This window comes from Idiomarina zobellii (assembly GCF_900100855.1).
In the GTDB taxonomy this organism is placed as follows: domain Bacteria; phylum Pseudomonadota; class Gammaproteobacteria; order Enterobacterales; family Alteromonadaceae; genus Idiomarina; species Idiomarina zobellii.
In genome coordinates this window covers 379208-424342 of the sequence record NZ_FNCB01000001.1, presented here as the reverse complement: position 1 = coordinate 424342, position 45135 = coordinate 379208, and the positions used below count along the sequence as shown (strand labels likewise).

The following is a 45135-nucleotide window of genomic DNA, read 5'->3' as shown; positions in this document are numbered from 1 at the left end:
GTGTGGCACCACCTGAATCCATCCCGAACTCAGCAGTGAAACACACCAGCGCCGATGGTAGTGTGGGGTCTCCCCATGTGAGAGTAGGTCACCGCCAGACTTCAAATAAAAGAGCCCCAGCCGATTTTGGCTGGGGCTTTTTATTTTGTGTGTTGTGCTACTCGAGCATGGGCATGTGACAAAATCGCCGGGAGCGATTTTGAACGCACGTTAGTGCGGCCCGAAGGGCGGAGGGCAGGAAGCCCGGAGTAAAGTAGGACACCGCCAGACTTCCAATTTAAGAAGCCCTCAGCTGATGCTGGGGGCTTTTTTTATGCCCGTCCTCCCGGAACTGCCATCACACCTGATGCAATAGCATTAGGCGACTCGCAGGATGTTCGTTATTAATTCTCTATCGTGTAGATAAGATCGCCACCTTGTCCCTCTGACGTAGAAATTGATTCAAAAATCAATTGGTCGGAAAGGCTGTACCTGAGAATGAATGTAGAGGTGGGCTCAATTAAGCCTATTCCATACTTAATATAGAGATCTGGAGATAAGTGTTTACCTATATATAAAGACGTATCGTTTACATCGCTTGTTTGTGAGTCGATAGAAACTTCGTCTAAGTCGAATGTTTCCTTTAGTCCTTCAGTTAAAAATTTTGTACTACGTCCGCCAACTAATAAAGCGGCTTGGAGTTCAAGGTTATCTACATCACCTTGGCTGCCAGGCGGCTTTCCGAAAAGCAAGTAGGAAAGAATAGTGCTATCCGGTAAAGGTGGGGTCGAAAATAAGCCTAATTCGGGTTGCTCTATACTTCCTGTGATACGTGCTCCAATTTCATCAGGAGGTCGTTGCTCGCCAGCGGTTGACGAGATATCCCTTGTAACACGCAGGTTTAATGATGGGTTGCTTAGTGGTACGTCATTAAAGAGCAAGTCGCCTCTTTCGACTGTTAATTTTTGTCCATAAATCTCATATTGTCCGGTTGTAACTCCAATTGTTCCGTCCCCTTTGGCTGGGGAGTTCGGTTGTTGAGTGATTCGAAGACCACCTTCTAACTGGCCAGAAAAACCGAGAGCTTTAACACGAACATCTTCCCCTAATGAAACTCTTAAATCCGTTTGTGTTTTGAATGTCGATGCCTTCTTTTCTTCATTTTTTAGCCTAACATCGGCTGACTCTGTTTCCGCTTGGTTTAGCTCTACCGGTGTTATGCGTGCCTTCGGGATGTTTAAGTTCCCGCTAAGACTGACAAGGTTCTTATCGATACTGATTTGTATTTCAGGAGAGGCTTCTATGAGAATATCTGAGGTATCGACAATAAGCAGCTCGTCACCATTAATTTCTAATTCTCCACGGCGTTTGAATAGATTTAGCTTGCCATCAATATTAAAGTTGCCGTCTCCGATGAGTCCTGCGGCATTTACTTCAAATTCACCGGAGTTAGCATTTGCGTTTAAAGCTGCGGTCAGGTCACTGATCATTGTTCCGGACTTAAGTACAACTACTTGGTTGGCATTTAGTTGAATGTCTCCCGATGCAAGGGGAGACGGAATGGTTCCGCTAATACGCAGGTTTGCAGACGCTTGACCATCGCCAATATCTAATTGGGGAGTTAATAAATTGGCAAGCTCCAGAGTTTCAGACCGAAGAACAGCGGTGCCGGACAAACTGCTGTTTAATGACAAATTATCAGTTCTTAAAGTACCGTCAAGATTAAGTCCTTGTTGTTTAGCGGCAGCCTTTAAGTAAACGGCTAATCTCTGCTCTTTAGTTTCAGCGTTTAAACTTAACGTATCCAGAGTTACTGTTTCTTCAGCGACTTCGACTGTACTGTTGTCTGCGTTTATAGATGCATTTAATTGGCTTAGTTCGGCCGTATTGGTATCCACTTTACCGTCGACATTAAGCGTTAGTTTCCCTGCTAAATTATAAGGCGCGGAAGGAGCTATAAGTGCCTGTATGACATTTAATGGGACTGACTGCGCATTAGCGTCGAAAGACAACAGGTTTTCTGTCTTTTCCAGTTCAACACATAATGGGGATTTTAACCCTTTATACCGGAGACATGTGGGCATTAGACTAAAACTCATGTTCTCGTAATTTAATGAAACCTGAGTCGGTTCGGTTAAAAACACCTTGCTATAGTCAGGATGATTTAGCTCGAATGTATCGAGGTGCATTGTAAAGTTTGGTTGATTCAACTGGCCTTCAATAGTGCCTGAAGCCAAAGCAGCACCTCTTAGTGTCGATATATCATCTAATCGATTTGACCGGACCTCCCAGTATAGTGCCTGACCTGGGCTTAGGGCCCCGTTAACGGTAAATGACTGTTCACCCCAACGACCTTCCAGTTTGTTAATAAACAAGTAAGGATCAACGTAACGCATAGAAATATCGCTGGTGACTTCATCGCCTTTATAGAGGCCTGAGATGTTGGCAGCTAAAGAAATATCATCCGCCCAATCAACGGTCGTTTCAGCAAGAATGGTATTACGGTCCTGACTGACCTCTAGTTCTGTGACATGTAGCCGACTTGGAGTCAGTGTTGCTTTGGCGTTTAAGTTCAGTGGTGTTGGCAACACCCCAGACAGATGACTCGATAAACGAATGGATAAGTTGTTTAGTGATCCTTTTATTTCTACCTCACCATTTTTTGCAAGAAGGTTGTTCGGCTTATAGAAGAGCTCGCTCCATTGGGTGGTGAGTTGAAAACTTGGCTCTGAAGTAAGCTGTGAGATGTCACCGTTAACGAATAAATCACCATTAATATCACTATCTGAGCTGACTTTAAGTGCATGAAGCTTTATAGCGTCCGCTTGATAAGATACTTCGCCAGCTATCTTTACTGGTTGTTGGTTCACGACAATGGATAGATCAGGCGAGACTAAGGCTCGCTTCACATCACCCTCTCCTGCGATAGCTCCATTGAAGGCAAGGCTTATATTTCCTGCGCCAAGAGCGTTTAACCACGGGGTTAAGTCATTGTCACTCCATTGGCTGCTAAAAGACCATGTTAGATCTTCTAAAGGCTCGAGAACCGTTGCCTCTACTGAGCCACTGATACTCTCAGTAAAGTGATTGTTAGCGACAATTTTTTCTATATTTCCTTTAAACTTACTGTCTACTGTCAGTTTCGGGTAGTCCGGTGAATGCAACCGAATCTGGCTTGTAAGCGAGCTTTTAAATGGATAGGACAACGAAGATTGACCACTTATGGAGGCCGTCATGTATTGGTGAGTGGCGCTTAGATTTCTTAACGAAACGACTCCATTAGTATGGGCTTTTACCGAAAGAGTCATATCAAGCGTTTGCGCGGGAGCGTCAAACAGAAAGAATAAACTGTCAGACAGTGTTAGCTTTTTAATATCAATGGCGAGTGGTAACTCTATTTGTATATCTTCAACAGAGACAGGGCGCACATCATCGCTTGAACTAGCGTCAGAGGGACGAAGTCGGATCTCACTGTGCTGGCTGGCAATGTTCTTTACAGTAACACTGCCTGACAGTAGAGCTAAGGGTTGCCAGTGAATCTTTAACTCTTTTGTTTTATAAGCAAATGACTCTGATTCGACATTTAGCCTCTTAAAACTAAAATTACTGAGCAGCTTGCCTTGAAACTGTTCATAACTGATATCGACGGGAACGTAATGAATAGATTTTTCTATAACCCAACGGCTGCCGACTTCCGTGCCCAAAAGCGCCAGGACTATTGTGGGCAGTATAATAAATACACCTAGTATTATGCTTGCCAACCAACGGTAAATACTCATAGGTCAGGCCCTAAAGTTAAGTGTAAGCGCCAGGGTTTATCAGGTTCATCAATGGCTTGAGCGAGGTCGAGCCGAATAGAGCCGATGGGAGATATCCAGCGAATACCAAAGCCAACACTCTGCTTTAACTTTTCGTTGGGCTCAATCATAGCATTGCCGATGTCGGTAAAAAGCGCGATTCTCCAGTTCTCTTTGAACCGGTAGTCGACTTCAGCACTGGCAGTGGCCAAATAACGTCCACCGATGACGGTACCGGTATCATCTTCAGGGCCAAGTTGTTCATAAGCATAACCGCGGACACTGTGGTCACCACCGGCAAAAAATCGTAGCGATGGAGGGAGCGCATTAAAGTCCTCGATATAGGTCGCCCCCAGATTCGCTCGTGTCAGCACTCTGAAACGCTCTGTCAAAGGCAGAACAGCTTTGAATCCTAACTCTAAGCTTGCCATGTTCGCATCAGATAAAACAGCGTCATTTGCCGCTTTTAGAGTTGCATCAAAACGAAACCCTTTATCGATATTAAGACGGCCATCTGCGGACATATAATTCCAGCTTGAGTGAGGAATTAGGAACTGACTGGTGCCTATGGTTTCACCAATTTCAAAGTCGTCGCGCTGCCAGCTTAAACCGAACTCATGGCGCCATTTACTCATAGTCACCACACTGGATGCACCCAGTCTATATAAACGGCTCTCCTGACCTTCGTTATCTTTGTCTGAGACCTCGGCGTTAAAACGGTAATAATCCGATTGTGGATTTTGCCCCGGGATAATGTAATTTGCACCAATGCGGCTTTCAATTTGAGAGACTTGAGTCATGCCACGCAGTTGATGCCCCTCTGAATTTACCCAACGCCGATTCAGACTGGCACTAACTCGCGCACCAGTATCTGTGCCATAGCCAATCCCATATTGATATTGGTTTCTATAGTTTGCCGTCGATTTAACATCAATAGGCACATGGTGCTTTTTAGAGTCATTCCATCGAGGGGTAACCTGAACTTGCGAAAAATAGCCACTGTCGAGCAGTGCGACTTGTAAATTGCTCAGCTCCTGGCTCGTATAGCCATCGCTCTGCTCGAAAGGCACAAATCGCTGCAGTAGATCATCATTTAGGATGTCTTGCTCAAAGGTTACCGAGCCAAACCTGTAGCGTTGACCTGACTCGAAAATAACATCGATATTAGCGGTGTTTTTATCAACATCAATTTCTACATCGTGTTTATTGAAATGCGCATCGTGGTAGCCGCGACGGCTTGCTAAGGATAAAAAACGAGACTTTAGTGCTTCATACTGGCTGTGAATAAAACGCTGATTTTCTTTCAGGTCACTGTTTTTTAACAAGGCGAGGAAGACATCATCATCTGAGGCATCACCATTTATAATCCAACTGTTTTTCGTTATGCGTGCGGGCTCATTCAATACCACCTCATACGAGGCAACCCAACCGCTCTCAACACTTTCTAGTTGAGCATTCACTTCAACCTGATAATATCCATAAGGACGCAATGCTTTTTGAATATCGTCAGGGGCTTGTCGGTGTAGATACCGAACTCGATAGTCTGCGTAACTCTCGCTATCATTGAGTCGGGCAATTTGTAGTAGCGTCATGACATTGTCATAGGCTTTACCGTCGACACCCGAAACTCTTACTTCTACGGAAGCAAAAGTCAGACAGCTAACGAATAAGCTACAAGCAATAAGAATACAGCGAATGTAAAGCATTGATGTGTTTTACCATAAAAAAGGTGGCAACATAATCTCATTGTTTGAGACTCTGTGTCACTCATTGGGTTCAACTTGGAGACATTATGGCGATAGAAATTACAACAGCAGAGAAACGGTTATTACAAAAAGTGAGTATACCGCCACGACCGCAAACTCTGTTAACTGTTAGTAGTGAAGCCAAAAAAGAAGAGCCCGATGTGTCCGTTATTGCTGAGGCCATTGCTTCGGATATGGGGATTGCCGCTGCGGTTTTGCAAGTGGTGAATTCTGCAGCTTATCGGCGGGCAAAAGAAATAGACTCTATCCAGCAGGCGGTTATGACGCTGGGTTTTCGACGAGTTTTCCCTATTGTAAAAGCGGTAGCGTTAAAGTCCGCGCTTAAGTCGGACTATGATCTTAATGAGTTTTGGCGTTATAACGAGTGGGTGGCAAGTGCTTGTGTGATGGTTTCAGAAGCCGTCGGTAAACCTGAATTGAGAGACCATGCATACATGCTCGGTTTATTTCAAAGCTCTGGTATTCCTGTCATGCTGTCAGAATTTGATGAAGAGTACTCTGAGCTAGTGAACGCCTCAAGCAGCCAACCATGGCCTGAAATTATTGAACAAGAGCAGCGTAAGTTTAATACGACTCACACAACTATGGGTGCGTTGCTTGCTCAGCAATGGAAGCTCCCAAAAATTGTCGTCGAAGTTATCTATTACTTGTTTGATGACAGTTCTATTTTTTCAACATCGAGTGAGTTATCCAACATAGCCTTAGACTTGCTGGGTATTTTGAAAATATCGCGCTATGCCATTGACCTGCGCACCCGAAGCCTGGCCGGTCAGGACGAGTGGCAATCGGTACAGGACGGTGTTTTAGAGCACTTTCAAATCGATGAATTTAAGGTGGAAGAGATTGTTGAATTGGTTCATGAAGAGCTGTTCGACGTAGAGCATTAGTCTCGCTGGTTAAATTATCTGCAAACAACAGGCTAAGAGCCAATAAGTACTTGTACCACGGCTTGTTGTCGGTATAATCCTTCCCTCGAGAGTTAGGGGCGTAGTTCCAACTGGCAGAACAGCGGTCTCCAAAACCGACGGTTGGGGGTTCGAATCCCTCCGCCCCTGCCAACTCTTTACTAGTCTTATTTATCCTGCTCAATTACACTACATTCATCTCTATTCGGTAACTTAGTCAAACGGTAACTCCTATGGATGCTCAGTGGACTTCTCAACAGCTGCAAGCACTGGCTGCTATGAACATTCCTGTTTGGGAAAAAACACCTAAAGAAAACCAATATTACTGTTACAAAATGGGGGCTTACTATCTGGTGGGAGAGTCGCAGTTACCTGTTGAGCTACCTCAGTGGTTTAAGGACTTTTGCTTGTGTGTTGGTGAACGGCCAGTCGCTGTAAAAGCAGCAGAGAATTCTGACAAATGTTTTAATTACGACAACTGGTTTGATGAAACACCGACAGCCACATTTAAAAAAGAGCTGTGGCGCAGTTTAAGCCATGCCTGAAATAACCCTTCGAAACTTTACGCCCGATAAGGCGTGCTATGAGGTTGAACGGCGAGCTCATGAACACCCCTGGAGCTTTTCAGTTTTCAGCCAAAGTCAGGGGCCGGCTTATTACAATCGGCGGCTCACAATTGATGGAGAAACGATAGGCTATATTATCTGTCAGCAGGTACTGGACGAGTTGACGATTTTTAATGTAGCGGTTGATCCAAAGCATCAAGGGCATGGGTTTTCGCATTACTTGATGAAAGATGCCTTAAACTATGCGCACCAGAACAAAATGTCAGTATTTCTTGAAGTACGCGCGTCCAATACAACGGCAATTAATTTATATCGAACGTATGGGTTCAGCGAGCTGGCTAAGCGCTCCGACTATTACAAAACCCATAATGGCTACGAAGATGCTTTAGTCATGAAGTGGCAAAGCGAACAGAATTAGGAGAAGTTTATGCCATCTGAAAATCAAGCTCAGGCTTTGCAGGTACTGTCCTATGTTGATTTAACGTCACTGAACAATGACGATGATAAAGCCACTATTGAATCACTCTGCGCGAAGGTGACTATTGGTAGCCAATCAGTTGCGGCTATTTGCGTTTTTCCTGAGTGGGTGGCAACAGCACAAGCCTATTTCGAAAAGCATGATCTGAGTATCCCCATAGCAACGGTCACTAACTTCCCGGACGGCAGTACAAATATTGAAAGAGCTGCGGCTGAAACCGAACGAGCTATTGCGGCGGGGGCACACGAAATTGATGTTGTCTTGCCATATCGAGCGCTGTTAAATGGGGACGAGAGTACGCCTGCTGAGTTAGTTCGTGAATGCAAAGATATATGCGGTGACGAAGTGACGTTAAAAGTCATTATTGAATCGGGTGAGCTTAAAACACAGGATGCTATTGTTGCGGCCAGTGAAATTGCTATTGCTAATGGGGCAGACTTCATTAAAACATCGACTGGCAAAGTTGAAACGAACGCAACGTTATCAGCTGCTCAAACAATGCTGGGTGTCATAAAAGCGAGTGGCAGCGACTGCGGGTTTAAGGCGGCTGGCGGTATTCGCACGGTAGAAGAAGCTATGCAATATATTAACCTGGCCGAGGAAATTCTTGGTAAGGACTGGGTGACTCCTGAGCACTTCCGAATTGGCGCAAGCAGTTTGTTGAAAGACGTACAGAGCATTTTGGATAACCGCTGATTATGTTTTTGGCGCAAGATAGTATTCGCAAAAAGCGTGATGCTCTTCCGTTAACTCAGGAAGAGATTCACCATTTCGTCAATGGTATTTGTGATGAGAGTGTGAGCGAGGGACAAATCGCCGCCCTCGCAATGGCTATTTATTTTAATGGTATGACTGCCAATGAAACACTTAACCTGACTAAAGCCATGCGCGACTCGGGAGATGTCCTAAGCTGGCCTAAGTCAGAGTTTGATGGCCCCATTTTGGATAAGCATTCCACGGGTGGTGTTGGCGATGTCGTAAGTTTGATGCTTGGACCTATTATTGCAGCGTGTGGTGGTTATGTGCCGATGATCTCAGGGCGAGGCTTGGGGCATACCGGCGGGACTCTGGATAAGCTTGATTCTATTCCGGGTTATTGTTCGACACCCGACAATGCAACCTTTAAGAAAGTCGTAAAGCAAGCCGGTGTGGCTATTATAGGCCAAACCAGCAACCTGGCACCGGCCGACAGGCGGTTTTATGCAACGCGGGATATCACGGCAACTGTTGAATCCATTCCGTTAATTACAGCGTCGATTTTATCGAAGAAACTTGCCGAAGGGCTGGATGGCCTGGTTATGGATGTTAAGTCCGGTAATGGCGCCTTTATGCCCTCTCATGAAAAGTCACTAGAGCTGGCCCGGAAAATTGTCGAGGTAGGTGGGCAACTCGGAGTGTCTACATCCGCTTTGGTGACTGACATGAATGAGCCGTTAGCGTCGGCGGCCGGTAATGCGCTGGAAGTGACATTGGCGGTTGACTACTTAACCGGCAAGCATCGTGATACGCGTCTTCATGAGGTAACTGAGTCACTGGCTGTTGAATCATTATTGTCCGGAGGCCTGGCGAAAGAGCGAGAAGAAGCCAGGCTGCGGGTAAGTAAAGCATTAGACAGTGGCAGCGCTGCCGAGCGGTTTGGCGAAATGGTTCGTCTGCTGAATGGGCCGGCTGACTTCATTGAAAGACCAGCGCATTATTTATCCGCAGCTACCATTAACGAGCCTATCTATCCGGCTGACGAGCAATTAGGAATGTATCTTAGTGAATACAATACTCAGTCAATAGGTATGGCGGTTGTGCAGTTGGGCGGTGGTCGCCGTAAAGCCGACGATAATCTGGACTTAAGTGTTGGCTTTAAACATATAATCCCACTTGGAACTCAGCTGAATAAGCAGCAGCCGGTTGCGTGGGTCTGTGGTAATGACAGAGATAAAGTGGATACGGCACGAGAGATGTTTTTGTCGGCAATAACCTGTGCTGAAGCGGCGCCTATCCTTAATCCTGTGATATACGAACGGTTAGCAAGGTAACGTTATGGCGCGAGCAATTGTTATTGTCTTAGACTCTTTAGGTATTGGTGCTGCTCCTGACGCTGATAAATTTGATGACTCAGGAGCCGACACCTTCGGGCATATCGCTGCGGAGCGCAACAAGTCCGGTAATGCGATTAACATACCTAATCTTCTCAAGCTGGGGCTGGGCGAAGCTCATAGAGGCGCTGTTGGACATTATGCTGATGGTATAACAGAGTGTCAGACCGATGGAGCCTATGCCTGGGCTGCGGAGGTATCATCTGGTAAAGATACACCGTCGGGTCATTGGGAACTGATGGGTGTGCCGGTGCACTTCGACTGGGGCTATTTCACCAATAAACAGGACAGCTTTCCGCAGGAGTTACTGGAAAAAATTCAAAAACAGGCGGGTACTCCACCTAGTTTAGGTAACTGTCATGCGTCCGGTACCGAAATTATTCAGCGACTGGGACAAAAGCACATTGAAACCGGGGCGCCAATATTTTACACCTCTGCAGATTCGGTTTTTCAAATAGCGGCTCATGAACAGCATTTTGGGCTTGAGCGGCTCTATAAGCTCTGCGAGCAAGTAAGAGAGCTGCTGGACGAATACAACATTGGCCGTGTTATTGCGCGGCCCTTTGTCGGCGAAACACCTGAAGATTTTGTCAGAACAGCCAACCGCAAAGACTATTCGGTGCTGCCACCAAAGCCGACCGTATTGAACAAATTAGAAAATGCCGGTGGTCAGGTGATTGGTATTGGCAAAATTTCCGATATCTTTGCGCACAGTGGTATTAGTCAGTCGTTTAAAGGTAAAGTTCTTGCTGAGCTAATGGACGAAACTTTAAAGGCAATGAACAGCGCCGCAGATAACAGTCTTATTTTTACGAACTTGGTCGACTTTGACACGCTATATGGGCATCGACGCAACGCAAAGGGCTACGCCGAAGAGCTGGAACGTTTTGACCTTTGGTTGCCAAAAGTCATCAGTGCCATGAAAGAAGATGATTTGCTTGTGCTAACGGCTGATCATGGCTGTGACCCAACTTGGCCGGGTAGCGATCATACCCGAGAATATGTTCCATTGTTGCTATCGGGGAACAAGATCGAGCCAAAGAATCATGGCGAACGACAGAGCTTTGCCGATTTAGGTCAAACGCTCTGCCGTTGGTTTCAACTCACGCCAATGGATGAAGGTCAGGCTATCGACATTTAGTCAATGCGATAGCGCTTTACATTGTCTTCGAGCTGGTGAGCTGTGTCCGTAAGCTCGCGCATATGCTCACCCGCTTGTTGAGTACCGCTGGCAGTTTGCTTAGCGATATCGACAATCTTTGTCATGTTTTCATTAATGGCTTCAGACACAGAGGTTTGTTCTTCCGCCGCCGTCGCAATTTGAGCATTCTGGCTATTGATAGTATTCACCGCTTCCAACACTTGAGCCAGTGCCGTTTCGACTTCTGCAGCTTCAGCAACACTGGTTTCGCTGCCTTCTTTAATAGCAGACATCACCTCTGATACCTGTTTGCTGCCACTTTGTAACTGCTCAATCATGCTTTCAATTTCGTGAGTACTGTCTTGTGTTCGTTTTGCCAGTGTACGAACTTCGTCAGCAACAACAGCGAAACCGCGTCCCGCTTCACCCGCACGGGCAGACTCAATAGCGGCGTTTAACGCCAATAAGTTTGTTTGTTCGGCAATGGCACGAATAACATCCAGTACTGAGCCAATATCAGCAGAGTGAGCATTCAATCTTTCTACTTCAGACGAGCCATCTTCTACTTTTTCAGCAAGGCCATGAATAACATTAACTGCCTTAGTTAACAGATGGTTAGCCGAGTGCACAAGCTCTTCTGCTTGTTCAGCTGCGCTTGAGGCTTCGCTTGCGCTGCGGGCAACTTCCTGTGACGCTGTCGCAAGCTCATTAATAGCAGTCGCAATTTGCTCGCTTTCTTCCTGCTGCTCGTTAACCCCATTACGCGCTTCGGTAAGTACACCGTCTAAACGCTGAGTCGAGTGAGTAACAGACGTTGCCGATGCTCTTATGTTAGTCACCATATCGGAGACTTGGTCGGCAAAGTTATTAAATGCCTGTCCGAGTTCAGACATTTCGTCATTGCTGTCTGTATCTAAGCGTTGGGTCAGATCGCCATCGCCCTTAGCAATTTGATCCATGGCATCTAATGCACGTTTCAATGGTTTTGTAATTCCTTTTACGACAAACAGGGCGAGGGCGGCTATGATAAGCAGCACAATAATAGATGCGATGATGGTGCTTGCGGCCGACTCTGTCAGGGCATCGTCAACGTTACCTTCGATAACTTGCGTTTGCTCTTGTAAACCCGCTGTCCAAAAGCCGGTACCAACAACCCAGCCCCACTCTGAAAGCATATCAGCGTAACCTAATTTGGGGTTCACCTGGCCTTTGGTATTTTCCCAGTCATACTCAACAAAGCCTCCGCCACTTTCTGCGGCCTCAATAAGCTCACGAATGAGGAGAACGCCGTTTGGATCTTTAAAGTTGTATAAGTTCTTCCCTTCCAGAGATTGGTTAACACCGTGCGCGATGCTATTTCCTTCATCGTCATAAACAAAGACGTAACCGACGTCGCCGGAATCATCGAAGCGAAGCTGGCGCAAAATTTGTTTCGCGCGCTCTTGGCGCTCTTGTAAAGAGCCTAAAGAGTCATCTGCAACCAAATGTTCAATTGAGCTCATGGCCAATTGCAGATAGTTACGGACTTCCTCCCGGGCGTCTGTTTCCATTTGCGACTTAAAGTCTGACACTGCGTTCTGAGCAACTTGTGTCGATTGCGACAAGTTGTACCAAGTAAGGAAAACTGCAATCAGCAGTGGTGGAATGAGTGCCAGAGAGAACACTTTAGCTTTAATGGTCAATCTCATAGTTTCGTAGCCTTGGTCATGACGTTAACTTGTCTATTTTAGTACAAGCTAAACAACTTATCTGTTAGACATTTGTGGAATCTTATTAAGTCGGTGTTAGTCATCCTTAATTTGTGTATCGGCAGCAGATAAGCGAAAATAAGGCCAATTAATTAATAACCGAAATTGAGTGCTGTTAATGTCTGACGCAAAGTTACATGAAGAAGTTGAAAAAAGACGTACATTCGCGATTATCTCTCACCCTGATGCTGGTAAAACGACCATTACTGAAAAAGTGCTTTTACACGGGCACCAAATTCAAAAAGCGGGGACGGTAAAGGGGAAGAAGTCCGGACAGCACGCAAAATCAGATTGGATGGAAATGGAGCAGGAGCGGGGTATTTCCGTCACCACATCGGTTATGCAGTTTCCGTATAACGAGGCGCTGGTCAATCTTCTTGATACCCCGGGGCACGCAGACTTCTCCGAGGATACTTACCGCACGTTAACGGCGGTAGATTCTTGTTTAATGGTTATCGACGGTGCGAAAGGTGTCGAAGACAGAACCATTAAACTGATGGAAGTGACGCGTCTGAGAGACACGCCTATTTTGACGTTTATGAATAAGCTTGACCGCGATATTCGTGACCCACTTGAACTATTGGATGAAGTGGAAGACGTTCTGAAAATAATGTGTGCGCCTATCACCTGGCCAATTGGCTCGGGGAAAAACTTCAAGGGCGTTTACCATTTACTGCGTGACGAAGTCATTCTGTACAAGACCGGGCAAGGGCACCGTATTCAGGAAGAGGATATTATCAAAGGCCTGGACAACCCTGAACTTGATGAGCGTCTTGGCGTGTGGGCTGAAGAGCTGCGTGAGCAAATCGAGTTGGTCGAGGGCGCGTCGAACCCGTTTGACTTAGAGATGTTCCTGGCGGGCGAATTGACGCCTGTCTTTTTCGGAACCGCGTTAGGTAACTTTGGTGTTGACCATATGCTTGATGGCCTTGTTGATTGGGCGCCTAAGCCGCAATCGCGCGAGACAGATGAAGGTAGCTTTGTCGAGGCTGATAATAAAAACTTTTCAGGGTTTATTTTTAAAATCCAGGCGAATATGGACCCTAAACATCGAGACCGGGTGGCGTTTTTGCGAATCGTTTCGGGTAAATATGAAAAAGGCATGAAAATGCGGCAAGTACGCACCGGCAAAGATGTCCGAATTAGCGATGCTCTGACGTTCCTGGCGGGCGACCGATCGCATGTTGAAGAAGCTTACCCGGGCGATATTATTGGTTTGCATAACCACGGGACGATTCAAATAGGCGACACTTTCACCGCCGGTGAAGAGTTTAAGTTTAGCGGTATTCCAAACTTTGCACCTGAACTGTTCCGCCGTATTCGCTTGAAAGATCCGCTTAAACAAAAACAGCTGTTAAAAGGCCTTGTTCAGCTCTCAGAAGAAGGCGCCGTGCAGGTATTCCGACCGCTTATTAGCAACGACCTTATTGTTGGGGCGGTTGGTGTGTTGCAGTTTGATGTGGTGGTACACCGTTTGAAAACGGAATACAAAGTGGAAGCTATTTACGAAAACATCAATGTCGCTACGGCGCGTTGGGTCATGTCGAAAGATGAGAAAAAACTGGACGAATTCCGCCGTAAAGCGGAGTCGAACCTGGCGCTAGATGGCGGTGATAACTTAACCTACATAGCGCCGACCATGGTTAACTTAAGTTTGGCCGAAGAGCGCTACCCAGATATTACCTTTACACATACGCGCGAGCATTAACCTTTTATGCAGCTCTTTGATACGCACTGTCACCTCGACTTTGAAGCCTTTGATAAAGATAGAGGGGCAGTGCTGAAAAGAGCGAGAGAAGCAGCTGTATCGCGGTTTATGGTGCCGGGGGTAACGCGTAAACAGTGGGATAAATTAGTACCTTTAGCGAGTGAGTACTCCTGCTGGTATTATGCGCTGGGGTTACACCCATGGTTTATCGATGAGCATAAAGACAGCGATGTGGAAGAGCTTGAACGTCAGCTGGAAAAACAACAAGGAAAAGTCAGAGCCGTTGGTGAAATAGGACTTGATAGAACCTGTCCAAATTTCGACAAACAACACCGTCTTTTCATTCGTCAATTAGAGCTGGCGAAGTGCTTTAAACTTCCCGTTATTATTCACCACAGAAAAACACTGGATCGCACCCACGCAGATATTAAAAAATATGGGCCGGAAAATGGCGTTATCCATGCCTTTAGTGGCAGTCATCAACAGGCTATGAAGTTTGTTGAACAAGGTTACAAGCTTGGAGTGGGCGGAGTGATTACTTACGAGCGTGCTCAAAAAACACGTCAGGCAATAAAAGAAGTACCGATAGAAAGCCTAGTGCTTGAGACGGATTCGCCCGATATGCCGGTATCTGGGTATCAGGGGGAGAGGAATGAGCCCTCTCGAATGCCACTGGTTTTAGAAGCCTTAGCCAAATTAAGAAACACGAGTGAAGAAGAGCTGGCTTCGCAGCTTTGGCAGAATAGTGTTGCGCTTTTTAGATAATACCTAAAGTAACGCCTATTTCTGCCAGTATCGGTCGCGTATTCGGTTGAAGCCCAGCATAATGAAAACACCAGCTAACATAGCGAGCAAGAGTAAGACTTTCCCCTGTTGTGATAATCCATCGTGCGCTTGTCTGCTTTGGGCTAACAAGGTGTTTTTATCAAACACGATTTGAATATAACCACTGATATTTTGCTCTTCGTTAATTTCTTCAACCAGTATCCAGGGATCTGCTTCTAAACTGGCTGTGGGCCAATCAATAATAGAAGTCACCTCTCCGGCGGTGACGATATCCTCACCAAAGCGGTCGCGAATAACCGCAGACAACACATGAGGTTGGTCGGTGATATACTCCACAAGCTGTTGTAGCTTGTCGGTTTCCTGTTGTTCAACCCAGTAATGCGCTTCATGCTCAACCTGCTTCATCAGCAGCTCGGTTATTGACTGGGTTTGGTTAAAAAGTTGCTGCTGTGACTGAACACTGGCAATATTCCAGACGTTCATAATAATAAATAACAAACCTGCCGCAGCACCAAGTCGCAAAGCACGTTTGGTCGCGATGTGCATAAAAGCGCGAGTCTTATCTTGCAGCAACCAACTTTTTAGTGGCTGCCAGAGATTAGTTTGTTGAGTACGCATAAAACAGGTTCAGGAGTTTTTGGTTCATGAAGTATCCGTCTGGTTTAATCGTTTTCGATATGGATTCTACCTTAATTGGTATTGAGTGTATCGATGAAATTGCTCGACTCAATGACTGTTATACTAAAGTTGCGGAAATAACAAAAGCCGCCATGGAGGGAAAAATCGACTTTAGTGAGTCGCTGCGTCAGCGTGTCGCCTGCCTCCAGGGCGTTAGTGAGTCTTCACTGCAGCGCTTATTTAACCCCATTCCCTTGCATCCTGGCGCGCAAGAATTGTTTGCCGAATTAAAAGAAAAAGGTTGGCGGCGAGCTATAGTATCAGGCGGATTCACCTGGTTTGCTGACAGACTGGCTGCTGAGCTTCAGGCCGATGCTGTGGTGGCTAATCAGTTAGAAGTGAAGGACGGACAGCTAACGGGGCGCGTAGTAGGTGACATTGTTGATGCAAAAATTAAAGCCCAGTCGCTTCAGGATTTAGCCAATCAATGGGGCATTCCTATGTCGAAGACGGTCGCTGTTGGTGACGGCGCTAATGATGCAATGATGCTGGAAAACGCAGCGGTTGGTATTGCTTATTGCGCTAAACCGTCACTTAAGCGTATTGCGGATTATTGCATCGAAGAACCTGACCTGTGTCAGGTTCTTACCTGTTTAAGTCACTCAAAGCTTCTCTAACCATGCGGTTAGTCGCTGCTCTTGCTCGTTAACTGAAGCGGTGTCGGGTAGCACGAAATTGAGTAAGCTTGAGGTGATATCGATAGTCTCGGCAACACCGAAAATTTTCCACAGCTCCTCTTCCAGATCTTCAGCTTTATAAGCCGCATAGTGACTCATATAAGCCAATTCTGCTTGAATAAACTGGATATCCGGTTTACCGGCTCTTGATAAATTAACGGTAATGGCACGGAATACTGAACTCGGCAGGCACTGGTCAATAAATCCGTCGATGTCGTCAGTGGCATCTGTTTCGCACCACTTCGTCTGAACAATGTATTCACCATTTTGACGATAGAGCCTAATCAGGAGCAGGAGAGACTCAGGGAAAGCATCTCGCTCCATAGACTTGAGTTTGGGCTCAAGAGTATCAGCTACAGCGTTTCCACGCAGCAGGGGTTGTAAGTTAATAATGGCGTCTCGACTACCCGGTAACTTCTGCAGCATGCGTAACCAACCTGACGTCCATTGAGGCATACCAGCCCGACGCGCAGATAACTGTTTCTGTTTTGAACGGTTAAAGAATATGGGTATTGCTGCTGGCGCTTCACAGTAAAGGTTTCTTAAGCACAGAGGGAGTCCATTAACGGATGTATTCTCGACTTGAAGCTTCAGTACGTCTCGCTGCTCGCGGATAAGAAAACGAATAAAATCTGAGCCTTGGTGTGGCTCTGCCGTTGTATCCGCTTTCAGCCGTAAGGTCGTCCCCGCCCGGTCTGTTGAAGCAACAATGTACGGCAGTTCATTGAGTTTGGCTTTTTTATAGGTTTTCAAGAAGCCCGTCATGGAGATATAAATCGTATCGCCCGCATTGATGTTCGCCGGGTTATCCATTTGTACCTGTAAGCCACTAATGGAAAGGTCGATAACCATTGCGTCCCTGACAAACTTGCCTGCTTTGACGCGGCAGCGGCTGCGATAATTGAAACGTCTTTCTTTGCGCAGATTAACGAACTCCAGACGGGCTTCTTTGGTTCGTAACGGCACAGCGGGTGGATGTGCGAACGCCTTTATTGACGGCAGCTCAGCTTTATTAAGCTCGACCGTTGTTAAACCGGAAACACTGGATGTGACGTCTGAAACCGCGGCCAAATACTTCAGTGGTTTCACCGCTTGCTTCACTTCTGCTGAAGGCGGATTTATGCGAAACGGCACTTTTATATGCTCAGGAACAGCTTGTGGCTGCCATGCCCGCTCACTATCACTGCGGCGAATATCAATCTGGAGTACTCGCCAGGAGGCTTTTTGACGGCCAAAGGCAATGTAAGTATCCCAAAGGCCGGAGCGCTTTAATTCATCAGCGGTGGCCGAGTAGTGATAGATTTTGCCGCGAGCTGTTATTGAAAAACTCAGGACGATAATTTGTGCAGTCCCCTGGGTCTCTATTTGCTCGAGAATTTGCTGGCTCCGCCGAACATTAAATATCGAGCCGAAACTAATTTGGTTCAGCTCATTTAACCAGGTGTCTAAAATAAAACGGTTGTTGTCTGTGGTTAATACATAATCCGCAATTAGCCGTTTATTCGCTTCTGAAAAGTAAACTGGTAACTGGCGCGTTCTTGGCAAGAAGAATTGCTCATGCCCTTTACTAATGACACTGTCGTAGGTGTTATCAATATTAACGCGGTAGCGTTTTTTGTAGCCGTTGATGAAACGCTGGAAAAAGCTATCAAGTTCGTCGGAGCGAAACTCTGATTCGCGGCTTAAATTAATGTACTGTTTTCCACCAATGTGTTGTACGCCAACAACAATATAAGGAATGCGCATTTCCGGGTCGACGGTAAACTCTTTGGCTAAACCAATAAAAGATAATTCAACCTTGTCTTGTTCCGTTATGTCTCTTGATTCGTCGAGCCTTACGCGCATACCGGTAATGGATATATCGGCGGTTATACCTTTGAATTCCTGCTCTGCGTCATCGGTTAAAAGTACATCTATGGTAAAGTTCATGCGCTCTTCTGAGCGGTATGGATAACGACCGAAGTTAAAGGTCTCCACTAGGTAGGAATAAGGCTCATTAGATTCTGTTCTAAAAGGTGACTGGCCGCTCACTGGTTCGGCATTTTGAGAAGCGAGACTTTGTGCGTAAGCGCGTTCTTCTTCCTGAGCCCGGCGGAGTTGGTTATCGGCGTCAAGAATTTGCTCGAACGTGTCCTGAGTAAAAACGCCTTTATAGGTGTCTAAGCCTTTCTCAAAAATTTCTATAGCAACGCTGTCGAGCTGATGCCTGCGACCCTGATGCTCATAAGGAAAGCATTCGTCATCGACTTGATTCCGTAAGTCAACCGTTCGACGACAAGGAGCGGCGAGTCGGTTAAGCTCCATTTTTAATTTGAAACGAGTGGGACCATCCAGATCTTTGGTTAAGGCCTGGAAAATAGCGTCGAAATCAGAATCGTAAACAACGGGTTTCAACTGATCAATTAATTGGTCAAAATAAGAATTTGGCATCAAGATCCATTTTTATTCGTTATTCTTGAATATTACCTCATATTAAAACGAGAAGCAGATTAATGGCAAAAGCAAAAATGGCATATGTGTGCAGCGACTGTGGCGCGGACTTCCCGCGCTGGCTAGGACAGTGCACAGAATGTAAAGCATGGAATACCTTAACCGAAGTTCGGCTGGCATCAAAGTCGGCTTCACCTGTCGTTGCCCGCCAGGGGTTTGCCGGTATGACCGAAAGCAAAGTGCAAACGCTCAGCGAGGTTGACCTGCAGGAAGTTCCGCGCTTTAGCTCAGGCTTTAAAGAGTTCGACCGTGTGCTGGGTGGGGGCGTCGTGCCCGGCTCAGCTATTCTAATTGGAGGCTCTCCCGGCGCTGGTAAGAGTACCTTGTTGTTGCAAACGCTTTGTCAATTAGCAGAAAAAATGCCGGCGTTGTACGTGACGGGGGAAGAATCATTACAACAGGTCGCTATGCGAGCGCAACGCCTAAACTTGCCGACAGATAAATTACGGATGCTGTCGGAAACCTCGGTTGAAACGATTTGCCAGCTGGCTGACAAAGAAAAGCCTGCCATTATGGTTATCGATTCAATACAGGTTATGCATTTGGCGGACATTCAGTCGGCGCCAGGCAGCGTGTCTCAGGTGCGGGAAGCGGCAGCTTACTTAACGCGTTACGCAAAGCAAAAGAATGTCGCCATTATTATGGTCGGGCACGTGACCAAAGAAGGCTCTCTGGCAGGCCCTAAAGTACTGGAGCACTGTATTGACTGTTCAGTTATTTTAGATGGCTCCTCAGATTCTCGCTATCGGACCTTGCGCGGCACCAAGAACCGTTTTGGCGCAGTGAATGAGCTTGGGGTTTTTGCCATGACAGGCGGTGGTTTAAAAGAGGTGTCGAATCCGTCGGCGATATTCCTGCAACGTGCTGAAGAACAAGGCAATGGCTCTGTCGTCATGGTGGTTTGGGAGGGCACCCGACCTTTACTCGTGGAAATACAGGCGCTAGTCGATTACTCCGCACTGGCGAATCCACGTCGGGTTGCCGTAGGTCTGGAAGCAACTCGCTTGGCGTTATTGCTCGCCGTTTTGCATCGCCATGGCGGCTTACAAGTATCCGATCAAGATGTTTTCGTTAACGTGGTTGGTGGGGTGAAAGTGGCAGAAACCTCAGCCGATTTAGCCTTGTTGCTAGCCATTGTGTCGAGTTTCAAAGGAGACCCGTTGCCGAGAGAGTTAGTTGCTTTCGGCGAAGTTGGTTTAGCCGGCGAAATTCGTCCTGTGCCAAACGGGCTGGAGCGATTAAATGAAGCGGCGAAGCATGGCTTCAAAAAAGCCGTGGTGCCTATTGCCAATAAACCTAAAACGGCGCCGGAAGGCATGGAGATTATTGGTGTTAAAAATCTGCAGCAGGCACTCGATGTCATTTAAACTGACAGCCATAGCTGTACTTTTTGGGGTACTAACAGTTTTGGTACTAACAGCGCCTGTTCAAGCAAAGGAAAGTGAGCGCTGGGTGTCGTTAAATCAATGTATTGATATTGCTCTGGCACGATGGAGTGAACGACAGGAGCTTGTTGGTATCACGCGCCTGCATGACGAAAACGAGTTGACGGGTGTGGCAAGACATAATGGAACGCTGGAGAGCATACTGGCGCTAAAACCGACAAAAGTTTTCGCAACGGAGTTTAACCAGCCCAGACTGGTTAAAGCGCTAAAAGGTTACGTGGATGTTGTGGTGCTGCCGCAACCGAGAAACTGGGAGGCTTATGAGCAGTGGTTGAGTATTATGGCCAACCAAACGGGTTATCCAAGAAAGGTAGAGCAACATAAAGCGGAATTACAGCGTTCTCTCATTGCGCAAGCCGGGAGCCAGTCTGCAATAGTGATTATGCCTAATCAATACAGTTGGGGTCAGGGGAGCTGGACCGACACGCTATTCAAAAAAATGGGCTGGAAAAACTTGGCAGCAACGGCCGGTTATGACTTAGTATCGGTCGATCTCGAGCAGTTAATAACCTGGCGACCTGGCATTGTCATTATGGAAGGATTCACTGAAGATGCGGCGACGGCAGACTTCGCACTGGCTAATATTTGGCGACATCACCCTGTGGTGCGAAAGTGGATATCGGAACAAAACAAAGTTCAGTTTATTCCTCACGAGACATCGTCTTGCCCCGTAGTGAATGCGAATGCTTATGTCGAAGCGCTTGGCCATAGGAGAGAAAACATTGAGTAGTATCGTCAAATGGGTGTTAGCGCTTACTCTCTTGATTATCGCTCTCTCCGCGTGGCATTTGTCGCAAGGCAGTAGTGGCTTAACGCTATGGGACTGGTGGCGAACCGATGCATTATCGGCTTATCAGCAGGCCATATTGGCTGATATTCGTTTACCACGACTGGTTCTTGCAGTAGTCAATGGCGCGGTGCTTGGACTGGCTGGCGCTGCCATGCAGCTTTTGCTCAGAAATCCGCTCGCAGAGCCCGGACTTACTGGCGTCTCATCCGGGGCTGCGTTAACGACGGTCGCTGTGCTTTATTTTGGTTTGTTGCCAACGTTCTCCTGGCTTTTACCCTTTATCGCATTGACCGGCGGCTTAGCCGCTATCGTTGTCGTGGTGGTAATGGCGGGAAATTATGCCGATGTGAACCGGGTCATTTTAGCCGGTGTGGCTATTTCCTCTTTGGCAGGAGCTATTATGGCATTGCTGCTGTACCTGGCGCCCAACCCATTCGCTTTTCAGGAATGGAGCCAGTGGACCCTTGGAAGCCTTGCAAACCGGGGCTGGTCACATGTGAATTTAATGCTGCCTTTTGCTTTAATCGGCGCAGTATTGGTGTTAACTCAGTCTCGCTTTTTGACGGCGTTAACCTTTTCCGAAGAAACCGTCGTTAGCATGGGTTATAGCTATCCGACAAGGCGTAACTTAGTACTTATAGCCGTTGCATTACTGGCAGGTAGTAGCGTAGTCAGCGTTGGAATTATTGGTTTTGTGGGGCTGTTGGCACCGCATCTGGTGAGATTAGTCGGGCTTAATCACCCCAAACAAGTTCTGTCGATGAGCGCCTTGGCTGGAGCTGTACTGGTGCTCTCTATCGATATTTTTGTGCGCCTTATTAGTGTTGGTCGGGAACTGCCATTAGGTGTGGTTGCGGCAGTTATTGGGGCTCCTTTACTTATTGCTTTACTGGTTAGACAGAAATCTCGGCAGGCGGTGAGGTAGACACAATGCTAACAATAGAAAATGGCAGCCTGAAAGGTGTGACTCGCCCGCGCTTAAATAACATTACACTCTCTATCGACAGCGGTAAATTGGTGGGCCTAATAGGCCCTAATGGTGCCGGTAAAAGCTCGTTACTTAAGGCGATAGCCGGCATTGAACCTGCATCAGGACGTTTTTCCTGGAATCAACAGTTGTTATCAGCTATGAAGGACACTGAGCGCGCTAATACACTGTCATACATGGCTCAAGATGACATCCCCCAATGGGATATGACGATGGCGGATATCATCGATATTGGTCTGCTCAAAAGGCGTATATCCCGTTCAGAGCGGCAACGGCGTATCGACAACGTGTGTGCAACGCTTAATCTGTCGGAGTTTAACGGACATTCTATTCAGCGTTTATCGCGTGGTGAGCTGCAAAGGGTGCTACTGGCCAGGGCGTTAGTCGCTGAACCAGAGCTTTTACTCTGCGACGAACCGACCAATGCGCTGGATATTTATCACCAGCTCAATGTTTTACAATTGCTGAAAAAACAAAGCGAGCAGGGAAGGTTAGTGATCATGGCTATTCACGATATTCCGCAGGCGGCTGAGTATTGTGATGAATTGATTTTACTGGATAAGGGTGAATTGGTTTGTCACGGACAACCATTTGAAGTGCTGACAAAAGCCAACCTGGCGGAGACCTTTGGGGTGCATGCAGACTGGATTTGCAATAAAAGGGGCGTGGCCTGGCAGCCTCGCCCCTTATAAAGGCTGTTAGCCGATAGGCTTATACTTAATACGGTGTGGCTCCATTGCCTGCTCACCGAATTTTTCTTTCATGTAAGCTTCGTAGTCGCTGTAGTTACCTTCGTAGAAGACCACTTCGCCTTCATCACGGTAATCCAGAATATGGGTAGCGATACGGTCAAGGAACCAACGGTCGTGCGAGATAACCATGACGGATCCCGGGAATTCCAGAATGGCTTCCTCAAGTGCGCGCAAGGTTTCAACGTCTAAGTCGTTGGTTGGCTCATCGAGCAACAGTACGTTGCCGCCGGCTTTTAACAGCTTCGCTAAATGCACCCGATTACGCTCACCACCAGACAATTCGCCAATACGTTTTTGCTGGTCGGTACCACGGAAGTTAAAGCGGCCAACATAGGCGCGACCATTAACCTCGAAGTTACCAATTTTAAGAATGTCATTACCGTCGGTAATTTCTTCAAAAACAGTCTTGCTGTCGTCCATGCTGTCACGGAACTGATCAACACTGGCCAGCTGCACGGTTTCACCTAATTCGATAGAGCCGCTGTCCGGCTTTTCTTCGCCGCTGATCATGCGGAATAAGGTGGATTTACCCGCACCGTTAGGACCAATAATACCGACAATGGCACCTTTAGGAACATTGAAGCTTAGGTTATCGATAAGCTGGCGCTTCTCGTAAGCTTTGCTAATACCATTAACTTCAATGACTTTGTCACCCAAACGAGGACCTGGCGGAATAAACAACTCGTTGGTCTCGTTGCGCTTCTGATAGTCACCACTTTGCAGCTCTTCAAAGCGGTTAAGACGCGCTTTGCTTTTCGCCTGACGGCCTTTCGGATTAGTACGTACCCACTCAAGCTCTTGTTTAATGGTGCGCTGACGAGCTTTTTCTGAACGCTCTTCCTGCTCCAGACGTTTCTCTTTCTGTTCCAGCCAAGAGGAGTAGTTACCTTCCCACGGAATACCATAGCCCCGGTCAAGTTCAAGGATCCAACCAGCAACGTTATCAAGGAAATAACGATCGTGGGTAATGGCAACGACGGTACCCGTGTAATCGTGCAGGAAGCGTTCTAACCAAGCAACAGATTCAGCGTCTAAATGGTTTGTCGGTTCGTCGAGAAGGAGCATATCGGGCTTCGATAACAGTAAGCGGCAGATAGCCACACGACGGCGTTCACCACCTGACAAGTTGCCTATTTTGGCATCCCACTCAGGTAAGCGCAGTGCATCGGCTGCACGCTCCAGAATATTGTCGATGTTGTGACCATCTTTTGCCTGTAGTAAAGCTTCTAGTTCGCCTTGCTCTTTTGAGAGGGCGTCAAAGTCAGCATTTTCGTCAGCGTAAGCCGCGTAAATTTCATCGAGCTTAGCGAAGGCCTCTTTAACGTCCGCCACCGCTTCTTCAACGGTTTCTTTCACCGTTTTATTTTCGTCCAGCTCTGGCTCCTGAGGCAGGTAGCCAATTTGAGTTCCCGATAAAGCGCGAGCTTCACCTTCATACTCTTTATCAACCCCGGCCATAATACGAAGTAAGGTTGACTTACCGGCGCCGTTTAAACCTAAAACGCCAATTTTGGCACCCGGGAAAAATGACAAAGAAATGTCTTTTAATATGGTCTTCTTAGGCGGAACAACTTTGCTCACCTGAGACATTGAATAGATATATTGCGCCATAGCGACGTAAAATCCTTCCTATCAACAAAAAAGTTACTGCATAGTTTACTGTTATTTACGAACATCCCCAAACTTTGTTGCGCTGAACTAGGCACTCATTTGTGTTTTAAGGTAAAATACCCGACAAATTAAGACCATTTAATGATTTGGAGAGCTGTAATGCTGAAATCTGAGATGAACATTGCCGACTTTGATGCGGACTTATGGCAAGCGATGCAAGGCGAAGTTGAGCGTCAGGAACAACACATTGAACTGATAGCATCTGAAAACTACACCAGTCCGCGAGTCATGCAAGCGCAAGGGTCTCAGCTGACAAATAAGTACGCAGAAGGCTATCCGCACAAGCGTTATTATGGTGGCTGTGAGTTTGTCGATAAAGTCGAAGACTTGGCTATTGAGCGTGCAAAAGAGTTATTCGGTGCAAAATACGCAAACGTGCAACCGCATTCTGGTTCACAAGCAAACACTGCGGCTTTTATGGCATTAATGGAGGCGGGTGACACTTTCTTAGGCATGAGCCTGGCTCACGGTGGCCACTTAACTCACGGCTCTGGTGTTAACTTCTCCGGTAAATTGTACAACGCAGTGTCTTACGGTCTGGATGAAAGCACTGGCGAAATAGACTACGCCGAAGTTGAAAAGCTGGCGCAAGAACATAAGCCGAAAGTGATTGTTGCTGGTTTCTCAGCATACTCTGGTATTGTTGACTGGAAAAAATTCCGTGAAATTGCCGATAAAGTAGACGCTTATTTAATGGTCGATATGGCGCATGTAGCGGGCTTAATTGCTGCGGGTGAATATCCAAACCCTGTGCCTTATGCGCATGTTGTTACAACGACCACGCACAAAACTCTTGCGGGTCCGCGTGGTGGCTTGATCATTTCAGGTAGTGACGATGAGAAACTGCACAAGAAGCTGAACAGTGCCGTATTCCCGGGTAACCAGGGTGGCCCTTTATGTCATGTTATTGCTGGTAAAGCGGTCGCATTCCAGGAAGCCTTACAGCCTGAATTTAAAGCGTACCAACAACAAGTGTTAAAAAATGCGAACGTAATGGTCAAAGCAATGCAGTCTCGTGGCTATAAGATTGTTTCTAACGGCACGCAGAACCATTTATTCCTGGTTGACCTAATTGACAAAGACATTACGGGTAAAGACGCCGATGCGGCTTTAGGCGATGCATTTATTACGGTTAATAAGAATGCGGTTCCGAATGACCCACGTTCACCTTTTGTGACTTCTGGCTTGCGTTTAGGTACACCGGCAATTACTCGCCGTGGCTTTAAAGAAGCGGAAGCTGAGCAGGTAGCCAACTGGATTTGCGATGTTTTGGACGATATTTCTAACGAAAGCAAAATTGCAGAAGTGCGTGAACAAGTAAAAGCGTTGTGCGCTAACTTTCCGGTATACGGATAATTACGCACTGTCGTTAAACGAGTCGTAAAGCGCACTTAAAGGAGTCAGGCAATGCATTGTCCATTTTGTGGCACACAAGACACCAAGGTTATTGATTCGCGCTTAGTTGCGGATGGCGCCTCGGTGCGTCGCCGGCGTGAGTGTAATCATTGCAAGGAGCGCTTTACGACCTTTGAAACGGCTGAGCTCATTATGCCGCGGGTTATTAAAACCGATGGCTCGAGAGAACCGTTCAATGAAGATAAGCTCCGTAATGGCCTGTTAAGAGCACTCGAAAAGCGCCCAGTCAGTCTGGAGCTTATGGAACAGGCTATCAATAAAATTAAATCGAGTATCAGAGCGACCGGCGAGCGCGAAATTACCAGCAACTTCATTGGTGGGTTAGTTATGGAAAACCTTAAGCAAATCGATAAAGTGGCCTATGTCAGGTTTGCGTCTGTTTACCGTTCGTTCGAAGATATTCGAGAGTTTGGCGAAGAAATCGCTCGTCTGAATGATTAAGCCGTCACAGTTAAAAACTGATCATGAAATGATGCACCGTGCGATAGAACTTGCGCGCCGCGGTATCATGACAACACGTCCGAACCCTGCGGTTGGTTGCGTCATCAGTAAGAACGATACAATTATTGGTGAAGGCTGGCATCAGCAGGCAGGCGAACCTCATGCGGAAATTCATGCCTTAAAGCAAGCAGGTGCCGAAGCGCAAGGTGCAACCGCCTATGTGACTTTAGAGCCCTGTAGCCATATGGGGCGCACTCCGCCCTGTGCAGATGCACTGGTTGATGCGGGCGTTGCCCGGGTTGTTGTTGCCATGCACGATCCTAACCCACGAGTCAGCGGTAACGGTATCAAGCGCTTGCATGAAGCAGATATTGACGTTTTGGTGGGCGTTTTGGAAAAGTCAGCGGAACAGCTGAATCCAGGTTTCTTGTCGAGAATGCGGCATCAACGTCCGTTTGTGACCGTTAAAATGGCGTCGTCACTGGATGGGAAAACTGCGCTGTCTGATGGCCGAAGCCAATGGATAACCGGTCCTCATGCCCGGTCTGATGTACAGTATTGGCGGGCGCAGTCAGACGCTATTCTTACTGGTGCCGATACTGTTTTGAAGGACGACCCTATGCTGACCGTTCGTGAAAGCCAGTGGCCGAAAACACGGACCCTGCCTGAACCGTTAAAACAGCCCATACGTATTATTATCGACAGCCAAAACCGAGTGACTGATGATGCTAAAATCTTTGAATCATCCGCACCGGTATGGTTAGTCAGATGCGAGCCGGGAAAACCGAGCCGCCATGCCCATTGCCACGAGGTTATAATTGATAAAGCAGACAGCGGAAAAGTTGATCTGAGCGCTTTGATGACTGAGCTGGCTAAACGGGAAGTGAATCAAGTTTGGACTGAGTGTGGTGCTTCGTTGGCAGCTGCGCTGATAGAAAACGGTTATTGCGATCGCCTTATGATGTACTCTTCGGGGCAGTTATTGGGTGATGCGGCACGTTCGCTATTTGATATTGAAGAACCAAAAAGTTTGGATAAAGCGGTACGTTTTAAGGTAACGGACCGCCGTCAGGTGGGTGATGACCAGCGGGTTATCGCGGTACCGCAACTCATAAAAGGATAAGGTTAAGCGTTATGTCATTGCATAGCACAGAAGAAATTATTGAAGACATCCGTCAGGGCAAAATGGTGATTCTGATGGACGATGAAGATCGCGAGAACGAAGGCGATCTCATCATTGCCGCTGAATGTGCAACACCGGAAGCCATCAACTTTATGGCCCGATACGGCCGTGGACTTATTTGCTTAACCTTAACTGAAGAGCGTTGTCAGCAGCTGAACTTACCGCTGATGGTGGACAAAAATAACGCGCCTTATGCAACCAATTTCACCGTTTCTATTGAAGCGGCAGAGGGCGTTACAACAGGGATTTCGGCAGCCGACCGCGCGAAGACTGTGCTAGATGCTGTGAAAAAGGATGCTAAGCCTGAAGACTTAGTTATGCCGGGACACATATTCCCATTAAAAGCAAAATCGGGCGGTGTATTAAATCGCGCCGGGCATACCGAAGCGGGCTGCGACTTGGCACGCTTAGCAGGGTTTGAGCCTGCTTCTGTTATTGTGGAAGTGCTGAATGAAGACGGTACTATGGCACGCCGCCCAGACTTGGAAGCTTTTGCGAAACAGCATGATATAAAAGTTGGCACAATCGCGGACTTAATCGAGTACCGCTCGACTCAGGAAAAAACGATTAAACGTGTTGCTGAGTGCTCATTACCGACAGCCTTTGGTGAATTTCATCTGGTCACTTATCAGGACACAATCGATAAACAAGTGCATCAGGCACTTGTGCATGGTGACATAGCGGAAGACAAAGTTACGAATGTGCGTGTGCATTTACAGGATACTTTCCATGATACGTTCTTAACGGACAGAGCCGCCAAGCGCAGTTGGCCAATTCAGAAAGCAATGTCTTACATTGCCGAGAATGACGGTGTTTTAGTGATTATTGGCCGCCAGCAAACGCCAGAAGATATTATTGCTCAGGTAAAAGAGTTTGAGGCGCAAGATCACGGTGAACATAAGCCAACGGCGTCGGCTTCAAATGCGTCACGTAATGTGGGCTTAGGCTCACAAATATTGGCGGATTTAAATATTCATAAAATGCGCCTGATGAGCTCACCGAAGCGTTACTCTGCGCTGTCCGGCTTTGGCTTAGAGGTGGTAGATTTTATTGAGGATAAAGACTGACAAAGTCTTTCATGAGCTTTTCGTGAGCCGGCACTTGTAAGCCGGCTTTTTTTGCTTTTTTGATAATGTAACCCGTTAGGTAGTTAATTTCAGTACGGCGATTATGACGTATATCTTGTCTCATTGATGACTCATTATTTCGGGTTTCACCAGCGACTCTTAGTATTTCCTCGTAAACACTCTTGGCATCTAAACTGACCTGTTCGACGCGAGCAACACAGACCGCTTCGTTGACCAACGATTGAATAACTTCCTGCCATTCAGCCTTAAGCAGCTCGCCATTGTTACACTGATGAATGGCGGTTAACGGGTTTATTACGCAATTAATTAAAAGCTTTGACCAACGGCGGGTCTGAATATCGCTTTCAAAAAGAATGGGCTTAAAACTCTTTGCTAAAATCGCCTCGAAGTCTGCCTTATTTTCTTTCCTTTGAAGCCAGCTTCGACCTTTCCCACGGTGCTCAATGACAATATGTGTTGGCTCTTGAGCAAACTTCACCGCACCATGGGTGGTCACTAGGTGATAAATATTCAATGAGGTTAGTGAGTTAGGCAGCTCAAGCATACCGTTGTGACTCAGAATTATTGGCATGTCTTTGTCAAAGCCGGGAATTGTAGTGATACTTTCCAAAGCATTTACGACATCAAAGGCTTTTACAGCAACAATAAACACCGAATCTTTGACCAACTGACATTCCTGTGTCGGCAAAAAAGGTAATGTATAAGTGCTGCTGATTGCACCTTCTTTCAGAGTTAATTGGCCGTGTTCAGATTCTGTTTTTCGAGTTAAAACCGAGCATTGCTGCTTAGTTTCAAGCAAATGGCAGGCGATGAGTCCGCTGATAGCACCAGGACCTAATACATACCAATGGTAGTCAGTTTGCATCTCGTGCTTCCTCAAGCTTTTTCAGCGGTTTACGAATAAACCAAAGGAAACAAAGGCTGGGAATAACCATTATCGCCGTTAAAACGAAAAATAGCGCCCAGTTACCATTCATTGTATCGACTAACACACCGCTGTACGACGCCAACACAGTTTTTCCCAGAGTCCCTAGTGACGCCATGAGTGCATACTGTGTTGCCGTGAATGTTCGGTTGCAAAGCAAGCTAATGAACGCAACAAAAGCCACAGTGGACCAGGCACTGGTAAAGCCATCAATAAGAACGGCACTTAAGAACAAATTGGTGTCGGGGCCGACAAGCGCAATCCAGGAAAACATTAGGTTTGAAGCGGACATGGCTAAGCCGCCAATAATCAGTCCTTTCACAATGCCTAGTCTTAGGTTTACGACACTACCTAACACTGCAAAGACAATAGTAACCCACCAGGTTACAAGCTTGGAATAGGTGCCAATTTCTGTGTTGGTAAAGCCAATTTCTTTATAGAACACAATAGACATGCGGCCTAAAAAGGCTTCACCAATTTTGAACAAGAAAATAAATGCTAAAAGTGACAACGCGAGTTTTATGCCGTTTCGCGTGAAAAACTCAGCAATAGGTGAAACAACGGTGTGCTTTATGCGCTCTTTGAAAAAGCTGAACCAATTCGATACAGGTTCGGCTGTCTCTGAAACTGCGGTATAAGTCGTGCGGCGAACAAGCAGTACAACCGCGGCCAAAAATAGCATGATGCAACCAAGCCCGAAATAGGCGTGTTGCCAACTCCAGCTAACGCCGTCAACAATAAAAAAGGGCAAGGCACCCAGGCCACTGTAACCCGTCCACCAACCGGCGGTAGCCATGGCAGCGCCAGCGCTTTGTAAACGGCCTTCGGTTTCAGAAAACGATTCGATGCGGTAGGCATCAATAGCAATGTCTTGTGTGGCCGAACTAATAGCAATGGCTAATGCTGTTAAGCCTGCTATATGCAGGTTATCGGTTATATTGAGGCTTGCTAGCGCAAAGCATCCAGTAGCAATGGCTATTTGACACAAGAATATCCAACTACGTCGCTGTCCCAACCATTTGGTGAGTACGGGAAGCTTTACGTTGTCAATAAGTGGTGACCACAGGAAGTTAATGGAGTAGGCTCCGAAAACGGCGCCGAAATAACCAATTACGGAACGCGTTAAGCCTTCCTCCTGCAGCCAGGCTGATAGCGCTGAACCAATCATGACCCATGGAAAGCCACTGGCAATACCGAGTATGAAAATAACCCAGACACGCGACTGCTTATAGACGTCCATGTCCTGCCAAAAGGGGATACGTTTTTCCATTAACTTTGTGGCACTATCTCAATTCGCTTCAGGACCGGCGGATTTTCAGGAACATCTCGCCAACCAGTTGCATCATCAAAGGGTTTTGACTCGAGCTTTGCCATTTTTTCCAGTACATCTAAGCCTTCAACAATACGTCCAAATACGGTGTAACCCCAGTCTCCTTTCTCAGGGTTCAGAGATGTGTTGTCGTTGAGGTTAAAGAAAAACTGGCGGGTCGCAGTGTGTGGACCTCGCTCGCGAGCCATAGCAATAGTACCGTATTCATTTAATAGACCATTGCCTGACTCATTGACGATTTTCTCAAACGTGGGCTTTTCCTGAAAGTCTTTATCGTAGCCACCACCTTGAATCACAAAGTCGGGAACGAGGCGGTGAAAAACCGTCTCATTGTATTGTGCTTTCTTTACATAGCGAAAAAAGTTTTTAATGGTTAACGGCGCTGCTTCACGATTCAATTCGACGGTAATATTTCCCATCGACGTGACCATTTTTACTCGCGGGAATGGGTTATCTGGCTGTATTTCCGCACTGGCCGGGGCGACAAATGAAATGGCCAGTAAGCTTGTTAATAAAATCCAAAACTTCATCAGTAAACCTCTCTCTCACTTAAGCGGAGTTTAGGGTCGTTAGCTATATCATTCAATACATTATTCAACAGGTTACGAAACTGACGTTCAATAGTTGCCTGAGCTGGTTTCAAAGCACCGCTGGATTGCGCTTTGCCTGTATAAAAATTGCTGTAACGGCGGTTATCTCTAACCGCTTCCACTCGTATGCGGACATGATGTTCTAATTCGTATTTCAACGCACTGGTTTTTGCATCAATTAACGCTTTTTCTAAGGATACATACCATTTTAACCCTTGCCCGCTCGGTGCACTGTCGGTTAATGGAGTCAGTGCATCCTGGACGATTTTGGTCAGCGGTTGTTGGGGCGGAGCAAATGTAGCCTTGTCGTCATCCTTTTTGTGTCGATATAGATACGAGTATGTTCGCGTATCGATGACTTCAAGCTGGTTCACTTTTATCGAAAAAGTGTCATTGACTGGCGTGGTGCTGATAATAAGCGGGTCTGGTTGGCTTGAGCAGGCCGCTACTAATGGAGTTAAAATAAGTACCAGAATAAAACGAAGCATAACCGTTATCCTTTTTCCTCAGATACATTCACCTGACAAATATTCGTGCTATGATACGAGCAAATACTGCCGTCTCAACGTAGCTTAGCACGCAGACAGCATTTACTGACAGAAGTAAAAGGTTTTGCCGTGACAAAATATGCAGAAATCACGGGTTGGGGAAAATGCCTTCCGCCGGCCATTATGACAAACGATGATCTTGCCACTTTCCTGGAAACCTCTGACGAGTGGATTGTTTCGAGAACAGGTATCTCGGAGCGACGCGTGAGTCACGTGGGCACTTCGGAATTGGCCACGGTCGCTGCACGCAATGCATTGGCTGCGGCGGACTTAGACCCGAATGAAATTGATTTGATTATTGTCGGCACCTGTACCGCAGATGAAATTATTCCTAATGTGGCGTCTGCTGTGCAGCAGCGTATTGGCGCTAAAAATGCTGCTGCTTTTGACCTTAACGCGGCTTGTAGTAGCTTTTTATATGCCATGCATTTCGCGACTCAGTCGATAAGAACGGGTGCGCACAGTAAAGTCTTACTGATAGGCGCAGAGTGTCTAACACGTATTTTAGACTGGACGAAGCGTGAAAGTGCGGTTCTTTTCGGTGATGGAGCCGGTGCTATGGTACTGGAGGCTTCGGACAATGAAGTTGGATTGTTGGCGAGTCACGTAAGTTGTGATGCCGATGCTCGTGATGTGCTGAGCCTTGATTTTGGCTTTAATTTCGACCGCTTTAACTTCGACGGCATTATGCAGTTTGACTTTGTTGGTCAGGAAATTTTCAAGCGAGCGGTTAAAGGTATGAGTGCCGCTGTGGAGAACGTTTTTGAACAAACCGGCATGACAACGGAAGATATCGATGCACTTATTCCGCATCAGGCGAATAAACGCTTAATCGACTTCCTGGGCAAAATGTGTAAAGTGCCGAGTGAGAAAACTGTTATCAATATTCAGAAGTACGGCAATACCTCTTCCGCAACACTTCCTATCGCTTTTGCTGAAGCGGCCGATAACGGCATTATTAAGCCTGGTGATAGCATTATGTCAGCGGTATTCGGCGGCGGCTTGACTTGTGGGGCAGGGCTGATTAAATGGGGGGATCGAGTAACCCCTAAAAAGCCAAACCAAATGGAACTGCCTGCGGGTGATAAAAGTGCATTGGATATTATTGTACCCATGCATGAAGCAACGGCCAAAGCCTGGAAAAAGCGAGAACAATAAAAGGATAGGTTTGATGTCTGAACAACCGGTAATAATAACTAAGGATAATGGCGTTGTTAGAATTCGCCTGAACCGTCCGGAAAAGAAAAACGCTTTTACTCAAGACATGTATACCTTATGTGAAAAAGCGTTGAAGCAAGCCAATGATGATACTTCGATTAATGCCGTTGTTTTTGAAAGCGAAGGTGACAGTTTTTCAGCCGGTAATGATTTAAACGATTTTCTGGCAATTGAAAACCTGGATGAATCAGCACCACCATTTCGTTTTCTGCATACCCTGAATAAAGTGGAAGTACCGGTCGTTGCAGCCGTTAATGGCTTAGCGATTGGTATAGGAACGACACTGCTATTGCACTGTGACATTGTTATTAGTAGCAATGAGGCTGTTTATGCGTTGCCATTCGTGCAGTTAGGTCTTTTACCTGAAGCTGGCTCAAGCTTATTGCTGCCACAAATTTGTGGTTATCAAAAAGCTGCTGAGTTGTTGTTATTGGGAGACAACTTTGATGCGCAAACAGCCTTGGACTTAGGGTTCGTGAACCATGTTGTTTCAGCCGAGCAGCTGGCGGGTAAGGTTGAGGAAGTACTCAATAAATTAAGAGCTCAATCTGGCCAGTCTTTGCGGGTGTCGAAGAAGTTACTCAAGCACCCGGTTGAATCAACCGCCGCACGCATAAGCCGTGAAGCTGAATATTTTGCCAAAGCGTTAAGCTCTCCTGAGGCAAAACAGGCCATTGCCCGTAAACTGCAGAAAAAGTAAGCGAAAGGTACTTGTCGGGTTGTGTCCCTAAGGCAAGTGCGTCATAATGCGCCTGCTTTGAATAAAGCATCAATGGTGACTCTGCGGGTTCCCCCGCAACACTAACCAGCGAACCCGGTCAGGCCCGGAAGGGAGCAGCCGTAGTTGGGGATGTGTGTGCCGGGGTGTGGCTGGTAGAGTCGCCACCCAACTTCCTAGCGTTAACCGTTTTCGTCTCTCTTTCTATTTTTCAAAAACTCCAGGGCTTCTGTAATTGCCTTGTGAACCTGCATTTCCATATCAAGTCTTTTTGACGGTGGAAGGAAAAACGCCATGTCCACTTCATGTCGAATATAACGGGGCGGCAGTTGATTCAAGACCAGGCAGCATAAATCAGCCAGGAATTCTTGCTCATACTGTTTATCGAGCTCCAACTCTTCAATGCGATCGACAACTAAACGTTCATAATAATTGTGAATATCATCATCAAACTTCATCTTCTGAACTCCTTACTACGCTTCTTAACTCGAAATTATTTTCAGTATAGACATAATATGCAGCTCTGAGTAATTGAGCGTGTCCACGAACCAAGCGTTCTAAATTTCGCTGATAACCACCACCAATGACAGCTGCTACAGGAATGTCATTTTGTCGACAAAATGAGAGTACGGTCATGTCGCGCTGGAACAGGCCGTTTAAACTAATGTGAAAGTGACCCAGTTCATCCTTCGTGTAGATATCTACGCCTGCATCGTAAAGGATGACATCGGGCTTTACGTCGGACTCGACGATTTTGAGGGCTTGATTCAGAGCATTCAGGTAGCTGCTATCATCTGTACCTTTAGGTAATGGGATGTCCAAATCCGAAATAGACTTTGAAAATGGGAAGTTTTTTTCACCATGAATGGAACAGGTAAATACGCGCGGATCGTTTTGGAAAATACTTGCGGTACCATCGCCTTGATGAACATCAGTATCAAGCACCGCTATTTTTAAATGAGGATACTGTAAAAGTAACTGGTGACAGGCAATTGCCAAGTCGTTGATTAAACAAAAGCCACTTCCCCAGTCATGGTGAGCGTGGTGGTACCCACCTGAAAAGTGGATAGCAATGGATGAACTTAACGCCATTTGTAGCGCCTGTGCAGTGCCTCCGGCAGACGTTAATGAGCGAGTCAGTAACTGTTCTGACCAGGGAAACCCAATTCTGCGCCATTCGGCTTTTTCAAAGTTGTTGGTTTTTAATTTTTCTATATAGGAAGAGCAATGCGTTTGTGCGACTTGTTCCCATGTCAGCGTGACAGGCCTTTGCCACTGGTCTTTCTGAGCGCCGCGACGAACAGCCCAATCATGCAGTAAACGGTACTTCTCGATTGGGTAACGGTGTCGCTCAGGCAGTTCAAGCTGACTGTATATTGGCGAATAGATGAAAGGGATATTAACCTTCGTCATGGTGCTGAATTTGTCGCTCTAATTGAACAATAGCCATTTGACAGCGGTTCAAGCGCTTTTGAGCGATTTGAACGGCTTCTTGTGAACCTGTGCTTTGTGCCTGAGAGAGGTTTTCCGTTAAACGGCGCTCGTAGTCCCGGTAAGTGACCAACTTCTCGTGAAGCTGCTGGTAATGGCTGGCTCTAATCTCCCGTTGCTCCTCAGCCTGCTCGGGTAGCTTTCCTGAACGTAGCGCTGTTGCTAAGGCTTCTATTTGTGCGCTGAGTTTTTCTGCCAAAAAGTGTTGAGACTCTTCTCTTTTAGCGGCCAAAAGTTGTGCTAACAAACGCTTTGTTTCTTCGACATAGTCCCGGGCTATGGATGAGCGGGTATGAAATAGTGAAAGGCTAAACCATTGTTCAGTCACTTTTTTTGATTGGCGTCTATTTTGCTCATCAATATGTTGGGCTTGCTCGGAAAATTCATTGAGTAAGCGCTCAATATGTTGAATTGAGGTTAAGTCATTTATCGGTCTCATAGCGCCATAATAAAAGAATTTTTCTCTTAAGGCACGGTTGAATCAGAAAAAGAGCTTAAGTCATTACACATAGACTCAAAAGTTACTTGTATAAAAAACGTTGAAATTTATAAGCTAGTGTTGTTCGTGGATCAAAAAGTGATACTATTCAAAACAGGAGTAGTAGCCAAGAATAGGTAGTTTCTACCGAATTTGAAGCTATGAAATGGTTTGACGACAGGACGTTGTCATAAAATCTGGAGATTGTACGAGTCCAGATCCGTGTTCTACAGTATAGAATTGAAGCGATAGCTATAGCGCGGTTAACTCAGGTTGACTTGGTTGACAGCGTATAGTCATCGTGGGAGTATTCTTGGTCATTGTCGCTTTTGTCGACAATACTATAAACCGTAGAACGAGATCTTTTCGTCATTCAAACAACTGGTGTTTCGCGCCTTAGGCGTTGAAGCGGAAGTTAAGTCAAATTGGTTGGGAACTATGACCAAAGTAATCAAAAGAACCAAACTCGCTGCAACCCTGATGGGTGTGATGGCGTTTGCTGGCACCGGCGTTGCCGCTGCACAGCAAGTCGATGTAGCTAAGCTACAAAACGAAGAGAAAAAGATTCTTGAAGCGGACGCTCAATCTCAAGAGAAAGTGAACTCTCTGTTTGAGCAAAGCCAGGATCTTCTTATCGAGTATCGCTCAGTTGTTGCTGAGTACGAGAACTTGAAAGTTTACAACGACCACGTTCAGCGCTTGGTTAATGACCAAGAAGCAACGTTAGCCTCTTTGCAGAAGCAAATTGACGGCATCGAACGTACTAAGCAGGGCGTTGTTCCTCTTATGTACGAAATGATCGATGCGTTAGAGCAATTTGTGAAGTTGGATATTCCAATTCACCGCGAGAAGCGTATGGAACGTGTTGAAGGTCTGCGCGACATTATGGACAGCGCAAACGTTTCAACGTCTGAGCAATTCCGTCAAATCATTGAAGCGTACCAGACAGAAATGGATTACGGTTCGGGCTTGATTTCTTACCAAGGCAACTTGGAAGTAGACGGTGAGCAAGTGGCTGTTGACTATTTCCACATGGGTCGTGTTGCATTCCTGGCACAGTCTCTCGATTTGAGAAACGCTTGGATTTACAACAACGAAACTGATGAGTGGACTGCTTTGGAAGACGAGTTTATCCGTCCTCTGACCCAAGCGATTCGTATGTCACGTAAGCAAACAGCTTACGATCTGGTGAAACTTCCAGTATTCGCAGCGGAGAGTGCAGAATGAATAAATTAGTAAAATCGTTAATGATTGCAGCAGCAGTCACCCTTTCTGCCGGTACGACTCTCGCTGCACAAGCTCAGGATACATCTGAAGCTAAGAACCTTGACGAGCTGTTACAGCTAGTTGAGAAAAACCGTGTTTCTTCTCGTGAATTAAATGCTGAGCGTGAGCGCGAGTTCACAGCAGCGCGTGCTGACAAGCAAGCAATGCTAAACCGTGCTAAGCAACAGTTAGAAGACGAGAAAGCACGTGGTAAACGTTTGCAGAATCAATTTTCTGAAAACGAAGTAGCGCTTGCTAACAAAGAGCAAGAGCTAGAGAACGCGAAAGGTACACTGGGCGAAATGTTTGGTGTTGTTCGTGGTGCGGCAACAGAAACTATCGGTCGTATCGCAACATCAATTATCAGTGCTCAGTACCCAGGTCGTGAAGACGTTCTGGAAAGCTTATCTGAAGCAAAAGAGCTTCCAACTCTGGAAGAGTTAGAAGAGCTTTGGCAAGCACTTCTTACAGAAATGGTTCAGTCAGGTAAAGTGGTTAAGTTTAACACTGAAGTAACTCTGCTTGACGGTGGTACTGAGCAACGCGAAGTTGTTCGTTTAGGTACTTTTAACCTTATTTCTGATGACCAATACCTGGTTTATAACGACACGACTGAACAAGTTCAGCCGTTAGGTCGTCAACCAGAAGGTGGTGCTACAGGACAAGCGCAAGACTTTGTGAACACTGAAAGTGGTTACGAAGGTGTTTTCCTTGACCCATCTAAAGGTCAGATTCTTGGTCTGTTAACTCAAAAAGCAACACTTTCTGAGCGTTATCACCAAGGTGGTACAGTTGGTTATGTTATTACCGCTGTATTAATCATCGGTCTATTAATTTCTCTGTTCAAGCTGATCACGCTGACTGGCGCTGCAGGCAAAATCCGTTCGCAGCTGAAAAATCCTGACAGCCCGAAAGACAGCAACGCTTTAGGTCGTATCCTGAAAGTGTATCAAGAGAACAAGAATGCCGATCCTGAAAACTTAGAACTGAAATTGGACGAAGCGATTCTGCGCGAAACTCCGAAAATCGACAGTGGCGTAAACGTCATCAAGATCTTCGCAGCTATCGCACCATTGCTTGGTCTATTAGGTACAGTTGTTGGTATGATTGGTACGTTCCAGTCAATCACACTGTTCGGTACCGGTGATCCGAAGATCATGGCAGGCGATATCTCAATGGCGTTGGTAACAACAGCTATGGGTCTTATCGCGGCTATTCCATTGATTTTGGCTCACAGTATTGTGGCATCTCGCGCTAAGTCTATCGTTCACATTCTGGACGAACAGGCAGCGGGAATCGTAGCTGCGCACTCGGAGAAGGAGTAACCCATGCTTTACCTGATGGAACTTTGGGAATCTATCAGGGATTTTCTGGCTACCGGTGGCGATGTATTGTTCATCGTCATGGGGGTGCTCTTTCTAATGTGGGTACTGATGATTGAGCGTTATTGGTACCTTACCGGCGCATTCCCTAAGCTTCGCAACGAAATTATTGCGAAGTGGGATGCCCGTAAGGACACCACCTCATGGTACGCCCATAGAATCCGTGAAGCATGGATTTCCGAAGCGAACGATAAACTGAATGCTCGTATTCTGTTAATTAAAACTTGTGTTGCCTTGTGTCCGTTAGTCGGACTGTTAGGGACTGTAACCGGTATGATTACGGTTTTCGAAATCATGGCAGTGCAAGGGACGGGTAACCCTCGTCTAATGGCATCGGGTATTTCGATGGCAACTATCCCAACAATGGCGGGTATGGTTGCAGCTTTATCCGGCATGTTTTTCGCAACTCGACTTGAAAGTAAGGTTCGTCGCGCGAAAGAAGGCCTGGTTGACAGTTTGCCACATCACTAAGAGAGTAAAACTATGGCACGTAATCGTAATCGAGAAGAAGAAGATGCGTCTATCGATATGACGCCGATGCTCGACATCGTCTTCATCATGTTGATCTTCTTTATCGTAACGACTTCATTCGTTAAAGAAGCTGGTATTCAGGTTAATAAACCTGAAGCTAATCAGGCGAACAAGGAGCCTTCAGCTAACATCTTTATCGCAATTCGTGATACTGGTGAAATCTGGATGGATAAACGCCAAGTCGACGTTAAACGCGTTGCTGCAAACTTAGAACGTATGCTAGCAGAGCAACCTACCGACTTAGTGGTTATTCAGGCAGATAAAGAAGCTGAACATGGTCGCGTCGTTGAAGTCATGGACCAAATTAAGGAAGCGGGTATCGATAAGATATCCATAGCAGCGGAGACTAACTAATATGGTGCGCTTTTTAGTATCTTTACTACTAGGTGCGGCCGTTACGTTTGCTTTGTTTGCTTTCATGGCTTACTTAATCGGCGGAGGAGCGCAGCGCAACGATGCGCCGCCTCCAACACCGGTCATTGACATCGTAACGTCGCCACCTGAGTCTGACGTACAAGAGCGTCGGCGTACTCCGCCGCCGCCACCGCCGCCACCAGAGCAGCCGCCAGAAACACCACAGTCTGAGCCTGATACCTCAGACTCAAGCCTAAACATGAACATGGGCTTTGATGTGGATGTTGGTGGAGCTGACACCGGTCTTTCCGGTCCTGGCGGAGGTTTGAGCAGCGATGGTGATGCAACGCCTATCGTTCGTATCGAACCACGCTACCCACCTCAAGCGGCTCGTAATGGCACGGAAGGTTGGGTTCAACTACGGTTCACTATCGATCAACAAGGTGGTGTAACTGACGTTGAAGTCATTGACTCTGAACCTCGTCGAGTATTTGACCGTGAAGCTCGTCGCGCATTGTTGCGCTGGAAGTACAAGCCGAAAATCATTGACGGCAAGCCTGTTCGTCAGGAAGGTATGACCGTCCAGCTCGACTTTACAATGGATGGGAACTAAGAAATGAAATATTTAGCGAAAACATTTGTTAGTGCCCTGGCTTTTGTTTCGGTTATGTCGATGACCACGGTCCAGGCTTCGGCCCAGGACCTTGGCTTCAACATTCCGGACAAAGAGACCGTTGAGGCGCAGAAAAAAGCTCGCGACAATAAAGCGGCTTCGCAAAGTATTGGTCGCGCTATTATGGATGCGTTCGAGCTTTACGAAGAAGAGCAAATTAAAGAAGCGATAGCGGTACTGGAAGAGCAGGAGCCAGATCCTGGCTACGACTCTGCGTATTTAGGTCGCTTCCTTGGTAACCTCTATGCTGCTGACGAGCGTATGGCGGATGCTTTGAGAGTCTTGAAAAGCTCGGTTGACCAAGATGTTTTAGGCTGGAGTGACCAAGCTGCAGCTATGAAACTTGTTGGCCAAATCAGCCTTCAGGAAGAAAAGTATGACCAGTCTATCGAGTACCTTCGTAAGTGGGTTCAGTTTACTGGCGAGAAAGATCCTCAAGTCTTCTTGTACATGGCGAATGCCTATTACCAGAAGAAGGAATTCGCTCAGATAATCCCATTTGCTGAAGCTGCGCTAGAGTATGGAGAGCCGGACAAAAACGTTTACACGTTAATGATGGCTTCTTACTACGAGCGTAAAATGTACTCGGATGCAATTGGGGTACTTGAGGAAGGCTTGAATAAGCTTCCTGAAGTGACTCAATGGTGGCCGCAGTTAGCGCAGTTCTACATGCTGGAAGAGAACTTAGCGAAAGCGCTTCAAACCATAGAAGTTGCTTATTTAGCAGGATACCTAGATAAAGAAAGCCAATTTAAAATGCTGGTTCAGCTTTATGATAATGAAGGTATTCCGTATAAAGCAGCTACTACTATGGAAAAGCATGTAGAAGCAGGCGATATTGAGCAAACCGCTAAGAATTTCGCGACCATAGCAAACAGCTATCATCGTGCGAAAACGCTAGATAAAGCGGTTGAATGGTACCTTCGTGCAGCGGAAGCTGCAGAAGATGCCGATAACAAAGGTGAGTACTATCGTAAACGCGGTAACATTATGCTGCTAAACGAACAGTACATTGCAGCAGCAGAGCCTTTGAAAAAAGCATTGGACTATTTAGAAGGTCGTGACGAAGGTCGTGTTTATATGTCTTTAGCTGAAGCGTATTTCTACGGTGGTGACTACCGCCAGGCAATGAGATACGTTAACGAAGCAGCTAAATTCGACGGTCAACGTCGTAGTGCTCGCAGCTGGAAAGGTTATATTCAATCAACCGCGAAACGCAAAGGCATTGAATTATAATTTAACCTGATAGCGTTCGTTATCTTAAAAAAACCCGGCCTAATTAGGTCGGGTTTTTTATTGGCTGAACTGCTTTTATCAACCGGAAGGATCAAGTATGATCTGCCTCGACTTATTTAGGAGGTAGATGGTATGTCATCAGAGTCGTTTAAAGAACCTGCTGGGTTCGGTTATTTGTTGTTCGCTATTGTCTTGTTTGTTATCGCAGGCTGCTTGCCATTAGTACTGCGCCTAATACAAGTGTTATCTGCCTAATAGTCAAGCTGTAAAAGGCTTAAGGTGTAAGTGACAGTTATGTCCATTTCAATGCTTATTGTCGAAGATAAAGACAACACGCTTCAGGCAATTCGTAGAATGTTAGAGCCGTTAAAGCTCGACATTCAAACTGCCCAAGATGGGCTTGACGGTCTTAGTAAGGCCAAAAAAGATTACTACGATATTATTCTCATTGACCACAAAATGCCGGTCATGGACGGTTTCTCGCTGTTGAAAAACTTGAGAGAACTCGAGAACTATAGAAATGCACCGTTACTCTTTATGTCGACTGACTCATTAGTTGAGGTAGAGCCTAAAGCACTGGCCGCCGGTGCAACACAATGTTTATCTAAGCCGTTGGATGCAGAGTATTTAGTAGACTCTGTCCAGAATTGGTCAGCTAAAGCGGTTGCTTAACTGAAGAGCAAGGATTTATGGAAGCAAGTCTAAAGGAAGTGAAGGACTCTATCGGTGCTATTCACGACTACCCAAAACCGGGAATTGTTTTCCGGGATATTACTCCACTATTGCAAAATCACGATGCTTTTAAGAGCAGTATTGATGCACTTAAACAGCGTTATGAAAAAAGTGGAGTGACCCAAATTGCGGCTATTGAAGCTCGGGGTTTCTTATTCGGGTCGGCATTAGCTTACGCACTTGGTTGTGGCATAACGTTACTAAGAAAGCCCGGAAAGCTTCCCGGTAATATCGTCAGTCAAACTTACGCACTGGAATATGGTACTGATGAGCTACAAATGCATGAGAACGCTTTAACGAGCAATGATAAGGTTCTCATTATCGATGACTTATTGGCTACCGGTGGAACTGTTTTAGCCGCAGATAAGCTGATTCGTTCGACTGGAGCAACGGTTGCGGAAGCCGCTTTCGTTGTTTCTTTGCCTGAACTCGGTGGCGAAGATAAATTGCGGCAAGCGGGTGTTGCGTGCTATACCTTGTGTCAATTCTAAAAACTATAACCTGAGTTTCTTATGAGTTATCAAGTTCTGGCAAGAAAGTGGCGACCGTCTCAGTTCTCTGAGGTGGTTGGGCAGCAGCATGTATTGAAACCATTAGAACATGCGTTGCTTAAGCAAAGGCTTCACCATGCTTACCTCTTTTCCGGAACGCGCGGCGTTGGCAAAACCACAATAGCTCGAATTCTGGCTAAGGCTCTGAATTGCGATACGGGAGTGACTTCAACTCCATGCGGGCAATGTTCTGCTTGCCAGGAAATTGATCAGGGACGCTTTGTCGACTTGTTAGAAATTGATGCGGCGTCGCGAACAAAAGTAGAAGATACGCGAGAGCTCCTCGATAACGTCCAGTACCGTCCAACTCGGGGGCGTTACAAAGTGTACCTTATTGATGAGGTACACATGCTGTCGCGTCATAGCTTCAATGCACTTCTTAAAACCCTGGAAGAGCCACCGGAGCATGTTAAGTTCTTGCTGGCCACAACTGATCCGCAAAAACTACCAGTGACCGTACTTTCCCGTTGCTTACAATTTAATTTAAAAGCGCTTTCAAAAGAAGATATTGCCGGTCAGCTGCAGCATGTTTTGCAGCAGGAAGGTATTTCAGCGGATTCCACCTCACTTTCTTTACTTGCGCGAGCCGCAAAAGGCAGTATGCGAGATGCACTGAGCCTGACTGACCAAGCTATTGCTCAGGGTCATGGAGAAGTGCTGTTAGACAGTGTTCGGCAAATGCTGGGTAATGTACCCACTGCTGACATAGCTGGCCTGCTAAAAGATGTATTAAATAACGATGCGGCGTCGTTAATGCAACGTGTTGATACCATGGTTGCTGTTGTTCCCGATTTAAGCTCCGTGCTTGTCGAAATGCAGAATATGCTGCACCAGCTGGCTCTCATGCAGCAGCTACCTGATGCACAGCAGGCATTTGATGACGCAGAAATAATAAAGCCGCTGTTGCGCCAAATGCCGGCGGAACTTATACAAGTATTTTATCGCATAGTGTTGGAAGGGCGGCGAGAGCAGCCTTATGCAGTGGATGCCAGAAGTGGTCTGGAAATGACCTTGCTTCGTTTATTGGCATTTCGACCTAAGGCAGGCCCTTTAACTGACGAAACAAATGGCGAAGAGACAAACGGCGAAGAAACACCTTTAGCCGCTGAATTGTCGAAACCAAATGAGCCTTCAGGCGGGCCAGAGCCAGAACTAAAATCAGAATTAAAACCAGAATTAAAACCAGAGTATCATGACGACCGGCCTACGCCGGAACAGCCTCCTGAAATCAATGAAGAGCCAGTGAGCTTTGGTAATACCGATGAATTTGCAGATTCATACGAACCAACTCCTGACATGGTGGAGAAATCGGAGCCACATAACCAGGTGGCGCAGCAATCGAACGACAATGTGTCTGAGCAAGAAGAAGCATCACAAGATCAGCCTGATGCATCGGGTCTTGATGACTTGCTGCAAATGCGGCAAGACTTAATGCAAAAAAAAAAGCCAGATGAAATAGCTTCTAAAGACTTTCGAGAAACGCCGCAGAAACAAGCACCCCGGGCACAGGCACCAGAGGCGCCTAAGCTTAAAGAGACTGAGCCAGTCGTGTCTTCTGAAATCCCGCAAGGAAGTGCTGACACCTCTGGGCAGCCGCATTCTTCCGATGCAGCCCCGAGCAGCTACGACTACCCTGAAATTACCGATGAAATTAAGGATGCAGCTGACATTGACCGCTGGAGCGCCATGATAGCGGGTATGGATATTTCCGGTTTGGCTCGACAGGTGTTACTGAACTCCGAATTACAGGACAACGAAGGGGATAACTGGACTATTTTAGTCAACAGCGATCAACAGTCCCTTCTAAATAATGCGACAGAGCAGGCTGTGAGAGAGTCTTTACAAGGACTCTTGGGAAGCAGCGCGGTGGTATCATTTGCTGTAGGTACACCGGCAAACCCTACGCCCCTTATGCTGCAACAGCGTATCAATGAATATCGACATAAGCGTGCTTTAGAACGTTTGGAAAAAGATAATGGCGTTATGGAGTTGAAAAAACGCTTCGGCGCACAAATTGATGAAGAATCGGTGCAAGCGCTTTAACGTATTTAATTAATGATGAGGAAGTAAACATGTTTAAAGGCGGAATGGGAAATATGATGAAGCAGGCGCAACAAATGCAAGAGCGCATGCAGCAAGCCCAGGATGAAATCGCAAATATGGAAGTCACCGGCGAAGCTGGTGCAGGCATGGTGAAAGTGACTATGCTGGGCAATCACAACGTGAAACGCGTTAGCATTGACCCAAGCCTGATGGACGACGACCAGGAAATGCTGGAAGACTTAGTTGCGGCAGCGACAAACGATGCAGTACGCCGCGTTGAAGAGACCAGCAAAGAGCGTATGTCTGAAATTACTGGCGGTATGGGTTTGCCTCCAGGCTTTAAAATGCCGTTTTAATTCGGAGTCAGTTTAATGAAGTTAAGCCCGGCTATCGAACAACTGGTGGAAAGCTTGAAGCGTTTGCCTGGTGTTGGGCAGAAAAGCGCACAGCGTATGGCTTTCCATTTACTGGAACGGGACAAGCCGG

General features: G+C 46.6%; 44 protein-coding genes, 1 tRNA gene, 1 rRNA gene and 1 other RNA gene (1 of these 47 running past the window's edge). 34 read left to right on the top strand and 13 right to left on the bottom strand.

Going from position 1 to position 45135, the window contains the following annotated elements; all coding sequences use genetic code 11:
* Window positions 1-100: ribosomal RNA gene (gene rrf, locus BLT32_RS02065) — 5S ribosomal RNA — on the top strand; the annotation flags it as partial.
* Between the two features lie 283 nt (window positions 101-383).
* Here the strand turns inward: rrf and BLT32_RS02060 are convergent.
* Together BLT32_RS02060 and BLT32_RS02055 are read right to left on the bottom strand one after the other, a co-directional pair.
* Window positions 384-3758 (bottom strand): translocation/assembly module TamB domain-containing protein, encoded by a 3375-nt coding sequence (locus tag BLT32_RS02060; RefSeq protein WP_053952632.1) that lies wholly within the window; start codon window positions 3756-3758, stop codon window positions 384-386.
* Entirely contained in the window at window positions 3755-5482 is a 1728-nt protein-coding gene (locus tag BLT32_RS02055; RefSeq protein WP_053952631.1) for an autotransporter assembly complex protein TamA, read from the bottom strand. The genes BLT32_RS02060 and BLT32_RS02055 overlap by 4 nt, the downstream gene beginning before the upstream one ends.
* 86 nt (window positions 5483-5568) lie before the next feature.
* On the opposite strand from BLT32_RS02055, the gene BLT32_RS02050 reads away from it, so the two are divergent.
* From BLT32_RS02050 to BLT32_RS02020, 7 genes are all read left to right on the top strand, one after another.
* Window positions 5569-6429 (top strand): HDOD domain-containing protein, encoded by an 861-nt coding sequence (locus tag BLT32_RS02050; RefSeq protein WP_053952630.1) that lies wholly within the window; start codon window positions 5569-5571, stop codon window positions 6427-6429.
* Window positions 6430-6523: 94 nt separating this feature from the next.
* Window positions 6524-6600, top strand: a tRNA-Trp gene (locus BLT32_RS02045).
* A gap of 80 nt (window positions 6601-6680) precedes the next feature.
* A complete protein-coding gene (locus BLT32_RS02040; RefSeq protein WP_053952629.1) occupies window positions 6681-6992 on the top strand; it encodes a hypothetical protein in 312 nt (103 codons plus the stop codon).
* The gene (gene rimI, locus BLT32_RS02035; protein ID WP_053952628.1) at window positions 6985-7431 is read left to right on the top strand and encodes a ribosomal protein S18-alanine N-acetyltransferase; all 447 of its coding nucleotides are present in this window, start codon (window positions 6985-6987) and stop codon (window positions 7429-7431) included. The genes BLT32_RS02040 and rimI overlap by 8 nt, the downstream gene beginning before the upstream one ends.
* Window positions 7432-7440: 9 nt before the next feature.
* Window positions 7441-8187: a deoxyribose-phosphate aldolase gene (deoC, locus tag BLT32_RS02030; RefSeq protein WP_053952627.1), complete on the top strand. Its 747-nt coding sequence runs from the start codon at window positions 7441-7443 to the stop codon at window positions 8185-8187.
* Window positions 8188-8189: 2 nt separating this feature from the next.
* Window positions 8190-9521, top strand: coding sequence for a thymidine phosphorylase (gene deoA, locus BLT32_RS02025; RefSeq protein WP_053952626.1), 1332 nt, complete (start codon window positions 8190-8192; stop codon window positions 9519-9521).
* A 4-nt stretch (window positions 9522-9525) separates the two neighbouring features.
* Window positions 9526-10722 (top strand): phosphopentomutase, encoded by a 1197-nt coding sequence (locus tag BLT32_RS02020; RefSeq protein ID WP_053952625.1) that lies wholly within the window; start codon window positions 9526-9528, stop codon window positions 10720-10722.
* Here BLT32_RS02020 and BLT32_RS02015 read toward each other — a convergent pair.
* On the bottom strand, window positions 10719-12410 hold the full coding sequence (locus BLT32_RS02015) for a methyl-accepting chemotaxis protein (RefSeq protein ID WP_053952624.1): 1692 nt from the start codon (window positions 12408-12410) through the stop codon (window positions 10719-10721). The genes BLT32_RS02020 and BLT32_RS02015 overlap by 4 nt on opposite strands.
* Window positions 12411-12588: 178 nt before the next feature.
* On the opposite strand from BLT32_RS02015, the gene prfC reads away from it, so the two are divergent.
* Both prfC and BLT32_RS02005 read left to right on the top strand, forming a co-directional pair.
* The gene (gene prfC, locus BLT32_RS02010) at window positions 12589-14178 is read left to right on the top strand and encodes a peptide chain release factor 3 (RefSeq protein ID WP_053952623.1); all 1590 of its coding nucleotides are present in this window, start codon (window positions 12589-12591) and stop codon (window positions 14176-14178) included.
* A 6-nt stretch (window positions 14179-14184) separates the two neighbouring features.
* Window positions 14185-14943 (top strand): TatD family hydrolase, encoded by a 759-nt coding sequence (locus tag BLT32_RS02005; RefSeq protein WP_053952622.1) that lies wholly within the window; start codon window positions 14185-14187, stop codon window positions 14941-14943.
* Between the two features lie 15 nt (window positions 14944-14958).
* On the opposite strand, the gene BLT32_RS02000 is transcribed toward BLT32_RS02005, so the two are convergent.
* Entirely contained in the window at window positions 14959-15582 is a 624-nt protein-coding gene (locus tag BLT32_RS02000) for a YtjB family periplasmic protein (RefSeq protein WP_235443935.1), read from the bottom strand.
* Between the two features lie 26 nt (window positions 15583-15608).
* Here BLT32_RS02000 and serB point away from each other — a divergent pair, with 26 nt between their 5' ends.
* Window positions 15609-16259, top strand: coding sequence for a phosphoserine phosphatase SerB (serB, locus tag BLT32_RS01995; protein WP_053952621.1), 651 nt, complete (start codon window positions 15609-15611; stop codon window positions 16257-16259).
* On the opposite strand, the gene BLT32_RS01990 is transcribed toward serB, so the two are convergent.
* Entirely contained in the window at window positions 16245-18749 is a 2505-nt protein-coding gene (locus BLT32_RS01990) for a PilZ domain-containing protein (protein WP_053952620.1), read from the bottom strand. The genes serB and BLT32_RS01990 overlap by 15 nt on opposite strands.
* Window positions 18750-18811: 62 nt before the next feature.
* On the opposite strand from BLT32_RS01990, the gene radA reads away from it, so the two are divergent.
* The 4 genes from radA to BLT32_RS01970 are packed head-to-tail and all read left to right on the top strand — an operon-like array spanning window position 18812 to window position 22724.
* Window positions 18812-20176, top strand: coding sequence for a DNA repair protein RadA (gene radA / locus BLT32_RS01985; protein WP_053952619.1), 1365 nt, complete (start codon window positions 18812-18814; stop codon window positions 20174-20176).
* The gene (locus BLT32_RS01980; RefSeq protein WP_053952618.1) at window positions 20166-20984 is read left to right on the top strand and encodes an ABC transporter substrate-binding protein; all 819 of its coding nucleotides are present in this window, start codon (window positions 20166-20168) and stop codon (window positions 20982-20984) included. Before radA ends, BLT32_RS01980 begins: the two co-directional genes overlap by 11 nt.
* On the top strand, window positions 20977-21969 hold the full coding sequence (locus tag BLT32_RS01975) for a FecCD family ABC transporter permease (protein WP_053952617.1): 993 nt from the start codon (window positions 20977-20979) through the stop codon (window positions 21967-21969). The genes BLT32_RS01980 and BLT32_RS01975 overlap by 8 nt, the downstream gene beginning before the upstream one ends.
* A 5-nt stretch (window positions 21970-21974) precedes the next feature.
* On the top strand, window positions 21975-22724 hold the full coding sequence (locus BLT32_RS01970) for an ABC transporter ATP-binding protein (protein WP_053952616.1): 750 nt from the start codon (window positions 21975-21977) through the stop codon (window positions 22722-22724).
* Window positions 22725-22730: 6 nt separating this feature from the next.
* Here the strand turns inward: BLT32_RS01970 and ettA are convergent, their stop codons facing one another.
* Window positions 22731-24395, bottom strand: a complete 1665-nt coding sequence (gene ettA / locus BLT32_RS01965) for an energy-dependent translational throttle protein EttA (RefSeq protein ID WP_053952615.1) — start codon at window positions 24393-24395, stop codon at window positions 22731-22733.
* Window positions 24396-24554: 159 nt separating this feature from the next.
* On the opposite strand from ettA, the gene glyA reads away from it, so the two are divergent.
* The 4 genes from glyA to ribBA are packed head-to-tail and all read left to right on the top strand — an operon-like array spanning window position 24555 to window position 28562.
* A complete protein-coding gene (gene glyA / locus BLT32_RS01960; RefSeq protein WP_053952614.1) occupies window positions 24555-25811 on the top strand; it encodes a serine hydroxymethyltransferase in 1257 nt (418 codons plus the stop codon).
* Between the two features lie 51 nt (window positions 25812-25862).
* Window positions 25863-26312, top strand: coding sequence for a transcriptional regulator NrdR (gene nrdR, locus BLT32_RS01955; RefSeq protein WP_053952613.1), 450 nt, complete (start codon window positions 25863-25865; stop codon window positions 26310-26312).
* Window positions 26305-27435, top strand: a complete 1131-nt coding sequence (gene ribD / locus BLT32_RS01950) for a bifunctional diaminohydroxyphosphoribosylaminopyrimidine deaminase/5-amino-6-(5-phosphoribosylamino)uracil reductase RibD (RefSeq protein ID WP_053952612.1) — start codon at window positions 26305-26307, stop codon at window positions 27433-27435. The genes nrdR and ribD overlap by 8 nt, the downstream gene beginning before the upstream one ends.
* Window positions 27436-27446: 11 nt before the next feature.
* The gene (ribBA, locus tag BLT32_RS01945) at window positions 27447-28562 is read left to right on the top strand and encodes a bifunctional 3,4-dihydroxy-2-butanone-4-phosphate synthase/GTP cyclohydrolase II (protein ID WP_053952611.1); all 1116 of its coding nucleotides are present in this window, start codon (window positions 27447-27449) and stop codon (window positions 28560-28562) included.
* On the opposite strand, the gene BLT32_RS01940 is transcribed toward ribBA, so the two are convergent.
* The 4 genes from BLT32_RS01940 to BLT32_RS01925 are packed head-to-tail and all read right to left on the bottom strand — an operon-like array spanning window position 28543 to window position 31916.
* Entirely contained in the window at window positions 28543-29448 is a 906-nt protein-coding gene (locus BLT32_RS01940) for a ketopantoate reductase family protein (protein ID WP_053952610.1), read from the bottom strand. The two genes, ribBA and BLT32_RS01940, sit on opposite strands and share 20 nt — an antisense overlap.
* Window positions 29438-30778: an AmpG family muropeptide MFS transporter gene (locus tag BLT32_RS01935; protein ID WP_053952609.1), complete on the bottom strand. Its 1341-nt coding sequence runs from the start codon at window positions 30776-30778 to the stop codon at window positions 29438-29440. Before BLT32_RS01935 ends, BLT32_RS01940 begins: the two co-directional genes overlap by 11 nt.
* Window positions 30778-31368 (bottom strand): peptidylprolyl isomerase, encoded by a 591-nt coding sequence (locus BLT32_RS01930; RefSeq protein ID WP_053952608.1) that lies wholly within the window; start codon window positions 31366-31368, stop codon window positions 30778-30780. The genes BLT32_RS01935 and BLT32_RS01930 overlap by 1 nt, the downstream gene beginning before the upstream one ends.
* Window positions 31368-31916, bottom strand: coding sequence for a YajG family lipoprotein (locus tag BLT32_RS01925; RefSeq protein ID WP_053952607.1), 549 nt, complete (start codon window positions 31914-31916; stop codon window positions 31368-31370). Before BLT32_RS01925 ends, BLT32_RS01930 begins: the two co-directional genes overlap by 1 nt.
* A 129-nt stretch (window positions 31917-32045) precedes the next feature.
* Here BLT32_RS01925 and BLT32_RS01920 point away from each other — a divergent pair, with 129 nt between their 5' ends.
* The 3 genes from BLT32_RS01920 (at window position 32046) to ffs (ending at window position 34073) form a co-directional block, all read left to right on the top strand.
* Entirely contained in the window at window positions 32046-33134 is a 1089-nt protein-coding gene (locus BLT32_RS01920) for a ketoacyl-ACP synthase III (RefSeq protein ID WP_053952606.1), read from the top strand.
* A gap of 13 nt (window positions 33135-33147) precedes the next feature.
* Window positions 33148-33894 (top strand): enoyl-CoA hydratase, encoded by a 747-nt coding sequence (locus tag BLT32_RS01915; RefSeq protein WP_235443933.1) that lies wholly within the window; start codon window positions 33148-33150, stop codon window positions 33892-33894.
* An 82-nt stretch (window positions 33895-33976) separates the two neighbouring features.
* Window positions 33977-34073: signal recognition particle sRNA small type (gene ffs / locus BLT32_RS01910), an RNA gene on the top strand.
* A gap of 21 nt (window positions 34074-34094) precedes the next feature.
* On the opposite strand, the gene BLT32_RS01905 is transcribed toward ffs, so the two are convergent.
* From BLT32_RS01905 to priC, 3 genes are read right to left on the bottom strand one after another with little or no spacing between them, the layout of a single operon-like run.
* A complete protein-coding gene (locus BLT32_RS01905) occupies window positions 34095-34370 on the bottom strand; it encodes a late competence development ComFB family protein (protein ID WP_053952604.1) in 276 nt (91 codons plus the stop codon).
* Entirely contained in the window at window positions 34360-35325 is a 966-nt protein-coding gene (locus tag BLT32_RS01900; RefSeq protein WP_053952603.1) for a histone deacetylase family protein, read from the bottom strand. The genes BLT32_RS01905 and BLT32_RS01900 overlap by 11 nt, the downstream gene beginning before the upstream one ends.
* On the bottom strand, window positions 35312-35842 hold the full coding sequence (gene priC / locus BLT32_RS01895) for a primosomal replication protein PriC (protein WP_053952602.1): 531 nt from the start codon (window positions 35840-35842) through the stop codon (window positions 35312-35314). Before priC ends, BLT32_RS01900 begins: the two co-directional genes overlap by 14 nt.
* A gap of 477 nt (window positions 35843-36319) precedes the next feature.
* Here priC and BLT32_RS01890 point away from each other — a divergent pair, with 477 nt between their 5' ends.
* The 12 genes from BLT32_RS01890 to recR all read left to right on the top strand — a co-directional run.
* Window positions 36320-37108 (top strand): DUF3450 domain-containing protein, encoded by a 789-nt coding sequence (locus BLT32_RS01890; protein WP_053952649.1) that lies wholly within the window; start codon window positions 36320-36322, stop codon window positions 37106-37108.
* Window positions 37105-38472: a MotA/TolQ/ExbB proton channel family protein gene (locus tag BLT32_RS01885; RefSeq protein ID WP_053952601.1), complete on the top strand. Its 1368-nt coding sequence runs from the start codon at window positions 37105-37107 to the stop codon at window positions 38470-38472. Before BLT32_RS01890 ends, BLT32_RS01885 begins: the two co-directional genes overlap by 4 nt.
* 3 nt (window positions 38473-38475) lie before the next feature.
* Window positions 38476-39000 (top strand): MotA/TolQ/ExbB proton channel family protein, encoded by a 525-nt coding sequence (locus BLT32_RS01880; protein ID WP_053952600.1) that lies wholly within the window; start codon window positions 38476-38478, stop codon window positions 38998-39000.
* A 12-nt stretch (window positions 39001-39012) separates the two neighbouring features.
* Entirely contained in the window at window positions 39013-39414 is a 402-nt protein-coding gene (locus tag BLT32_RS01875; RefSeq protein ID WP_053952599.1) for an ExbD/TolR family protein, read from the top strand.
* 1 nt (window position 39415) lies between these two features.
* Window positions 39416-40027 (top strand): energy transducer TonB, encoded by a 612-nt coding sequence (locus BLT32_RS01870; RefSeq protein WP_053952598.1) that lies wholly within the window; start codon window positions 39416-39418, stop codon window positions 40025-40027.
* Window positions 40028-40030: 3 nt separating this feature from the next.
* Window positions 40031-41323, top strand: a complete 1293-nt coding sequence (locus BLT32_RS01865) for a tetratricopeptide repeat protein (protein WP_053952597.1) — start codon at window positions 40031-40033, stop codon at window positions 41321-41323.
* A 132-nt stretch (window positions 41324-41455) separates the two neighbouring features.
* A complete protein-coding gene (locus BLT32_RS13090; protein WP_268762555.1) occupies window positions 41456-41578 on the top strand; it encodes a hypothetical protein in 123 nt (40 codons plus the stop codon).
* 39 nt (window positions 41579-41617) lie between these two features.
* A complete protein-coding gene (locus BLT32_RS01860) occupies window positions 41618-41995 on the top strand; it encodes a response regulator (protein ID WP_053952596.1) in 378 nt (125 codons plus the stop codon).
* Between the two features lie 17 nt (window positions 41996-42012).
* Complete coding sequence (locus tag BLT32_RS01855; RefSeq protein ID WP_053952595.1) at window positions 42013-42546, top strand: adenine phosphoribosyltransferase; 534 nt, start codon at window positions 42013-42015, stop codon at window positions 42544-42546.
* 21 nt (window positions 42547-42567) lie between these two features.
* Window positions 42568-44649 (top strand): DNA polymerase III subunit gamma/tau, encoded by a 2082-nt coding sequence (dnaX, locus tag BLT32_RS01850; protein WP_053952594.1) that lies wholly within the window; start codon window positions 42568-42570, stop codon window positions 44647-44649.
* 29 nt (window positions 44650-44678) lie between these two features.
* A complete protein-coding gene (locus tag BLT32_RS01845; protein WP_053952593.1) occupies window positions 44679-45005 on the top strand; it encodes a YbaB/EbfC family nucleoid-associated protein in 327 nt (108 codons plus the stop codon).
* Between the two features lie 15 nt (window positions 45006-45020).
* Window positions 45021-45135, top strand: the 5' end (the start) of a protein-coding gene (gene recR, locus BLT32_RS01840) for a recombination mediator RecR (RefSeq protein WP_053952592.1). 491 nt of this gene lie beyond the right edge of the window; the window shows 115 of its 606 coding nt (coding positions 1-115); it begins with the start codon at window positions 45021-45023; its stop codon lies beyond the right edge, outside the window.

What these genes read in the sequence shown, in the direction of transcription:
- BLT32_RS02020 (WP_053952625.1), top strand. Translation starts at nt 9,526, where the DNA reads ATGGCGCGAGCAATTGTTATTGTCTTAGACTCTTTAGGTATTGGTGCT.
- BLT32_RS02055 (WP_053952631.1), bottom strand. Translation starts at nt 5,482, where the DNA reads ATGCTTTACATTCGCTGTATTCTTATTGCTTGTAGCTTATTCGTTAGC.
- priC (WP_053952602.1), bottom strand. Translation starts at nt 35,842, where the DNA reads ATGAGACCGATAAATGACTTAACCTCAATTCAACATATTGAGCGCTTA.
- BLT32_RS02050 (WP_053952630.1), top strand. Translation starts at nt 5,569, where the DNA reads ATGGCGATAGAAATTACAACAGCAGAGAAACGGTTATTACAAAAAGTG.
- BLT32_RS01980 (WP_053952618.1), top strand. Translation starts at nt 20,166, where the DNA reads ATGTCATTTAAACTGACAGCCATAGCTGTACTTTTTGGGGTACTAACA.
- deoA (WP_053952626.1), top strand. Translation starts at nt 8,190, where the DNA reads ATGTTTTTGGCGCAAGATAGTATTCGCAAAAAGCGTGATGCTCTTCCG.
- BLT32_RS02005 (WP_053952622.1), top strand. Translation starts at nt 14,185, where the DNA reads ATGCAGCTCTTTGATACGCACTGTCACCTCGACTTTGAAGCCTTTGAT.
- BLT32_RS01875 (WP_053952599.1), top strand. Translation starts at nt 39,013, where the DNA reads ATGGCACGTAATCGTAATCGAGAAGAAGAAGATGCGTCTATCGATATG.
- BLT32_RS01905 (WP_053952604.1), bottom strand. Translation starts at nt 34,370, where the DNA reads ATGAAGTTTGATGATGATATTCACAATTATTATGAACGTTTAGTTGTC.
- BLT32_RS02000 (WP_235443935.1), bottom strand. Translation starts at nt 15,582, where the DNA reads ATGCGTACTCAACAAACTAATCTCTGGCAGCCACTAAAAAGTTGGTTG.
- deoC (WP_053952627.1), top strand. Translation starts at nt 7,441, where the DNA reads ATGCCATCTGAAAATCAAGCTCAGGCTTTGCAGGTACTGTCCTATGTT.
- BLT32_RS01865 (WP_053952597.1), top strand. Translation starts at nt 40,031, where the DNA reads ATGAAATATTTAGCGAAAACATTTGTTAGTGCCCTGGCTTTTGTTTCG.
- BLT32_RS01880 (WP_053952600.1), top strand. Translation starts at nt 38,476, where the DNA reads ATGCTTTACCTGATGGAACTTTGGGAATCTATCAGGGATTTTCTGGCT.
- ettA (WP_053952615.1), bottom strand. Translation starts at nt 24,395, where the DNA reads ATGGCGCAATATATCTATTCAATGTCTCAGGTGAGCAAAGTTGTTCCG.
- radA (WP_053952619.1), top strand. Translation starts at nt 18,812, where the DNA reads ATGGCAAAAGCAAAAATGGCATATGTGTGCAGCGACTGTGGCGCGGAC.
- nrdR (WP_053952613.1), top strand. Translation starts at nt 25,863, where the DNA reads ATGCATTGTCCATTTTGTGGCACACAAGACACCAAGGTTATTGATTCG.
- prfC (WP_053952623.1), top strand. Translation starts at nt 12,589, where the DNA reads ATGTCTGACGCAAAGTTACATGAAGAAGTTGAAAAAAGACGTACATTC.
- ribD (WP_053952612.1), top strand. Translation starts at nt 26,305, where the DNA reads ATGATTAAGCCGTCACAGTTAAAAACTGATCATGAAATGATGCACCGT.
- BLT32_RS01890 (WP_053952649.1), top strand. Translation starts at nt 36,320, where the DNA reads ATGACCAAAGTAATCAAAAGAACCAAACTCGCTGCAACCCTGATGGGT.
- BLT32_RS01870 (WP_053952598.1), top strand. Translation starts at nt 39,416, where the DNA reads ATGGTGCGCTTTTTAGTATCTTTACTACTAGGTGCGGCCGTTACGTTT.
- BLT32_RS01930 (WP_053952608.1), bottom strand. Translation starts at nt 31,368, where the DNA reads ATGAAGTTTTGGATTTTATTAACAAGCTTACTGGCCATTTCATTTGTC.
- rimI (WP_053952628.1), top strand. Translation starts at nt 6,985, where the DNA reads ATGCCTGAAATAACCCTTCGAAACTTTACGCCCGATAAGGCGTGCTAT.
- BLT32_RS01845 (WP_053952593.1), top strand. Translation starts at nt 44,679, where the DNA reads ATGTTTAAAGGCGGAATGGGAAATATGATGAAGCAGGCGCAACAAATG.
- BLT32_RS02040 (WP_053952629.1), top strand. Translation starts at nt 6,681, where the DNA reads ATGGATGCTCAGTGGACTTCTCAACAGCTGCAAGCACTGGCTGCTATG.
- BLT32_RS01860 (WP_053952596.1), top strand. Translation starts at nt 41,618, where the DNA reads ATGTCCATTTCAATGCTTATTGTCGAAGATAAAGACAACACGCTTCAG.
- glyA (WP_053952614.1), top strand. Translation starts at nt 24,555, where the DNA reads ATGCTGAAATCTGAGATGAACATTGCCGACTTTGATGCGGACTTATGG.
- BLT32_RS01970 (WP_053952616.1), top strand. Translation starts at nt 21,975, where the DNA reads ATGCTAACAATAGAAAATGGCAGCCTGAAAGGTGTGACTCGCCCGCGC.
- BLT32_RS02015 (WP_053952624.1), bottom strand. Translation starts at nt 12,410, where the DNA reads ATGAGATTGACCATTAAAGCTAAAGTGTTCTCTCTGGCACTCATTCCA.
- BLT32_RS01990 (WP_053952620.1), bottom strand. Translation starts at nt 18,749, where the DNA reads ATGCCAAATTCTTATTTTGACCAATTAATTGATCAGTTGAAACCCGTT.
- BLT32_RS01900 (WP_053952603.1), bottom strand. Translation starts at nt 35,325, where the DNA reads ATGACGAAGGTTAATATCCCTTTCATCTATTCGCCAATATACAGTCAG.
- BLT32_RS01885 (WP_053952601.1), top strand. Translation starts at nt 37,105, where the DNA reads ATGAATAAATTAGTAAAATCGTTAATGATTGCAGCAGCAGTCACCCTT.
- serB (WP_053952621.1), top strand. Translation starts at nt 15,609, where the DNA reads ATGAAGTATCCGTCTGGTTTAATCGTTTTCGATATGGATTCTACCTTA.
- BLT32_RS01855 (WP_053952595.1), top strand. Translation starts at nt 42,013, where the DNA reads ATGGAAGCAAGTCTAAAGGAAGTGAAGGACTCTATCGGTGCTATTCAC.
- BLT32_RS13090 (WP_268762555.1), top strand. Translation starts at nt 41,456, where the DNA reads ATGTCATCAGAGTCGTTTAAAGAACCTGCTGGGTTCGGTTATTTGTTG.
- BLT32_RS02060 (WP_053952632.1), bottom strand. Translation starts at nt 3,758, where the DNA reads ATGAGTATTTACCGTTGGTTGGCAAGCATAATACTAGGTGTATTTATT.
- BLT32_RS01925 (WP_053952607.1), bottom strand. Translation starts at nt 31,916, where the DNA reads ATGCTTCGTTTTATTCTGGTACTTATTTTAACTCCATTAGTAGCGGCC.
- ribBA (WP_053952611.1), top strand. Translation starts at nt 27,447, where the DNA reads ATGTCATTGCATAGCACAGAAGAAATTATTGAAGACATCCGTCAGGGC.
- dnaX (WP_053952594.1), top strand. Translation starts at nt 42,568, where the DNA reads ATGAGTTATCAAGTTCTGGCAAGAAAGTGGCGACCGTCTCAGTTCTCT.
- BLT32_RS01940 (WP_053952610.1), bottom strand. Translation starts at nt 29,448, where the DNA reads ATGCAAACTGACTACCATTGGTATGTATTAGGTCCTGGTGCTATCAGC.
- BLT32_RS01935 (WP_053952609.1), bottom strand. Translation starts at nt 30,778, where the DNA reads ATGGAAAAACGTATCCCCTTTTGGCAGGACATGGACGTCTATAAGCAG.
- BLT32_RS01915 (WP_235443933.1), top strand. Translation starts at nt 33,148, where the DNA reads ATGTCTGAACAACCGGTAATAATAACTAAGGATAATGGCGTTGTTAGA.